42 protein-coding genes and 2 pseudogenes (1 of these 44 running past the window's edge) are annotated in these 57,671 nt (G+C 42.2%); 16 read left to right on the top strand and 28 right to left on the bottom strand.

Annotation, left to right across the window (positions count from 1 at the left end; translation table 11 throughout):
* The 4 genes and pseudogenes from HWQ43_RS27010 to HWQ43_RS26995 form a co-directional block, all read right to left on the bottom strand.
* A pseudogene (locus HWQ43_RS27010) lies at positions 1-1,096 on the bottom strand (1-deoxy-D-xylulose-5-phosphate reductoisomerase); it reaches 36 nt to the left of the window's first position.
* A 107-nt stretch (positions 1,097-1,203) separates the two neighbouring features.
* Positions 1,204-1,767 (bottom strand): AAA family ATPase, encoded by a 564-nt coding sequence (locus HWQ43_RS27005; protein WP_292739399.1) that lies wholly within the window; start codon positions 1,765-1,767, stop codon positions 1,204-1,206.
* 31 nt (positions 1,768-1,798) lie between these two features.
* On the bottom strand, positions 1,799-2,737 hold the full coding sequence (gene ispE / locus HWQ43_RS27000) for a 4-(cytidine 5'-diphospho)-2-C-methyl-D-erythritol kinase (protein ID WP_292739397.1): 939 nt from the start codon (positions 2,735-2,737) through the stop codon (positions 1,799-1,801).
* 373 nt (positions 2,738-3,110) lie between these two features.
* Positions 3,111-4,145 (bottom strand): aliphatic sulfonate ABC transporter substrate-binding protein, encoded by a 1,035-nt coding sequence (locus HWQ43_RS26995; protein WP_292739395.1) that lies wholly within the window; start codon positions 4,143-4,145, stop codon positions 3,111-3,113.
* 157 nt (positions 4,146-4,302) lie between these two features.
* Between HWQ43_RS26995 and HWQ43_RS26990 the strand changes: the two genes are divergently transcribed.
* Complete coding sequence (locus HWQ43_RS26990) at positions 4,303-5,220, top strand: LysR substrate-binding domain-containing protein (protein WP_292739393.1); 918 nt, start codon at positions 4,303-4,305, stop codon at positions 5,218-5,220.
* A gap of 94 nt (positions 5,221-5,314) precedes the next feature.
* On the opposite strand, the gene HWQ43_RS26985 is transcribed toward HWQ43_RS26990, so the two are convergent.
* Complete coding sequence (locus tag HWQ43_RS26985) at positions 5,315-6,415, bottom strand: LLM class flavin-dependent oxidoreductase (RefSeq protein ID WP_292739391.1); 1,101 nt, start codon at positions 6,413-6,415, stop codon at positions 5,315-5,317.
* Positions 6,416-6,979: 564 nt separating this feature from the next.
* Positions 6,980-7,738 carry an SDR family oxidoreductase gene (locus HWQ43_RS26980; protein WP_292739390.1) on the bottom strand — a complete coding sequence of 253 codons (759 nt, stop codon included), beginning with the start codon at positions 7,736-7,738 and terminating at the stop codon, positions 6,980-6,982.
* A gap of 799 nt (positions 7,739-8,537) precedes the next feature.
* Here HWQ43_RS26980 and HWQ43_RS33910 point away from each other — a divergent pair.
* Together HWQ43_RS33910 and HWQ43_RS33905 are read left to right on the top strand one after the other, a co-directional pair.
* Complete coding sequence (locus tag HWQ43_RS33910; RefSeq protein ID WP_366932913.1) at positions 8,538-9,245, top strand: iron uptake porin; 708 nt, start codon at positions 8,538-8,540, stop codon at positions 9,243-9,245.
* Positions 9,232-10,338 carry an iron uptake porin gene (locus HWQ43_RS33905; RefSeq protein WP_366932912.1) on the top strand — a complete coding sequence of 369 codons (1,107 nt, stop codon included), beginning with the start codon at positions 9,232-9,234 and terminating at the stop codon, positions 10,336-10,338. Before HWQ43_RS33910 ends, HWQ43_RS33905 begins: the two co-directional genes overlap by 14 nt.
* A 265-nt stretch (positions 10,339-10,603) precedes the next feature.
* Here HWQ43_RS33905 and HWQ43_RS26970 read toward each other — a convergent pair whose 3' ends face one another.
* From HWQ43_RS26970 to rppA, 12 genes are all read right to left on the bottom strand, one after another.
* Positions 10,604-10,954 (bottom strand): hypothetical protein, encoded by a 351-nt coding sequence (locus HWQ43_RS26970; protein WP_292739388.1) that lies wholly within the window; start codon positions 10,952-10,954, stop codon positions 10,604-10,606.
* 56 nt (positions 10,955-11,010) lie between these two features.
* The gene (locus HWQ43_RS26965) at positions 11,011-12,453 is read right to left on the bottom strand and encodes an NAD(P)-binding domain-containing protein (RefSeq protein WP_292739386.1); all 1,443 of its coding nucleotides are present in this window, start codon (positions 12,451-12,453) and stop codon (positions 11,011-11,013) included.
* A gap of 245 nt (positions 12,454-12,698) precedes the next feature.
* The gene (locus tag HWQ43_RS26960; protein ID WP_292739384.1) at positions 12,699-12,965 is read right to left on the bottom strand and encodes a hypothetical protein; all 267 of its coding nucleotides are present in this window, start codon (positions 12,963-12,965) and stop codon (positions 12,699-12,701) included.
* A 61-nt stretch (positions 12,966-13,026) separates the two neighbouring features.
* Positions 13,027-14,058, bottom strand: coding sequence for an ABC transporter substrate-binding protein (locus tag HWQ43_RS26955; RefSeq protein ID WP_292739382.1), 1,032 nt, complete (start codon positions 14,056-14,058; stop codon positions 13,027-13,029).
* 54 nt (positions 14,059-14,112) lie between these two features.
* Complete coding sequence (locus HWQ43_RS26950) at positions 14,113-15,111, bottom strand: aliphatic sulfonate ABC transporter substrate-binding protein (protein WP_292739380.1); 999 nt, start codon at positions 15,109-15,111, stop codon at positions 14,113-14,115.
* Positions 15,112-15,859: 748 nt separating this feature from the next.
* On the bottom strand, positions 15,860-16,393 hold the full coding sequence (locus HWQ43_RS26940) for an LLM class flavin-dependent oxidoreductase (RefSeq protein WP_292739376.1): 534 nt from the start codon (positions 16,391-16,393) through the stop codon (positions 15,860-15,862).
* Between the two features lie 102 nt (positions 16,394-16,495).
* Positions 16,496-17,734: an acyl-CoA dehydrogenase family protein gene (locus HWQ43_RS26935; protein ID WP_292739374.1), complete on the bottom strand. Its 1,239-nt coding sequence runs from the start codon at positions 17,732-17,734 to the stop codon at positions 16,496-16,498.
* 6 nt (positions 17,735-17,740) lie between these two features.
* Positions 17,741-17,902 (bottom strand): hypothetical protein, encoded by a 162-nt coding sequence (locus tag HWQ43_RS26930; protein WP_292739372.1) that lies wholly within the window; start codon positions 17,900-17,902, stop codon positions 17,741-17,743.
* A 344-nt stretch (positions 17,903-18,246) separates the two neighbouring features.
* The gene (locus tag HWQ43_RS26925) at positions 18,247-19,044 is read right to left on the bottom strand and encodes a class I SAM-dependent methyltransferase (RefSeq protein ID WP_292739370.1); all 798 of its coding nucleotides are present in this window, start codon (positions 19,042-19,044) and stop codon (positions 18,247-18,249) included.
* Positions 19,045-19,303: 259 nt separating this feature from the next.
* Positions 19,304-20,338 carry an aliphatic sulfonate ABC transporter substrate-binding protein gene (locus tag HWQ43_RS26920; RefSeq protein WP_292739368.1) on the bottom strand — a complete coding sequence of 345 codons (1,035 nt, stop codon included), beginning with the start codon at positions 20,336-20,338 and terminating at the stop codon, positions 19,304-19,306.
* A 425-nt stretch (positions 20,339-20,763) separates the two neighbouring features.
* Positions 20,764-22,098: a two-component system sensor histidine kinase RppB gene (gene rppB, locus HWQ43_RS26915; RefSeq protein WP_292739366.1), complete on the bottom strand. Its 1,335-nt coding sequence runs from the start codon at positions 22,096-22,098 to the stop codon at positions 20,764-20,766.
* Between the two features lie 35 nt (positions 22,099-22,133).
* On the bottom strand, positions 22,134-22,865 hold the full coding sequence (rppA, locus tag HWQ43_RS26910; protein WP_292739364.1) for a two-component system response regulator RppA: 732 nt from the start codon (positions 22,863-22,865) through the stop codon (positions 22,134-22,136).
* Positions 22,866-23,112: 247 nt separating this feature from the next.
* Between rppA and HWQ43_RS26905 the strand changes: the two genes are divergently transcribed.
* The 3 genes from HWQ43_RS26905 (at position 23,113) to HWQ43_RS26895 (ending at position 35,606) form a co-directional block, all read left to right on the top strand.
* A complete protein-coding gene (locus HWQ43_RS26905; RefSeq protein ID WP_292739362.1) occupies positions 23,113-27,291 on the top strand; it encodes an amino acid adenylation domain-containing protein in 4,179 nt (1,392 codons plus the stop codon).
* An 8-nt stretch (positions 27,292-27,299) separates the two neighbouring features.
* Positions 27,300-30,572 (top strand): amino acid adenylation domain-containing protein, encoded by a 3,273-nt coding sequence (locus HWQ43_RS26900; RefSeq protein ID WP_292739360.1) that lies wholly within the window; start codon positions 27,300-27,302, stop codon positions 30,570-30,572.
* A gap of 324 nt (positions 30,573-30,896) precedes the next feature.
* Positions 30,897-35,606, top strand: a complete 4,710-nt coding sequence (locus tag HWQ43_RS26895) for a non-ribosomal peptide synthetase (protein ID WP_292739358.1) — start codon at positions 30,897-30,899, stop codon at positions 35,604-35,606.
* Between the two features lie 1,278 nt (positions 35,607-36,884).
* On the opposite strand, the gene HWQ43_RS26890 is transcribed toward HWQ43_RS26895, so the two are convergent.
* The 7 genes from HWQ43_RS26890 to HWQ43_RS26860 all read right to left on the bottom strand — a co-directional run bounded on the left by HWQ43_RS26890 (position 36,885) and on the right by HWQ43_RS26860 (position 45,133).
* Positions 36,885-37,982: an alkene reductase gene (locus HWQ43_RS26890; RefSeq protein WP_292739356.1), complete on the bottom strand. Its 1,098-nt coding sequence runs from the start codon at positions 37,980-37,982 to the stop codon at positions 36,885-36,887.
* Between the two features lie 246 nt (positions 37,983-38,228).
* Positions 38,229-39,794, bottom strand: a complete 1,566-nt coding sequence (locus tag HWQ43_RS26885; RefSeq protein ID WP_292739354.1) for a GMC family oxidoreductase — start codon at positions 39,792-39,794, stop codon at positions 38,229-38,231.
* Positions 39,791-40,621, bottom strand: a complete 831-nt coding sequence (locus HWQ43_RS26880) for an aquaporin (protein WP_292739352.1) — start codon at positions 40,619-40,621, stop codon at positions 39,791-39,793. Before HWQ43_RS26880 ends, HWQ43_RS26885 begins: the two co-directional genes overlap by 4 nt.
* The gene (locus HWQ43_RS26875) at positions 40,608-43,280 is read right to left on the bottom strand and encodes a glucosidase (RefSeq protein ID WP_292739350.1); all 2,673 of its coding nucleotides are present in this window, start codon (positions 43,278-43,280) and stop codon (positions 40,608-40,610) included. Before HWQ43_RS26875 ends, HWQ43_RS26880 begins: the two co-directional genes overlap by 14 nt.
* Before the next feature lie 16 nt (positions 43,281-43,296).
* Positions 43,297-43,656: a hypothetical protein gene (locus HWQ43_RS26870; protein WP_292739348.1), complete on the bottom strand. Its 360-nt coding sequence runs from the start codon at positions 43,654-43,656 to the stop codon at positions 43,297-43,299.
* A gap of 131 nt (positions 43,657-43,787) precedes the next feature.
* Positions 43,788-44,699, bottom strand: coding sequence for a metallophosphoesterase (locus tag HWQ43_RS26865; RefSeq protein WP_292739346.1), 912 nt, complete (start codon positions 44,697-44,699; stop codon positions 43,788-43,790).
* 14 nt (positions 44,700-44,713) lie between these two features.
* Positions 44,714-45,133: a cupredoxin family copper-binding protein gene (locus tag HWQ43_RS26860; protein ID WP_292739344.1), complete on the bottom strand. Its 420-nt coding sequence runs from the start codon at positions 45,131-45,133 to the stop codon at positions 44,714-44,716.
* A 110-nt stretch (positions 45,134-45,243) separates the two neighbouring features.
* Here HWQ43_RS26860 and HWQ43_RS26855 point away from each other — a divergent pair, with 110 nt between their 5' ends.
* Positions 45,244-45,708: a sigma-70 family RNA polymerase sigma factor gene (locus HWQ43_RS26855; protein ID WP_366932911.1), complete on the top strand. Its 465-nt coding sequence runs from the start codon at positions 45,244-45,246 to the stop codon at positions 45,706-45,708.
* Positions 45,709-45,712: 4 nt separating this feature from the next.
* Positions 45,713-46,444, top strand: a complete 732-nt coding sequence (locus tag HWQ43_RS26850) for an anti-sigma factor (protein ID WP_292739342.1) — start codon at positions 45,713-45,715, stop codon at positions 46,442-46,444.
* 35 nt (positions 46,445-46,479) lie between these two features.
* Here HWQ43_RS26850 and HWQ43_RS26845 read toward each other — a convergent pair.
* Positions 46,480-46,842: pseudogene (locus HWQ43_RS26845) on the bottom strand (IS4 family transposase); the annotation flags it as partial.
* A gap of 304 nt (positions 46,843-47,146) precedes the next feature.
* Between HWQ43_RS26845 and HWQ43_RS26840 the strand changes: the two are divergent.
* From HWQ43_RS26840 to HWQ43_RS26820, 5 genes are all read left to right on the top strand, one after another.
* Positions 47,147-47,269: a hypothetical protein gene (locus HWQ43_RS26840; protein ID WP_292739340.1), complete on the top strand. Its 123-nt coding sequence runs from the start codon at positions 47,147-47,149 to the stop codon at positions 47,267-47,269.
* A 113-nt stretch (positions 47,270-47,382) separates the two neighbouring features.
* Positions 47,383-47,505 carry a hypothetical protein gene (locus HWQ43_RS26835; protein ID WP_292739338.1) on the top strand — a complete coding sequence of 41 codons (123 nt, stop codon included), beginning with the start codon at positions 47,383-47,385 and terminating at the stop codon, positions 47,503-47,505.
* Positions 47,506-47,618: 113 nt separating this feature from the next.
* On the top strand, positions 47,619-47,741 hold the full coding sequence (locus HWQ43_RS26830) for a hypothetical protein (protein WP_292739335.1): 123 nt from the start codon (positions 47,619-47,621) through the stop codon (positions 47,739-47,741).
* 275 nt (positions 47,742-48,016) lie between these two features.
* Entirely contained in the window at positions 48,017-49,243 is a 1,227-nt protein-coding gene (locus HWQ43_RS26825; RefSeq protein WP_292739333.1) for a hypothetical protein, read from the top strand.
* A 2-nt stretch (positions 49,244-49,245) separates the two neighbouring features.
* Positions 49,246-51,219: a tetratricopeptide repeat protein gene (locus HWQ43_RS26820; RefSeq protein ID WP_292739331.1), complete on the top strand. Its 1,974-nt coding sequence runs from the start codon at positions 49,246-49,248 to the stop codon at positions 51,217-51,219.
* A gap of 96 nt (positions 51,220-51,315) precedes the next feature.
* Here the strand turns inward: HWQ43_RS26820 and HWQ43_RS26815 are convergent, their stop codons facing one another.
* Together HWQ43_RS26815 and HWQ43_RS26810 are read right to left on the bottom strand one after the other, a co-directional pair.
* Positions 51,316-51,471, bottom strand: coding sequence for a hypothetical protein (locus HWQ43_RS26815; RefSeq protein ID WP_292739329.1), 156 nt, complete (start codon positions 51,469-51,471; stop codon positions 51,316-51,318).
* Positions 51,472-51,609: 138 nt separating this feature from the next.
* The gene (locus tag HWQ43_RS26810) at positions 51,610-54,147 is read right to left on the bottom strand and encodes a hypothetical protein (protein WP_292739327.1); all 2,538 of its coding nucleotides are present in this window, start codon (positions 54,145-54,147) and stop codon (positions 51,610-51,612) included.
* A gap of 474 nt (positions 54,148-54,621) precedes the next feature.
* Between HWQ43_RS26810 and HWQ43_RS26805 the strand changes: the two genes are divergently transcribed.
* The 3 genes from HWQ43_RS26805 to HWQ43_RS26795 all read left to right on the top strand — a co-directional run bounded on the left by HWQ43_RS26805 (position 54,622) and on the right by HWQ43_RS26795 (position 57,669).
* Positions 54,622-54,822 carry a hypothetical protein gene (locus tag HWQ43_RS26805; protein ID WP_292739325.1) on the top strand — a complete coding sequence of 67 codons (201 nt, stop codon included), beginning with the start codon at positions 54,622-54,624 and terminating at the stop codon, positions 54,820-54,822.
* Between the two features lie 224 nt (positions 54,823-55,046).
* On the top strand, positions 55,047-55,601 hold the full coding sequence (locus HWQ43_RS26800) for a DUF1648 domain-containing protein (protein WP_292739488.1): 555 nt from the start codon (positions 55,047-55,049) through the stop codon (positions 55,599-55,601).
* Between the two features lie 259 nt (positions 55,602-55,860).
* Entirely contained in the window at positions 55,861-57,669 is a 1,809-nt protein-coding gene (locus tag HWQ43_RS26795) for a Rieske (2Fe-2S) protein (protein WP_292739323.1), read from the top strand.
* Positions 57,670-57,671 lie beyond the last annotated feature (2 nt).

Raw genomic sequence — 57,671 nt, 5'->3', positions numbered from 1 at the left:
GAGACTTGGGTCAGAGTGGTTATGAAGATGATACCGATCGCACACCCGTTCAATCAAACGCGGAATATCAAGAAATTGAATTTTTTCTTCTAGGAAGAGGGCTACAGCCTGCTCATTTGCTGCATTGAGTACTGCTGGCATGGAACCCCCAGCGCGACCCGCAGCGTAAGCTAGTTGCATACAGGGATACTTTTGGTGATCGGGAGCATTAAACGTCAGTACCCCTGCTTTTACTAAATCCAACGTCTGCCAATCAGTGTGAATACGCTCCGGCCAAGAAAGAGCATAGAGTAGGGGCAGGCGCATATCCGGCCAGCCCAGTTGTGCCAAGACTGAAGTGTCTTGTAGCTCAATCAGTGAATGGATGATACTTTGAGGATGAATGACAATTTCAATTTGGTCATAGTCAACACCAAATAGCCAGTGAGCCTCTATGACTTCCAACCCTTTATTCATGAGAGTGGCAGAATCTATTGTAATTTTGCGACCCATTGACCAGTTGGGATGCTTCAAAGCATCAGCAACAGTAACTTTCGACAACTTTTGGACTGGATAATCCCGGAAAGCTCCCCCAGAGGCAGTTAGCAGCAAACGCTGCAACCCTCCAGCAGGTACTCCCTGCAAACATTGAAAAATTGCTGAATGTTCTGAATCTGCGGGTAACAACTTAACGCCGTGCTTGTGCACCAAGGGCAAGACTACAGCCCCGCCAGCAATCAGAGTTTCCTTGTTGGCTAGAGCAATATCTTTACCTGCTTTGATGGCAGCAATTGTTGGTAGTAGACCAGCACATCCCACAATGCCAGTCACCACAATCTCAGCATCGCCGTAGCGGGCAACATCAATAACTCCAGCTTCGCCCGCTAACAGAATCGGTTGGGGAGTAATATCTGCGATTGCTGCCTGTAATTCAGGTAGTTTTTGCACCTCATAGATGGCGACGATCTCCGGTCGGTATGTGCGGATTTGTTGAGCTAGCAAATCTACATTCTGTCCGGCAGCCAATCCCACAACCCTAAATTTGTTAGGGTATTGAGCAACAATAGTCAAAGTTTGGATTAGAGCCTGTTGAGCCAAGGAGAGAAATTGCTTTCACGTTAGTAGATACCTAATAATTGATGTGTTGCCCTAGTTACCTGATAGCGCTTCTTTGTGGATAATTGTCCTGAACTTTCTCGTCTATAAGACTTGATATTTGACAATTTATAGGAATAACTCCAGTGATAATCTTGCCAGGACTTCTTCTATCTTCTGATGTAAATGGGACTGACTACTATCATTGATTATGGTTAAATCAGCTATAGCAATTGGTCCACCTTTTTCAATTTTCTCAATTTCCATGTAGTCCCTTTTCTCTGCTTCCGCAAGTGTTAAAGGTCTATCCTGTCTTAAAGTCAGTCGTTCGTATCTTATGCTCTTGGGAGTAAAAATCGCTAATACCAGTAGGTCATCACTAAATTGTTTTTTTAAAGTTTTATACTCCTTGAAACTGTAAAGACCATCAACAATAACTAATTGATGTTCTAGGATCTGCAATTTGATGAGTGGCAATGCCATTTGGGCACACACATCCATTCCATGCTGTCTTCTAATTTCTTCCCTAACTATTTGCTCATTATTTGGTGTTATTGGTAGTTTTCGTCTTTCAAGTTCACGAATGATAATTTCCCCAAAGTGAATAATGGGAAAACCCATATTTTTAAAATAGCTAGCTACCACACTTTTACCTGAGCCAGGCATACCAACGATAGCTAAAATTCTCACCATATATCCCCTCTAAAAAGTTAAGCTTGAAAAATTATTTTGTAAAGGACGCAACACGAATACTGGAAGAGGTGAATTGTGAAACCCACAATTCTAAATCAGGGTCAGGAATCGCTATTTTAATTGATTCTATGACTTGCTGTGCTTGAGTTTGAGAGTTAGTTAAGGCAAATACAGTGGGACCAGAACCTGACATCATTCCAGCACATCCCAACCCCTGGAATTCGTCTCGCAGTCGCTGTACCTGAGGATATTGTGGCAACACTACCCGTTCTAGGTCATTGTAAAGCAACTGACCAATTTGCCGCTCATTCCGGTGAGCGATCGCGGACACCATTTTTTCTAAATGCACTTCTTGCTGATGATGCTCTCTGGTAACATCATCTGTTAAGTATTGATGACGAAATGTTTGGTAGGCCCAAGCTGTTGAAACGGAGAGACTGCGATATTTACCTAATACTACATAGGAATTATCCAATGCTTGTAGAGAAGAAAGATGTTCCCCCCTTACTGTAGCTAGCATTGTACCACCAGTAATACAGAAAGGCACATCAGATCCTAATAAAGATCCGAAGTATTGTAATTGTTTGTCATTCAGTTTCAGATCCCACATCAAATTTAACCCGACCAAAACCGCAGCAGCATTTGTAGAACCCCCTGCCAATCCTGCTCCCACAGGAATCCGTTTCTGAATTGTAATATCTACACCACCAAACTTGGCAAAAGCATCACTGAAGTTTTCTGCCATCAATGCTGCTGCTTTATAAGCAAGATTGTTGTGGTCTTGAGGCACTTCTGGATGGTCACAATGCAAACAAATAGCATTGGTTTGTAGTGGGTGCAGGTCAATCTGGTCAGCCAAGTCAATGCTTTGGAGTACCATTGCCAAATTATGGTAACCATCTGGACGAGTGCCAATAATCTCTAAGTACAAATTGATTTTGGCAGAGGCTATCAGGGAATAAGATTGCATAAGAGACTTGTCGCTAAATAAGACCTAAAAGATAATGAAATTCTGGACTTGACTCATTAACTTATATTGTCATCAAATAGTAATTCCAAAATCCGGCAGCAGTCAGCATAGAGCGATCGTCTAAATTATCAATGCGATGTAAATCCTGCTCTAGCATTGTATTTATTAATGCCTCCTATTATGTATTCACATTTAAAGTGTGAGTAATAATCTGACTTTCGTGCTTTCCTTCTTCAGGAAGAACAGTTTCTAGTAATTGCAGGTATCATAGTTTGGCTATTTAATAGGCTTTTAAGCACCAGGTAGGAACAACTTCTGTGGAACACCAAATTATCCCATTTTCATGCGTCCTGGTGTATGCGGTTCATGAGGGCTACTTACTGCTTATAATATCAGGAGTAATTGCCGCATACTGTGTAGGGGTTAAGATTCCCAAGCGAACATCTACCTGTTTTGGAATAATCTTTAACTGATACAGCAGATCCGCAACCTGCTGTTGAGCGCTAATTACTTGCTCGGTAATCGGTTTCATATCAAAATTACGCCTCGTCAGCAATAGCTCCATCATTGAAGTATCGACCTTGGTCTTCGGTGCGATGATTGCAGCTGCCTCACGCCTGTTGTTATTTGTCCATTGTCCAACTTTGTAATACTCTTCCAGAATTGCCTTGAGCAGATCGGGATTCTTTGTGGCAAACTCTCGGGAAGCCAGGTAATAGCCACCCGGTGTTTCAATTCCTTTACCATCTCGCAGGACGCGAATACTAGTTTCTCGCTGGAGTTGCAGTAAAGATGGATCGGAAGCTACAAAGGCATCTACCGTCTTATTCAAAAATGCCGAGCGTCCATCGATAGTCGTCAGATTCACTGGTTTAATATCGCTGAGTTTCAGCCCTACTTCTTCGAGTGCTTTCACTAAGAAATAAGTCAGAGCAGTACCCCTAGCAAAAGCAACTTTTTTGCCTTTGAGATCGGTCAAAGTGCGAATCGAAGAGTCCTTTGGGACGATGATCGCTTTGGCTTCTGCAGTTAGCCCTGGTATGTTAACTAGATACACCAACTTGCTGCCAGCTGCCTGGGCAAAAATAGGCGGCGTTTCTCCCGTTGGACCTAGATCGATGCTACCACTATCTAAAGCTTCTAGTAGGGGAGGGCCAGAGACGAACAAAGACCACTGGACATCAACTCCCAGAGGAGCCAGACGCTTCTCCATCACTTTCTTCTCGTGGGCAATGAGATCCCCAGAATTTTGATAACCAAGTCGAACTAATCTGGTATTGCTATTTTTTGTATTACAGCTGACTAAAGCAGTAGACAAACCCATGAGTCCATAACAGGCATTTAAAAAATCGCGTCTGGATATCTTGGAGTGATTCCCAAGGTTGTTGTACAAATGTGGATTAGACATAATGACTTACAGTTTCTTTTTGATCTAACTTAGGTTTACCTATTCAGCTTTTTATACACCTGATCTATGACTTTTTTGTTTCATATAACAAAAGCATTTCAAAAAACTATCCCGCTTGATACGATGTGGTATTAGTGAATTTTTGTGTATTTATTATATGGAATTGAGAGATTTAAACGCTTTCCTAGTCCTTGCAGAAGAATTGAACTTTAGAAAAGCGGCAGCAAGATTGCATCTGACACAACCCCCCTTGACAAGACTTGTGCAACGACTTGAGCAGGAGTTAGGAGTCAAGCTCTTTGAGCGCTCAACCACAAGGGTTGAGCTGACTCAGAGTGGGACAACTCTCTACCAAGGAGCAAAGGACTTGATTGATCAAGCCGAGCAACTCAAGCAACGGGTTAGTCAATCAGCAAACAGCGGCGAGGGCACACTTCGCGTGGGTTTTTGTGGCTCGGCTTTCCATAGTATTCTTGCGTCGGTGCTGTCAGCATTTCGCTACCATCATCCTGAGATACATATCCTCACTGAGGAGATATCTTCGCAAGAGCAATTAAGACAATTACAAATAGGAAAACTTGAGGTTGCATTTGTTGAAGGTAGAATCAACTTGAATGGAGTTTTAACGGAATTGATTCATCAAGAGGACTTTGGGATTCTCGTTCCCAAGACTCATCGGCTAGGAAACAAAAAACTTATTCCTTTTACCGATCTCTGTAATGAGACATTCATCTTTCAACCGAGGCGGGAAAATCCGCAGTTTTATGACAGTTTTCTCGCTCTGTTAAGAAACGGAGGCGTTGAGCCTAAGCTACTCCATAAGAAACCTAACCAGCAATGCCCGGTACTTGTCTCCTCTGGTGCAGGTATACTTTTGACTACACGAACCTTGAGTAAATTCGCCACGGAAGACTTGCGATTTATCGCTATACTACCGCCTTGTCCTAAGTTCCAGATTTCCTCTGTCTGGCGAGACGGGCCTCAATCTCCACAACTCAAACTCTTCCTGAAATTCATCACTACTGCTAATCATTCAAACGTATCTGAGCTATTGCATTTTATAGAACGACATTAGAAACTTCTTAAAAATACTGGCGTTGTGTCGTACTTTCAGCTAACACATACCTACGTGTATTTCAAAAATCAAATAGGAGTCCTATATATGATTATTAGTTTCCTACTGTAACTGCTTGGCGCTCTCGCCGTGCTACTTCTGCACGTACTAGAGGAATAACCTCACGTCCATACTCGATCGCATCCTGTACAAGATCGAAACCCCGGATCAATAAGGTCGTAACACCTGCATCGTAATAATCAACTAAAGCCTCTGCAACTTGTTCTGGTGTTCCCACCAGAGCTGTCGTGTTACCTCCTCCATCGGTAGCTGTGGCAATTGGTGTCCACAGACACTTATCGTAGATTTCACTTTTTTGGGCAAAGTCTACTAACCGCTGTGACCCTACTGCTTGTGAAGGCTCTGAAGGAATTAGTGTTGCCCCTCCCCGTAGTTTTTGAATTCGCGCCAAAATGTTGTAAGCTTTTTCCCAAGCCTGTTCTTCTGTGACACCAAGAATAGGTCGCACAGAAACGCTAAAGCGAATATCACGACCATCTGGTAAAGCAGCACGAACATTTGCTATCCGCTCTTTAATTGCAGCAATTGGCTCACCCCACATGGCGTAGACATTACTGTGCTTGGCTCCTACTTGCACGGCTTGGTTAGATGCGCCGCCAAAGTAAAGCGGGATGTGAGGCTTTTGAAACGGTTTAATTGCAGAGAAAGCATCTTTGACGCGATAAAATTCGCCTTCGTAATCAAAAGGAGTGTCACTTGTCCAGATGCGGCGGACAATTTCTAAGTACTCATCAGTGCGACGATAGCGGTTGTCATGGTCGAGCCAGTCCCCATCCCTTTGCTGGTCTGCATCATAACCACCAGTAATTATATGCACTGCGATCCGACCATTAGTGAAATGGTCAAGGGTCGCTGCTGTGCGAGCAGCCAGAGTTGGTGCGACAAAACCTGGTCGATGTGCAATTAAAAAGCCCAATTGCTCGCTTATTGAAGCAGCGTAGCTAGCTACAATAAAGCTATCAGGGTTATTAGCTCTGTAGGCAACTAGTACCCGCTCAAAGCCGCCTTTTTCATGGGCTTGAGTGAGTTCACGAATGTAGTCTTGGTCTATTATGTTTTCGTTCAGGAAATTCTGAACATTATTTAACTCCGAAACTGGTTTTGTCCGGATTGCTCCGATGAACTCGACTGGCATTGTCAATTCTCCTAAATATGAATGCCGAAAATATTTTATTTGGGTATGGCCTTGTGTGCTGTTGAAGAACTATTTAAGTTTCAGGGTTTAGACCTCCATATTCAAAGTTTATAGTTTGCTGATGTGACACTTGTTATAAGAGGATGTTTGAAAAATTCTCTTGTCGGCATCTAAGGTTTTAGATCCCTCTAAATCCCCCGATCAATTGGGGAGCTTTGATTCCGATTCCCCCTTTTTGAAGGCTAGGGAGGATCTAAAAACGCCTAAAGTCACAGCAAAACACTTTTTAAAAACCCTCTAAGAGTTCAGACGATAAATTACCTTTATTCCCGCGTCATTTACTCCGTTTTTCAATAGTGATACCAGTTTTAAATTTGGAGTTTAGCTGCTTATAAACTTGCATCACACTATCACCTATGAAGATAACTATGTAATTTACTATTGTCTGAGAAAAACAAATTAGGAAAAAACAAATTATTTTTACAATAGTAAAAGTAATCATAAGAAACCATATAATTTACAAGCAGAGGCATGGAATCCTCTGTAACTAGCGAATCAAAAGGCTTAAATTTCTAACATTCCACCATCAACGATCATCTCAGTTCCCAGAATATAAGAAGCGTCCGTTGATGCGAGGAACAATACGGCTTTCGCTACTTCTTCAGGTCTTCCCACTCGTTTCATTGGAATTTTTTGAGCAAAATGCTGAAGAAATACATCTATATTCTCAGGATTAAAACCTTCAGCCCTGCTCAGGATCGGCGTTTGAATTGTACCGGGACTAACGACATTTACACGAATGCCTTTATCCACTAGTTCAGCAGCAAAAGTACGTCCGAGCGACCTCACTGCGGCCTTTGTGGCGGAATAGACACTCGTTGTGGGAAATCCTGTTTGACTACCAATTGATGCGTTCAAGACAATGGCTCCCCCTTGCGTCATCAGTGGAATCGCCTTTTGGACAGTAAAAAATACTCCTTTAAAGTTAACGGCGACTTGAGTATCGAAAGCTTCTTCGCTTGTTGCTTCCACAGAAAAAAACTTTGAAATTCCCACGTTCGCGAAAAGCACATCTAAACGACTGAATTTCTCATGAATTTGGTTCATCATTGATTCAATTTGAAAAACCTGAGATACATCTGCTTGAATTGCCAGTGCGTTTGAACCAATATCTTTTGTAGCAGAGTCAAGAGTTTTTGGATTTCTTCCGGAGATGATGATATTTGCCCCTTCTTCTGCGAAAGCTTTTGCTGTAACCAAACCGATCCCGCTATTACCTCCAGTGACAAGGACGACTTTGTTCTGAAAACGTTTATTGGACATATCATTTACAATTCCTTTCTTGGTGAGTTAGGTTTCTCCAATTCAATTTTGCCAGAGCAAGATCGTAACTTCGTTCTTCGTTCACTGTATCGTTCGGTGAGTTGAATTAAATATGTTGTTTTTATTTCCAAAGAAATTCTACAGCAAATAAAAGCAGAGAGGAATTTCAAAAAAAGTATTGCACTTGATACTATTTTGGTATCAGTTGGTTCTATAGTTGCGATACTTGCATTTTACAAATCTCTATGCAAAGATAAGTTTGCAGAAAGTACTATAACCTAATGGATTTATAGTACTTGAATAAATGTTAATAGTATTTTTAGTTATTTGAGCGCAAAATATGATATCTAGCCATGTCAATTTGCTCAGAAATAACTAGAAGAGAAATTAGTTTTTAGTCGTTGAAGTAAGTAGCCAATGATGAACTGACTACGCCATAACCAAGAAAACAGGATGTCAGAAGATGTTTTTGAAATCTTTGTTCACATAGCATCTACTTGATATTATTTTCTTTAGTTCGAGAAAAAAGGACTTGAAGAAGATATCCGATGAAGCAGCATCAGAAACAAGATGTTTAAAATATTCTCGAATGACTTCAGAAATCCGAATTTAGGAGATTCTCTGGATTGCATATTCAATTAATGTATTGCTGGTTTAAGAACCTGATATTTCAGCTCTCTAACCAGTAAAATCCTTGCTAGTAATCTCATCTGGCATTTTAGCAGAAGTATTGTCAGAAATATTTCTGCGGCTTTTTATGTTCTATAGTCAGTTCTTTTGCTTTTAAGGTTGAGGAGTCATGTCGATTATTGGCTGGAATTCTAGATTTACATTCTGGTTACTTTTTTTGCTAGATATCTTAATTATCTTAGTTATGAATCCGACAAAAAGTCAGGCTAATATACCTGAATCTACTTCATCTACTGTGAGTAATACCACCCTTGTCCCAGCTTCTGGGCAGTCGCCTGTATTTTTTGCCGATCACAACAATTCTGTAGGAGAGCAAGTTACGCCTGTTTCACAATTACTCTCACCAGTACCTAAGACTAGCGCTAGCCCAGTCAGCAGCCATCAAGTGCGATCGCTAGATGATAATGCCGCAATGGGGCAGGTAAATTCTGTTTCGCAGTTATCAGATATCAAACCTACTGACTGGGCGTTTCAAGCTTTGCAATCTTTAGTAGAACGGTATGGTGTGATTGCAGGCTACCCCAACCAAACCTTTCAGGGGAATCGGGCAATGACTCGTTACGAGTTTGCGGCCGGACTAAATGCAGCCCTGGCGAGAATCAATGAACTGGTGAGTGCGGGAACCAGCGATTTGCTGAGAAAAGAAGATTTAGAAACATTGCAAAAACTCCAAAATCAATTTGCGCCAGAACTAGCCCAACTGCGGGGGAAAGTGGATTCCTTGGAAACACGAACAGCAGTTCTTCAACCCACATTCCGCAGGTGCACTCGTTGGTCAAGCTGCCATTGTAATTGGAGGACTTGTGGCAGGCAATAACGTCCTCACCAAGAAACCCGCACCTCACAACTTCACTTTAGGCGACTATGTTAATTTAAAGTTAAACACCAGTTTTAACGGTACAGATCAACTGCGGATAGTGCTTACAGCAGACAATATTGCCTCTTTAGGAAGAACAAGAAGTGGAATACTTGGAACCAATGATGGCAAAACTTCTGATAACGCCAGTCCACTTTTCCCCAACAATGAAGTTATAGCCAGTGGCGTCCGCTATCGTTATTTACTTGGTAGTAATACTGCAATTAACGTTTTTGCTCAATCTGATGGAGCCTTTGAACTAGGCTTGAGCGGAAGCATCAGCCCGTATTTTGAAGGATCAGCAGCTAATGGAATCTCACGATATTCGCGGCGAAATATGGTCTATAACTATGGAGATACTGGAGCCGGAGTCGCTATTCTTCATAACTTTAGTAACCAGTTTCAATTAGGATTGCAATACACCTCGATTAACGGTAACAATCCGACAGAGAATAATGGCTTATTTCAAGGCAGGTATGTAGCTCTAGGACAATTACTATACAGCAGCCCCAACAAGAATTTCCGGTTGGCTTTAACTTACGCCAATACTTATAGTCCACCAAACACTACAGGTCTCAGTGGCACAAACTTCGGCCCAGCCATCGGCAGTAACTTAGCAAACAGCACCGTGGCTGGAAGAGCAACTTTAGGAAATCTTTATGGTGCAGCAGCTTTTTATCGGATTAATCCATCTCTGGCAGTAAATGGATGGGTAGGTTATTCCGCGCACCGTTACTTGGGAAGCGGTGATGCAGATGTCTGGGACTGGGGTGTCGGACTATCATTTCCCGATTTATTCCAAAAAGGTAGTTTGGGAGGTATTTTTGTGGGTATGGAACCAAAGCTGACTAGTCTGAGTCCAAATGTGAATTTAGGAGCAGGGAATGGCGTAGCAGACAAAGATACTTCCTTACACATTGAGGGCTTTTATCAATATCAAGCCAATGATAATATTGCGATCACCCCCGGTGTAATCTGGATTACTGCACCTGACTCTGATGCTAGCAATCCTGATAGTATAGTTGTTTGGCTCCGTACTACCTTCAGGTTTTAACCCGAACCAGTAATTCCAAATTCAAATTTCAGTAGACCAAAAAGTTTTGTGATCTCCAAGAGATAAAGCTTATTTGGGAGAAGATTTAATTACAACTCCAATTAAAAAACCCAAAAATTGAGAATTAAGAGCTGATTCGTAAAGAAAATCTTAAAAATACTCAATTCATTATTGGGCATGACTTTCAGAGAATAAACGCTTGATTGGCTCAAATTCCTGAAACCCTTACGAGGCAAAAACTTTACTCTAGTTTACAAATTAGCTCTTAGGGGCTAATTTGATTAAGTTCTTGTTCTAGATGAAATTCTACAATTGCTGCTTTGGCTGCATAAATATCTGGATGGCGTTTTCGTAGATATTCGACGAGTTGCTTGTAGGTCTTTCGCAAGAGTAGAGAAAGTTGGGTCAGGGGTTGAAGTGCATCATCAAAATGAGGAGGGCGAGTAAGGTCATGGACATACTCAACGCACATCAGCCAAGCAGCAAATGTTTCACCCTGGCCGAGGAAAGATAGGGGTGTGTCGCCGTGAAAAAAGCACACAAAGGCTGTGTTCATCCCTGTGTGACGGTAGAGATGTTCTGTTAAGGTGGTTTGGTCGCTGATTCTCGATTGCATCTGGATGCAGACCATTTTAATTCACATTCGGCGTGAATTATAAACGCTACACAGATTTAGCTGACTGCCACCTCGGCTTGCTGTTTCCACACCGCATCTGCATACAAAGATGTGTCAAAGTCCGGCGAAATGTTGCCGTTAGTGATCCGGGCTTCGTGTAGTGACCAGTCAGCGAAGAATAAGTCGTGGCTGATGCGGGCCACTATTGCTGGCACATCGCGTCGGATGCTGGGTACGTCGCCGATGGGCAGACCGAAGCTTACGAAACCAGCAGGATTGAACACATGGATGTCTTTCAGATAGGGGGCATTGCCAGGTACTTTCTCTTCGTATTCATGGGCGCTGCCAAGGTAAGGGTAGGTGCTAAGTTGATCGTCACGCTGGTCGGCTGGGGCTTCATAGCGATCGCGCCAGAGTGCGATATGATGTGCAAATTCGGCGAGTTCCGGCCGCTTTGTCGGGTCAACGAAATAACCAGTACCAGCGATCGCAAAATCGAACTCGAAAACATCATCATTTACCTGAGCGACGATGCGATCGCCTTGATTGTGAGCAGATTTCCACGGTGCAGATAAGTGCAAGTGGAAGTTAGAAAACGCTATTACCCGCTCGATTGCGTCTGGTGGTGGCGTAGAGCCAACCTGATTAAACCGCCAAGCTTGGAACCACCGAGCTGCATCAGGTAGTTGCGGATAGTTATAGTAAGCGCCAGGATAACCTCGGAGGCGATTCACTGGCAGAGATGCGATCGCTGGCCGTCGTGCGAACAGGTGTACTGCCTTCGCGCCTGATTCCAATGCCACTCCTGCCGCATCAAAGGCCGAGGCCGCAGCACCCAGCACTGCTACTGTTTTGCCACGTAGATTGTTGAAGTCGATTGCATCGGCGGTATGTGCATATAAGGTGCGTGGCAGAGATGCCAATACAGGCGGTATGTTTGGGCCACCAGTGCCAGCTACACCGTTGGCGAAGATAATTTTACGTGTGGTTTCCACCTGGGCGACACCGTTCACTTCTAGGTGTAGACGAAAGAAATCGGCGTCCGGCTCAATCCACACCAACTTCGTCTGATACCGAACTGGAATGCCCAGAAAATGCCGATACCAGCTGAGGTACTCAGCCCACGCCACTCGTGGAATGCGGTCAAGCGCTGCGTATGCCTCAACACCGTGCCGCGCCTCGTACCAAGCTTGAAATGATAGCGCCGGAATGCCCAGTTCTGGCCCTGGTAGGTTTTTCGGTGTGCGTAGCTTTTTCATCCGCGCCCGCGTCAGCCACACGCCTGCATGGGCTTCGTCAAGAGCCTCATCGATGACTGTCACGCGCCCAATGCCAGCACGCCGCAGGGCAAATGCGAAGGTGCTGCCACTGCCACTACCACCTACTATCGTCACATTGTGGTCAATGCCTGAGCGATCGCTCACCCAGTTTTCGGGATCGGGGCCGAGTAGGCGCAACGCCTCACGTGCAGCAAAATCGAGGTCAGTCGTTGTTGTCATATCGGTATTTAAGGATGAAATGAGATTTTATCGAGATTAGTGATACTGAAAAGCATAATATCATGTAAAACTAATTATTAGCTTCTCTAATATTCTGGGTTGCAAACTAAATGATTGCTAACTGTTAGCGAAGCTGTGCTGATGTCGCCCAAATACTTGAAAGAAGCTACCCCAGTAAAGCTGTACTGCACATTGAAAATTAGTTGAAATTTTCTATTCATTTGAGTAGCTGATAACACTTGTCTTTACTTATTTAAAGGCGATGCCTGCGGCGGGCTATTCGGCGTCGCCAATAAATAAAAACTTTTTAGTTTGCTGAAAATCCCAAACCGTTTTATCTCCTGCTTAACAACAGGCTCACGATCAGCAGATTCTTGTGGTGGGAATTCCCAAATATCACGTATCTCATGTTCTTGCTGATCTGTTAATTGGAGATCATGTGGTAATTGAGACTGTTGCCCAAATAACCAAGGTACTCCATTTAATAATTCTCTTTCTATTCCATGAAACATATTTTTACCCTTATTAAAAATAAGGTGATTTTGACATTGAGCTTTTTACTTCTTTCTGCAATTATTGGCATTTGGCAATATCTTTGTTAAAACTGCTGTCCCAAAGTTGTTTCACATCAACTTTTGTGGAAATTACACCCGCTTGAAAAAAGGTATCAGCAACCTTTTGCTGAGAAGCAATAGCTTCGTCAGAAACAGGAAGTAATTCTTGACGACGCTGTTGTTGTCCTTGCTGGGCATCCTGATAAACGATGCCTTCATCAACATCGATAGTAGTTGCATAATTCTTCGACCACTGCTTAAGATTAGATTCACGCCAAGTTTGGGATTTCCGCAAACGACAGAGAAAATCAGCAATTACAACTTTCTTTTGGGGATCGGCGATCGCATTGGGTGAAGCAATAATCACAAAGTTACCACTCAAAATATCTTTTGCAGATTCCAGTACCCGCGCCCCTTCTTTTTCGGCTTGAGGGATGGAGTAACCGTAGGTAGCCCAAGCATCAAGCTGTCCTTTACGAAAAGCCGCAAGCCCATCGGGTATCGATAAAGGAATTGCATTGATATCCTTCATCGTTAGCCCAACTTTTTCCAACATCTTAATCAGGAAGTAGTGGGCAGTTGTAGCTTTCACGTAACCCACTTTCTTATCTTTAAGATCGGCGATCGTTTTGGCAGTCGAGTCCTTGGGTACGAGTACAACTTGACCAATCGTTGGCCCTTTGAGAGTGGCAATAATTTTTACAGATGCTTTCGATTCAATCGCAAAAATCGGTGGAATTTCACTAGCTGAGGCTAAGTCAATTGCACCAGCATTGATTGACTGTACCATCAAATTCCCCCCGGTAAACTCAGTAAATTGAGTTGTGTAAGGGAAATTATCTAGTCCAGCTAACTTTAAATTTAAGTCCCAGCCACCTTTATACTTAGCAACATGCAATTGAGTTGTATTCGATACTGCAATTTTAGATGGACTAGGATTAGCAGCGATCTTTGTCGGACTGGTAGACTTAACCTCTGAGCAAGCTGTTGTTGCTACTAACAAGCAACCCAGAGAGAAGAAAAAATTCTGCCGCAGCCAATTGGTAAACACGTTATTTTTGGGTAAAAAAACAAGGAAGTAAAATAACCACCAACTACATCTTTCCTACCTAGCGGTGGTAGTTTCTAACGGACACACTGCCGTTGTAATATCTACTCGTTGCGGAATAATTTTTTGCTCTAGTAACCAGTCAGCTGTTTTCTGAAGCTTGGCTATATCCCCAGTATTAGGAAATACGTAAGACTCTGGGCCTCGATTTTTAGTCACTTGCTTGGCTACCGCATCAGAAAGTTTTAGCTCTTTAACTAGAAAATCTGATGCAGCATTAGTATGTTGATTTAACCATTCACCATCCTCACTCAAAGCACTAAGAGCAGCTTTCACGGCGACAGGATTTTCTTTAGCTGCATCACCACGAACAACCATAATGCCGTAGGTAGGCGCAGGGTGTGTAGTGGTGATTCTTCGTGCCTTATGCTCTAATTCTGCAATTGAAATATAAGGTTCCCAAACTGCCCACGCATCAACAGAACCTTGATATAGAGCAGGTGCAGCATCATTCGGTGATAAGTAAACTCGCTGGACTTTAGATGAAGGAATATTTTCTTTTTCCAAAACTTTTAATAACAGATATTCGCCCGCACCACCTTGATTAACTGCAACTTTCTTATCTACTAAATCAGTCGGTTTCCGAATGGGAGAATCACCACGAACTAAGATGGCATTACTCAAAGAATCTGGATTAGGACGCTGTACAGAGCCAATACAAAGAGGCTGTCCGGCAGCAATTCCAGAAATCGAAGGAATATCACCACATCCACCAATATCTGCCCGATTACCATTGAGAGAACTTAAAAGCGTAGCGCAACGGTCAAATGGGCCACTCCATTCAACTTTGATATTTTGCGTTACTAACTGACGCTCTAACTCACCTCGTTGACGCGCAATGGGAATAATCCCGCCTTTTTGGTAGCCCAAGCGAATCACATTGTTTTTCTCTGTACTTTTAGTAGTGAGAGTTTTTGAAGAGGAATCTGAGTTAGCTGTAGTATTGATAGATGTTTTTTGACTGCAACTAGAAGCTATAAAAGCAAGAAAAGACATTGCGATTACAATGATTGTACTAGCAGAAAATTTTTGTTTGTACTCAAAACAGTGTTCTTTTAAAGAATTCACCACAATTGACTCCTTGATATCAATTTTTAGGAGTTTAAGCAGCCATATCTATAAATTATAGCAAATAACTACGATAAGTCGATCGACTTATCGTAGTTAATAGAAATAAGCATACCACCTTTTGATAAGCTGTCCAAACCAAATCAATATTTTTTATCTATGACTAAGAGAATTTAGCTTGGGTATTTCTATGTGAACGTATACACAAGTGGCGAGAAAATAAGCTGTAAAAGAACCATATACACAAATATCAAAAAAATTCTTCGATTTGGGCGACAATCTCTAAAAAACTGGTATAAGCCTTTTTTTATATTCTTTGTTGATAAAATCTTTGACGTTTGGATGAACGAGTAGCTGGTTTAACTTTGGAATCTTTGGTTCGTTTTCTCGACCTTGTAATGTAACTAATGCCAGAGCGTATTTCTTGTCCATTCTTGTCCTTGCATTGATGCACCTCGCAAAGTTGAAAACAGAGCGGAATACCAATTCGTAATTCGTAATAAAGAAGGTCAAATTTTGAATGTGTTGCCCGATTTTAGAGAATTGGTATTAGCTAGGTTAGAGAACTCAGAATCTAAGTCCAGCCTGTTTCAGTAGTGGTAGAACGCGCTTACCGAAGAAATCCAGATCAGGCTCAAAATCGTAGAAGGCAAGCTGGAAGCCATCGACACCAGCTTTATTCATAGCGGCGATCGTGTTCGATTTGGCTCCAGCCGAACAGTTCATGCTCATAAGCCCGATGTCCAGTGACAACATTAATTCCCCAGCGACCTTTAGAAATGTGGTCAAGCGTCGCACCAAATTTAGCCAGATGGATGGGATGCCAAGGCCCGTAGAGGACGTGAATTGTTGAGATTAATAGAATGCGTGAGGTAATACCAGCAAGAGAAGCGGTAGCAATGAAGGCATCTAAACCTGCTTCTGTCCGAGTTGGTCCCTGTCCGCCTTTTGGCTGCCATGTGGAATAGCCGAAAACCAGATCAAAACCTAACTCCTCAGCCTTTTGAGTCAGTTTGGCATTGTAATCAAACGACCAGTCTGTAGTGCGCGGTAGGGTAGAAGAACTCCAACCACCGTGATGAATTGGTAAGAATAGCCCTAGCAGTACTGGCTGCCGGAGAGCTTGAGATAATGGGCTTTGGGGATAGTCTGTGGGACTAGCGATCGCCTCTTTACTTGCTCTCAAAAAAGTAGTATCAATTGCACTCATAGTTTCTCTCAACGGTTTCGGTTGGCTGCGAGATCCCCGACTTCTGAATAAATACTCATAAAGTAGTTTCCCGTAGTTTAGAAGTCAGGGATCTGAACAAAATTAGAAGAATCCTCGTTGCGGCAATGGTGTACCGTTGATCTCGTAGTCCCCGATCGCACGAGCCTTAAAATGATTTGGGTTGTGTGAGGACAAAGTGCGGGCGTTGCGCCAATGACGATCAAAGTTTGAGCTTTTTTTAGTTGTAGAAGCCCCACCAACTTCAAACAACAAAGTAGCCGAACGTAATGCCAAATCATCAACAATCAATTTGGCTTTCGATGCACTCAGAGAAGTTGCCAGTGCCGCAGCTGTTTCTGCCTCTTTACCCTGAGCTTGGTCAGCAGGGAGGCGATCGAGACCATCAGCTGCCGCCAAGACGATCGCTTCGGCAGCAAAGGCATTAGCGGCAATCTGTCCAACAGTCTGCTGTAAAATCGGATCTTCTGCTGCTTTCTCGGCTACGGCATGATAGAAAGTCCTTTTTCGGGTACGAACGAGGGTTGTTGCATCGCGTAGAACGCTGCGAATAATACCAGCATTAATTGCTGTTAAAAATAATTGCGGAACGATGTTATATGGCAGGTTGTCTTGGTCTGTGTCTGTCTCAAAAATTACTTCATCTGCCTCTACACGGACATTAGTGGATGTAGTTGTTCCTGTACCTGTAAGTCTTTGTCCGAAGCCATCCCAGTCATCCACAAGGTCAATCCCCTCACGGTTAGTAGGAATCAGTATAAACGCTCTAGTGCCATCGGGTACTAGTACACGCACGAAAATCAAGTCTGCATAAAGGCTGCCAGTGCTGTAATACTTCGTCCCATTTAGACGATAGCCATCACCATCAGGTGTTAATTTTGTATTCACAACTTGCCCGCCGCCAGCCCGCTTGACTTCTAATTCGGTCGTAGCGAGTCCAATAATCGCGCCATCGACCACATCCTTAAGCCATCGCTGATTCCTTTGGGTGCGCTCAGAACGCAAAATTCGCTCTGTAACAGAGAAATGATTCCGTACAATGTGAGCCACGTTTGGATCGGCATCCCCCAGCCGAATCACGACCTCGAATAGTTCGCGTGCGGTTCTACCACCACCCCCTTCGGCAACGGGGATTCGCAATGCACCTAACCTGGAACGCCGGATCAATTCAACCACATTATAAGGAAGGATGCGATCGCGATCGCGCTCACTTGCTCCCAGAGCAATAAAATCAAAAAGCTGCTGGAGTTCCGGCGAGTTTGCTCTTACAGGAGTCGAAAACTGAATTGTCGTATCTGCAAGTTTCTCTGGACTCTTAATCATTAGTTTCTATCTCCGAATATTCTGTGGAAAATCTATGTTGGTGAGTGGTGAGGCAATTGCTATTTCTGGGTGACGCGACTTTAGCACTACAAAGTTGAAGAATGTTTCCAGCCTTGAGGCGATTACATCTGGTAACATATTCATCAAGCCACCGACTGCACTCGACAAAAACCATTCCTCTGTAAGGGTTTTAGATGTATTTAAGTTTTATAAAGTACTAAAAATCTACCGAATTGCCGTAGTTTGATACTCCCAAATTTTACCCAAGTTGTCAATCTGTTTTAAGGTCTTTTTGCAGGAAAGACTCAAAGTTGAAAGCCCAAAAGCGTCTACGGAGTAAGTCCAAGGAAAACGCCAGTCGCCTACGCCCGCCTAATTTGTGAACTTCTTCAAGGACAATTTTTATCCTACTCAAAGTGGTTTAAAATCCCATATACAACAGGTGTTTGGCTAACAGTCCCCCTTACAAAACGTAACTGTTTAATCATATCTGCAAAATGATTTATATAGGATTAGAGTAGGTGGGCTACGTATAAAGTAGTTAAGTAACCTTTAGTAATTTGACCATTGAACTTGGTATTAATTAATTCAGCGATCGCATCAAAAAAGCGTGCTTTTGTAATGTGATCTAAATTTAGATGACCGGAATAAGTATTTAAGAGGTTGAGATAACTTGCACTGTTGTATGTTGCATCCCATCGATAAGAGCGATAGACTACTTCACCAAACAAACCTGTTTGCTCAATCTCACTTGTTTTATTAGGAACTTCCTGCTCACGCAAAGGAGGCTCATCATCTTTAACCAGTTGAGGAGCTAAACTTTGATATAGCTCCTGTACTTCTTCAAAGAAGCCATTACTAGCATCACTATGTACGTGTTCATTCCAAAATAGCGCGATCGCTCCTGAAGATGTGAGGGCTTGAGCCGTTTTTTTGTAAGCAATACTTGGGTCAATCCAATGAAAAGCAGTCGCCGAAATCACTAAATCAAAGGTATTTTCTTCTATTATCCAATCCTCAAAAGCGATGTTACACACTTCTACTTGCGGATAACCAGCCAGGTTTTTTTGAGCAACTTTAGTAAGATTCTCACCCAACTCAATGCAGAGTATACGATAACCCCGGCGGGCAAAGGGCACAGTTGCCTGACCAGTACCACAACCAATCTCTAATATCCTTCCGTCTGGAGTGATTTCTGAGAGAGACACCACATCGTCAAAAAGCGCTTCTGGATATCCTGGTCGAACTTGGTCATACAACAGTGCTACTTGATTAAAAGTGGTTCTTAAGTGACTTCTTTCATCCGTCATCGAATTTTAGATTTTAATATTGATTCATAGTTTAGTAGGATGCGATTATAGAAATTAGCCCTATGCACTACCAAGATTTGCGGTGCATTACGAGAACAGCGATAATACACCCTACGAAACTGTTCCTCGTTCCCTTTTCCCCAATTACAAATTAGGGTAAATACTCCAGCCATCAAGAACATTAAAAAGTTGCATTTTCTAGACACTATTAGCATAATGTATTGTCAATTTTTTCAGGCTTAATGTTCACTGCAAATGCTCAAGGCTTGATTTCTGCCGGGAGTATAGCAGCATATTCTTCAGGAGTAAGTGTTACATCCTTGACATTAATTTTTTTAGTGATAAATTTTTGCTTATAGAACAAGTCAGATATCTCTTGCTGTCCTGCTATAACCTTATCGGTAATTGGTCTGATGCCAAAACGCCGACGCTTGACTATTGTTTCTAAGGTTGGTAAATCAAGCTTGGTATCACGCCCGACAATTTCGGCAACTTCTTGCGTATTTGCTTTAGACCATTTGCCTAATTTGTAGACTTCTTCAAGGACAATTTTTATTAGCTCAGGGTTCTCTTTCACGAAGCTACGTGCAGCTATCCAATAGCCTCCTTGGGTTGAAAGTCCTTTAGCATTACGAAGAATCCGAACTTTTTCCGTTCTCTGAAATATAGCCAGGTGGGGGTCTCCTAGCACAGCTGCATCAATGCTCTTACGCGATAATGCTGCACGAGTTTCTGGTGCTATCAGATTGAGATGTTTGACATCTTTTAGCTCTAGTCCTCCTTCTTGTAAAGCTTTAACCACAAAGTATTGACTAGCAGTAGCTCTTTGAAAGGCAATTCTCTTACCTTTTAAATCAGCTATAGTTTTGATGGGGGAGTCTTCTGGTACTACGATCGCCGAACCTTCACCAGTACCCGGTATAGTATTAGCAAGAAGAACAAAAGGAATACCAGTTGCTTGGGCAAATATGGGTGGAGTTTCACCAACAGCACCGATATCCAAACTGCCCACATTTATTGCTTCTAAAAGCTGTGGCCCAGCTGTAAATTGCGCCCACTGCACTTGAATACCCAAGGGATTCAAGCGTTTCTCTAAAACTTGTCTACTTTTGGTGATATCCGCAGCAGTAAAATAGCCAATTCTTAACAATTTTGTCTTAATGCCATTAGGAGCTGCAACTGCTACCTTTTCTCGTGTATCTGGTGCTTTACAACTTACTAAAGTTGTGGAGAGAGTAAATACTCCAGCTACTAATAAAATTAGAAAGTTGCATTTTCTAGATATTGCTACCATGATGTATTACCAATTTTCTGGGGTTTAAAATACAGGCTTTAATTAAAAAACTGATTTTGGAATGATGTAAAAGTTGAAGAGGGGAAATTTTTTATTTTGCGGTTAGACTCTGTTTACTAACTCTCTCATCTAAATAATCTACTATAAATCGGTCGGCTTATAGTAGATTATGATTGTACGGACTTTACCACAAGCTAATTTAAAAATCAAGCAGCGAGGATGACGGTGCTATTGATGCAACTGGTAAAAAGAAAGAAACAATAGGCCGCAACTCTTCCCCAAACCAAAGACCTCTCAATGACGACAAACGGCTTTTTACTCGCACCCATAGCCTTCGTCACAGTTCCGGTTGAGTTCCAGTCAAGTTCCGGTATTCTTACATATCCAAGTACCGCTGAAAAATAGAGTCTTTTTATTTCCAGAACTCACGGTGAAAGAGGAAGTCGAACTGTAAATGTACTACCTTGCCCAGGTTGACTTTGAACGTGAATATTGCCTTTATGCGCTTGGACAATCGCTTGAGCTATGACTAATCCCAATCCCGAACCGCCAGAGGTGCGAGAGCGAGCGCGATCAACTCGGTAGAAGCGATCAAAAATTCGCAGTTGATGTTCTGGGGCAATACCAATTCCTGTATCTTCAACTTTAATCATGGCGTAAAGCTCACTTTTTCCCAAAAAAACCGTGACTTTTCCACCGCTAGATGTGGCTTGAATTGCATTGGCAATTAAGTTGGAAATTAAGCGATAAAGCTGTTCTTCATTTCCTACAATATATAGGTTTTCTGAGAATTGTACCTGTTTAGAGAGATTGACTTTAGTTTCTACTGCCAAAAATGCTAATTCCTCAGTTAAATCGCTAATTAAATCATTCAAACAGCAAGGCTGATATTCTCCTGTTAGTTCTTTTTGGTCTATCCTAGTTAATAGCAACAAATCTCCAACTAATTGTGATAAGCGGCGATTTTGGCGTTTGAGTACATCTAAAATTCCACTATTGGCTTTTGGTTCTTGCTGTAACTTGATAGCAGCTTCAATAGTAGAGTACATTGCTGCTAAAGGTGTGCGAAACTCATGGGCAGCATCAGCAGTAAATTGTTGCATTTGTTGGTAGGAAAGATATACAGGTTGTATTGCCCTTCCTGCCAACCACCAACTAGACAAACCAACGAAAATCATGGAAATTGGCAATCCCAACACCAAAGCTAATCTTAAATAAACCAGATGTTGGTCTAAATCAGTGATACTACGCGCCACTTGTAGATAACCCGAAATCTGATTTTGAGTATACAAAGGTAAAGTGATTTCGCGGTATCGAGTGCCAGAGGAATCTGTTAATATTTGCCAATGCTCTAATGCTGAGGTAATAGAGAAATTGTCAATTTCCATGCCTCCACTGGCAAAAATTTTTCCTGAGCGATCCAATAAGCGTATATAGTAATTAACTGGATTCGCCGTCTCTGTTATTGATTTTTTAATAGATGTTGTTTTAGGCAAACAATTTGTCTGAGCCACACATAATTCTAAAGAAAATTCTTTAGCGAGGCGTTGTAATTGTCCAGGTTGTTGCCAAGCTGGTTCAATACTTTTATGAAGTGCGTTTGCGACTGATTGCAATCCCTGGTCTATAGTTTCACGATAAGCATGGGCAACCACACTATAAACCCCCAAACTAGATAGCCCCAAAATACCGCCCATAACGAGGGTATACCAAGCTGCAAGCCGCAACCGAGTCTGGTGGAAAATGGGATTGCGTTCCATGTTTCTAAAACCTTGCTCAAAGTGTTGCTGTCAAGTTAGCAAAAATCAGCAGTATGAATGTTTAGGCGATAGCCCACACCATAAATAGTTTCAATCAAAGATTCGCTGTCTTCTTCTCCTAATTTGCGTCTCAATAAGCGAATTTGTGCTGCTACTACATTGCTAATTGGTTCTGCACCAATTTCCCAAAGCTGATTGATAATCTGGTCGCGGCTGACAATTTGGTTAGGATGTCTCATGAAATATTCCAACAATTGAAATTCCTTGACGGTTAAAGAGAATACTCGGTTTTCACCGTGACAATACTGACGAGTAAGTTCATGAGTGCTGTAATTGAGAGTCAGGCAACCTACTTGTAAGCGTCGGGGTTTGACTTGAGGCGTAAGCGTTGCTCCTACATAAGAGGCTCGCCGTTGCAATGCCCGCAATCTTGCCAGCAGTTCTGTCATATCAAAGGGTTTAACTAAATAATCATCTGCACCGCTATCTAAACCGATAATCTTTTCTTCCATCCGGTCTTTAGCCGTTAGCATTAATACAGGTAGAATTAACTGGCGATCGCGCAACCATTTACACAACTCTATCCCCGAAACTCCAGGCAGCATCCAATCAAAAATCGCAAGTGTGTACTCAGTCCAGCCAGTTTCTAAATATTGCCATGCCTGCGTACCATCTAGAAACCAGTCAACTATATACGCCTCATGGCTCAGGACTTGTTTTATTGCTGCACCTAAATCTGCTTCATCCTCAACTAATATAAGTCGCATAGTCAACACAGTGCTAAAAGCCTTCTTTAAATACGCTTTCACGAAAAAGTGAAATTGTTATGAAATTTTTCTATTTCTTGAGCTAGAGACACTTTTTCTTTTAATAGAATGACTGAATACTGATAACCGATTTACTGCTCCGAGAAGCATTAGTTCTTCAAAGCTAAACTCCTATCGAAGCATTGACAATAAAATGGGTTGAGAAAAAGTTTCCACAAATTCCACCACAACTGTTTGCCATTCACTTATGAGCCAGTATATTTACAGTAGTCTCACAGATGATGAAGAACTTAATTTTTCTGAGGAAGCAGAGGTTTTCGTTTTTCCCACTTCTTTCGCCCAGCAGCGATTGTGGTTTCTCGACCAGTTAGCACCGGGGAATCCATTTTACAACGTGTCAACAGCACTTCACCTGACAGGTTCCCTCAACTTCACCGCCTTAAAGCAAACATTCAACGAAATTGTACGTCGCCACGAAACGTTACGTACTAGGTTTGTTATGGTAGAGCAGCAACCAGTACAGGCGATCGCACCTAGCTTAAGCATACCTCTTCCCTTAATAGACCTACGCAATTTCGACAGCCCAGAACGCGACACACGAGTGCAGCAAATCGTAACCCAAGAGGCTCAACATCCTTTCAATCTCACCACTGGGCCATTACTGCGAGTAAAGCTACTGCAACTGGATGAAGCAGAATATCTCCTGCTGCTAAATCTACATCACATAGTTGCCGATGGCTGGTCAATTGGAGTGCTAATTAAAGAATTGGGGGTATTATACAAAGCGTTGGCAGGGGATAAGCCATGTCTGACGACTAGCTACTCCGTATCTACGCTCCTACCAGAACTACCCATTCAATATGCAGATTTCGCTCAATGGCAACGGGAGTGGCTACAAGGAGTGGCAGCAAACGGCACCTCGCCCCTACAAAGCCAGTTAGTTTATTGGCAAAAGCAATTAAACGGGATTTCGGTATTGAATCTCCCCACCGACCGACTAAGACCAGCAGTTCCTAGCTACAGGGGTGCAAAACAATTTTTAGAGCTACCACACTCCTTAACTCAAGCGCTAGAGGCACTGAGTGCCCAAGAAGGCGTTACCTTGTTCATGACAATGCTGGCAGCGTTTCAGACTTTGCTCTATCGCTACACGCAGCAAGAGGATATTGCAGTTGGTTCACCTATTGCTAATCGCAATCGTAGCGAACTAGAAGGATTAATTGGTTTTTTTGTCAATAGCTTGGTGTTACGTACAGATTTCTCAGCCAAGGCGACGTTTCGAGAATTGTTGAAGCGAGTGCGAGAGATAACTTTAGAAGCATACAGTCATCAGGACTTGCCTTTTGAAAAGTTGGTGGAGGAACTTCACCCAGAGCGAGATTTGAGCTATCATCCTTTTTTTCAGGTTGTATTTAGCCTACAAAACACTCCTATCGAAACTCTAGAGTTATCTGGGTTAACGCTTTCGCTATTTGACTTCGATAGCAAAACTGCAAAACTTGATTTAGAATTCCATTTGTGGCAAGACTTGGAAAGTTTGAAAGGACAAATGGTTTATAGCACCGATTTATTTGATGACAAAACCATTACGCGAATGCTGGGACATTTCCAAACGCTGCTAAAAAGCATTGTTGCCAATCCAGAACAGCGGATTTCAGATTTGTCTTTGCTTACTGTGCAAGAACGACAAGAGTTATTAATTGATTGGAATGACACTAAACGAGACTATCCAGAGAACAAGTGTTTTCATCAGTTATTTGAAGCACAAGTGCAGGAAACTCCCGATGCGAATGCACTAGTCTTTGACGATGAACAACTCAGCTACAAAGAGTTAAATATACGCAGCAACCAACTAGCACATTATCTAAAAAAATTGGGGGTAGTTCCTGACGTTTTAGTAGGTATTTACGTAGAGCGTTCCCCAGAAGCGATCGTCGCCCTATTAGGCATTCTCAAAGCAGGTGGAGCATACCTGCCTTTAGATCCGAGCCTACCTCAAGAACGTCTTAATTTCATGCTAGAAGATGCACAAGTTTCAATCTTGCTCACTCATCGCTCTTTAGCCCCCCTAAAAAAGGGGGGTTGGGGGGATATATTGTCTATAGTTTACATAGATAAAGATTGGGCAACTATTACACAACAAAGCCAAGAAAACCCAACTAGCTGCGTAACATTTGACAACCGAGCTTATGTTATCTACACCTCTGGCTCAACAGGAAAACCTAAAGGTGTTTTGCTCCAACATCAAGGATTGTCTAACTTAGCGGCATCTCAGATTGAGGTTTTCAACATACAACCGATTAACCGCATTCTGCAATTCGCATCATTAAGTTTCGATGCCTCAATTTTTGAAATTGTCATGGCACTACAAACAGGAGCAACTCTTTATTTAGCAAACAAAGAATCCCTTTTACCCGGACAACCTTTGCTCAAATTATTGCGCGAAAAAGCTATTACTCATATCACCCTTCCGCCAGCAGTATTAGCAGTCCTAGCTACAGAATCACTGCCGGCATTGCAAACTATTATCTGTGCAGGCGAATCCTGTACTGATGATATTGTAAAACGTTGGTGGAATTCTCAGCGTCGGTTTTTTAATGCTTACGGGCCTACTGAAGCAACAGTTTGGTCAACCGTTGCAGAGATTAGTCATATAATTGAAAAGCCGCCTATTGGTCGCCCTATTCCTAATACTCAAATTTATATATTAGATAAACATTTACAACCTTTACCAATTGGAATTACTGGCGAATTATACATAGCTGGTGAGGGATTGGCACAAGGTTATCTTAATTGCCCCGAATTAACTACTGAAAAGTTTGTTCCCAATCCTTTTAACGATAAAAAGGGAGCGCGACTTTACAAGACGGGTGATTTAGCTCGGTATCGACCAGATGGTAATATTGAATTTTTAGGTCGCATTGATAATCAAGTAAAAATTCGTGGATTCCGCATTGAGTTGTCAGAAATCGAAACAGTGCTGAGTAAGCATCAAAGTGTCCAAAAAGCAGTAGTAATTGTTAAAGAGAACATATCTGGTAATAAGTATTTAGTGGCTTACATTGTTCTCAATGTAGAGATGCAAAATTTCTCGTCACTACTACGTAAATTCTTAAAAGAAAAATTGCCAGAATACATGCTCCCAAAAGCTTTTGTAATGCTAGATTCTCTGCCGCTAACAGCTAGTGGTAAAGTGGATCGTTTGGCGCTAACAGAACTCGACAGTCCGGCTAGCGGCTTAATAGATAAAACATTTATCGCTCCTCGTACTTCAACCGAGTCAACCTTAGCAAAAATTTGGGCTGAAGTGCTTAATATTGAGCGTGTGGGTATTTACGATAACTTCTTTGACTTGGGAGGAGATTCGCTGTTAACTGTACGCCTGATGAAGCAGATACACAAGCATTTTGAGCGCGAATTGCCGCTATCTAGCTTATTTTTAAATCCGACAATTGAAAGTTTAGCAACTTCTCTATCCTCACAAGGAGATTCTCTTCCGTGGTCGCCCTTAGTTCCGATTAAACCTGCTGGTTCAAGCCCAGCTTTCTTCTGCGTCCATCCAATTTTTGGTGTTGTTTTCCCTTATTACGAATTAGCTCAGAATTTGGGAAAAAATCAACCATTTTATGGGTTACAACCCATTGGACTTGACGGAGAAAGTTCTCCATTAACTCGCATTGAGGATATGGCTACTCACTACATTGAAGCATTGCGTAGAGTTCAGCCTAAAGGCCCTTATTTTTTAGGAGGTTGGTCTTTTGGAGGTTGGGTTGCTTTTGAAATGGCTCAACAACTCCAAAAGTCTGGGGAAGAAGTGGCTTTACTTGCTGTGCTTGACACTTTAGCACCAATTCCAGGCAATATACCTTCTTTGGGTAGTGGTTTCAAGTTTATGCTGACGACAGTGGCGCGATATATATGGCCCTTTTTCCTCGATTATTTTTATCTAATTATCGCGATCGCTAATAATCGAATTAACAGTTTAACTTCTCGGTTGACTAATTTTAATAAAATTGTGCGAAACTCCTTTTGGGAGTCGCTAACGCGATCGCTCCAAACAAATCTGTTCTCTCACTTCATCCGGAAAGAGGATGCCACAGTGAACATTATACCTGAAGAATCCAAGTTAAGACTTTTAAGCGAGTTAGCAATTCGTCCAATGCTTCGTGTTTTTTATGCCAATAGCCAAGCAGTTCTTAACTACGTTCCGCAAGCCTACCCTAAACGAATTAATCTTTTCAGAACAAAGGTTCAATCAAGCATTGCCAAAGAAGATCCGAGTCTGGGTTGGGATCAAATAATTGTAGGAGGAACAGAAATTCATCATATTCCTGGCAATCACCTAACTATGCTGAGAAAACCCCATATCCAAATTCTCGCCGCACAGCTAAAAGCTTGTATTGAGAAAGCACAAAATTTAAAATAAGGATCAATATGTCTTCTGAAGAAGTCTTCGTTTTTCCAGCATCTTTTGCTCAACAACGGCTATGGTTTCTCGACCAGTTGATCCCCGGCAATGCTATCTACAGTGTGCCGACAGTAATTCGTTTGACCGGTTCGCTGAAATTAGCCGCACTAGAACAGACTTTTAACGAAATCGTGCGTCGCCACGAAACCTTACGCACAACTTTTATTGTGTCGGATGGGCAACCCCTACAGGCTATTGCACCCAGCTTAACAATACCTCTTTCTGTATTAGACCTCCAGCAATTGCCAGATGATGAACGAGAGGTTAAAGCAAAGTGCATTATTACCGCAGAGATAGAACATCCCTTCGATTTATCCTCCGGGCCATTGCTGCGAGTAATACTCCTCGTCTTTTCTGAGACAGAACATATTCTATTACTGAATATGCACCACATTATCTGCGACGATTGGTCTATGGGGGTACTGATTCGGGAACTGGGAACGCTGTACGCAGCTTTTGCACAAAACCAGCCTTCTCCTCTATTAGAACTGCCTCTTCAGTACGCCGATTTTGCTCACTGGCAGCGCGAGTGGCTGCAAGGAGAATTACTCCAAACCCAGTTAGCTTACTGGCGGGAGCAATTAAACGGTATTTCCATACTGCATCTACCTACTGACAAACCAAGACCAGCTATACAAAGCTATCAAGGAGCAACACAATTTCTAGAATTACCGCTCAAGCTAATTGATGCACTAGAAAAGTTGTCACAGCAAGAAGGTGTCACCTTATTTATGACACTGGTGGCAGCGTTTCAAACGTTACTTTACCGCTACACACACCAAGAAGATATCGCGCTAGGTTCACCAATTGCTAACCGCAACCGTAGCGAAATAGAAGGAATAATTGGTTTTTTTGTCAATAGTTTGGTGCTACGTAGCAACTTATCTGGAAACCCGACTTTTCGGGAACTACTAGGCAGAGTACGGGAAGTAACGTTAGGAGCATATAGCTACCAAGATTTGCCGTTTGAAAAGTTAGTTGAAGAACTACATCCAGAGCGAAACTTGAGCCATCATCCACTATTTCAAGTGGTGTTTGGTTTTCAGAATGCGCCAATGTCATCGCTAGAGCTGCCTGGAATAGTACCTAGCTTTCTGAATATTGACTTAAAAAAAACGCGTTTTGATTTAGAACTGCATCTATGGAAGTGTTCTGAGGATTTTAGGAGCTTATGGGGCGGAAACTGGGAGTATTCTGAAGGTCTCCGAGGCGTAATGGTTTACAACACAGATTTATTTGATAAAGCTACTATTAGCCGGATGGTGGAACATTTTAAAACTCTGTTGTCAGCTATAGTTGCAAATCCAGAAGAACGAATTGCAAATTTACCGTTATTAAGTGAAGCGGAGTTACATCAGGTATTGGTGAAATGGAATAACACCCAAGTAGATTATCCTCAATATAAGTGTATCCATCAATTGTTTGAAGAAAAGGTACAGCAGTATCCTGATTCTATAGCAGTAAACTTTGCTAACGAGCAACTGACTTATCAAGATTTGAATACTCGCAGCAATAAACTAGCACACCACTTACAAAAAATCGGAGTATCTTCAGAAGTTTTAGTCGGCATTTGTATCTCACAGTCTATAGAAATGATCGTCGGGCTGTTGGGTATTCTGAAAGCAGGGGGAGCGTATATTCCATTAGACCTTAGCTATCCTCAAGAGCGTCTAAATTTTATGCTTGAAGATGCACAAGTTTCAGTGTTGCTGACACAAGAAAATTTGCTCAAGCATTTTGAAGGTTTCTCAAAACCAATTATTTCTATAGATAAAGACTGGGAAATTATTACCCAAGAAAATCAAGACAATCTTAAAAGCGATTCAAATAGTGATAATTTAGCATATATTATTTATACCTCTGGTTCTACAGGAAAACCCAAGGGAGTTGCTGTACCTCACAAAGCTGTAAATCGGTTATTGTGCAATACGAACTATATAAAATTAGAACCATCCGATAAAATCGTCCAAGCCTCAAACGTTTCTTTTGATGCAGCGACATTCGAGATTTGGGGAGCGCTACTTAACGGCGCTCAACTTTTAGGAATTAGTAAAGATGTAACCCTTTCGCCTTATGAATTTGCATTACAATTACGAGAAAAAGATATCAACATTCTATTTTTGACTACCGCTTTATTTCAACAGATTGTTAGAGATGTTCCGCAAGCTTTTGCGACTTTGAAATATTTCCTGTTTGGTGGCGAAACCGTTGATATGAGATGGATTAAAAAAATTCTCCAATCTGGTGCGCCAAAGCACTTAATTCATGTTTATGGGCCTACAGAAAATACAACATTTTCTTCTTATTACTGCGTAGAAGAGTTACCATCAACCACATCTTTACCTATTGGTATCCCCATTACAAACACGCAGATTTATATATTAGATACCTATTTACAACTAGTGCCTATTGGCGTTACTGGCGAATTATATATCGGTGGGAAGGGGCTGGCGCGAGAATATCTCAATCGCCCTGAACTTACTACTAAACACTTTATTTCTCATCCTTTTAGTAATAATCCCAAAACACGCCTTTATAAAACGGGTGATTTAGCTCGCTATTTACCTGATGGCAATATTGAATTTTTAGGTCGCATTGACAATCAAGTAAAGATTCGTGGCTTCCGCATTGAGTTGTCAGAGATTGAAGCGGTGTTGAATCAACATCCAGCAGTGAGAGAAACTGTTGTCATTGTTGGTGAGGATGTACCTGATGATAAGTACTTGGTAGCTTATATTGTTCTCAACCAGGAACGGATAGCGATGCAAGAGGTGCAAGGCTTTGCATCCTTACTTCGTCAATTCCTCAAAGAAAAGTTACCAGAATACATGGTGCCAAGCGCTTACGTGATACTGGAATCTCTACCTCTAACACATAATGGCAAAGTGGATCGGCGTGCTTTACCCATGCCTGATACAATTTCTTTCAATAATCAAGATTATGTGGCACCGCGATCGCAAGTTGAAAAGTTACTTGCCCAAATTTGGGCTAAAGTCTTGGGAAAAGAGCAAGTAGGTATCCACGACAATTTCTTTGAATTAGGTGGTCATTCTCTCTTGGCGACTCAGTTAATTTCTCGAATCCGCGATACCTTCCAAATAGATGTACCTGTACGCAATTTGTTTGCAGCACCAACTGTTGAACAACTTACTAAATACATTGAAACAACTTTTTGGGCGGCAAAAAGTTTAGATAAAGTTGGAACTACGGGTCAGGAGCGAGAAGAGGTAGAATTTTAAAGAGAAACACTTGAGTTTGACCAGCCAACCCAAAATGTGCTGATTGCTTCGGCAAACTGTTGGTTTTGTTCCATCAATGCCATTTGTCCACCTGGTTTTAGCTTCATACCATAGTTATAATCATCCAAGTTTCATTCCCAGGAATGATTTATACAGTCTTAGAAGTGTGATAAAAATGCTGGGTTAGGTAATAAGCAGTGCAGCTTGACAAAAACAACTATCCAGTTAAAAAATGTTAAAAGGCTTATGACACAAGCAATATTCTTACAGCATAGCTGCCTGCTAACTTCTAATAAATAACAATACTTGCGAAGGGGTTTAATTTTGAATACGGTTGAGTTTTTAACTTATCTTCGCAGCTTAGATATTCAAGTTTTTATTGATGGTAAAAAGTTTCGCTGCAACGCCCCTGAAGGAATTATTACACCAGAACTGCGTGCAGAAATTCAAGGGCGTAAAGCAGAAATTATTGAATTTTTAGAAGCATCTAATCGTACTAATAACCACAGTTTTAAACCTCTCGTACCTATTTTGCGGTCAGGAAGTCTTCCCCTCTCCTTTGCTCAACAACGGCTGTGGTTTCTTGACCAATTAATTCCTAATAATCCTTTCTATAACATTCCACTAGCACTACATTTAACAGGTTCGCTCAAATTAGCCGCGCTAGAGCAAACTTTTAACGAAATCGTGCAACGACATGAAGCTTTACGCACCACTATTGTTGTACAGAAAGGGCAACCAGTTCAGGTAATTAATCCTACCCTAACAATACCTTTACCAATAATAGATTTACGGCAACTGCCACAAGCCGAACGAGAAATACAAGCACGACGACTCACTACACAAGAAGCTCAACGTCCTTTCAATTTATCAACTGATTCGTTGCTGCAAGTAAAACTGCTGTGGTTGGATGAGACACAATACATCCTGCTGCTAACTATGCACCACATTGTCTCTGATGGTTGGTCTATTGGGGTGCTGATTCAAGAGATAGCAGTACTCTACACAGCCTTTGCCAGCAATCAGCCTTCTCCTCTACCGAAACTTACAATCCAATATGCAGACTTTGCATACTGGCAACGCCAATGGTTGCAAGGGGAAGTATTAAAAAAGCAACTAAGTTACTGGCAGAAGCAATTAGACGGCATTTCTATGCTAAACCTGCCAACCGACAGGCCAAGACTAGCTGTTCAAACTTACCAGGGTGCAAGGCAACCTCTGCAATTATCAAAAAGTTTGAGCAAAGCACTTTTAGCTCTCGGACAACAAGAAGGGGTAACTTTATTCATAACCCTACTAGCAGCATTCCAAGCTTTACTTTACCGCTACACACAACAAGAAGATATTGCAATTGGTTCACCTATTGCCAATCGCAACCGTAGTGAAATTGAAGGATTAATTGGTTTTTTTGTCAATAGCTTAGTACTGCGTACCGATCTATCAGGAAACCCAACTTTTCGGGAACTATTGAGTCGAGTTAAAGAGGTAGCTTTAGGGGCTTATGCTCATCAAGATTTGCCTTTTGAAAAACTCGTAGAAGAACTACATCCAGAGCGTAATTTGAATCAAAATCCCCTATTTCAAGTTGTTTTTGCGCTCCAAAATGCGCCGATGACAGCCTTAGAGTTACCTAGTTTAACTTTAAGTCCGCTACCATTTGAAACGGAAACAACGCGCTTTGATTTGGAGTTTCACTTGTGGGAGCCAAATACTCAAAATGGGTTATGGGCAGATAGCTCAGAAGGAATTAGTGGTTTTGTAATTTATAGCACTGATTTATTCGATGACGTTACTATCACCCGGATGCTAGGACATTTCCAAATATTACTGGAGGGTATAGTTGCAAATCCAGAAGACCGAATTGCACATTTACCACTTTTAAGCGAATCTGAGCTACATCAATTGTTAGTTGAATGGAACAATACCGAGGCAAATTATCCTCAAGATAGGTGTATTCATCAGTTAATTGAGAGCGTAGCAGAGCATAATGGTGAGGCAACTGCACTCGTATTTGGCGATGAGCAACTTAGCTATAAAGAGTTAAATATACGCAGTAATAAAGTTGCACATTATCTAAAAAAGTTAGGAGTTAAAACCGAAGTTTTAGTAGGACTTTGTGTAGAACGCTCTTTTAATATGATAATCGGGATGTTGGGCATACTGAAAGCAGGTGGAGCTTATGTACCTTTAGATCCAAGCTATCCAGCTGAACGTTTAAACTTTATGCTTGAGGATGCTCAAGTCTCAGTTCTATTAACTCATGAAGGATACCTTGAACGCCTGAAAAACTATAATTCACAAATAATCTGTTTAGATAAAGATTGGGAGATTATTTTTCAAGAGATTGAAGATAATCTTACTAGTAAAGTTACAGTAGATAATCTCGCTTATGTCATTTATACCTCTGGCTCAACTGGAAAACCTAAAGGAGTTAAAATTGAACATAGAGGATTGTTAAATTTAGTATTTTGGCATCAAAAAGCATTTGCAGTTTCACCCTTTGACCGAGCAACGCAGATTTCTGGAGTTGCCTTTGACGCTTGCGGTTGGGAAATTTGGCCTTATCTGAGTACTGGGGCAAGCATTTATATTGTAGATGATGAAACCAGGCGATCGCCTGGCTATCTCCGAGATTGGCTAGTATCAAAAGCGATAACAATTTCTTTCATCCCAACACCTTTAGCAGAAAAAGTTCTATTACTAGATTTTCCTCAGAACGCAGCTTTACGAATATTGCTCACAGGTGGAGACAAACTAAATCAATATCCTTTAGCTGGCTATTCTTTTCAAGTATTTAATAATTATGGGCCAACGGAGAACACGGTTGTTACAACTTCTGGTCATGTTTCTGTTAAGAATAAAGATAATTTAGCACCTGTAATTGGTTGTGCGATCGCCAATACAAAAGCTTACATATTAGATAAACATTTACAACCAGTACCTGTTGGCGTTTCGGGAGAATTGTACATAAGTGGTGATGGGTTAGCACGAGGTTATTTAAATCATCCTGAGTTAACTGCTGAATCCTTCATTTATCATTCTTTTACTAATAATTTAAAAGCACGACTTTATAAAACAGGTGATTTAGTTCGCTATCGAGTAGATGGCAACATTGAATTTTTAGGTCGCCTCGACGATCAGATAAAAATTCGTGGCTATCGTATTGAGTTGGGAGAAATTGAAGCGATACTGAGTAAGCATCCAGCAGTGCAGCAAACTGTAGTAATAACTCGTGAGGATGAACAGGAAAAGTGCCTAGTAGCTTATGTAGTACCAAAAACTGAATACAGTAACCAACAGGAGAATTTGCAATTAATGCAATTGCAGGATGAGCAGGTTTTGCAATGGCAGATGTTGTATAACGAAACTTATAATCAATCTACTGATTCAGATCCTACATTCAATTTTGTCGGCTGGAATAGTAGTTACACAAATCAGCCTATTCCAGCAGAGCAGATGCGTGAGTGGGTGGATAACCAAGTCGAGCAGATTTTGGCTTTGCAACCCAAACGAGTGTTAGAAATTGGTTGTGGAACAGGCTTGATTCTATTTAGAATTGCACCTCACTGCACTAAATATTGGGGAACAGACTTTTCCTCAGTTTCACTTAACTGCATTCAGCAACAGCTACAAAAACAAGAAATGCCCCAGGTAACACTGTATCAGCAAATGGCTACTGACTTCGAGAAAGTAGAAACAGCAGCTTTTGATGCAGTAATTCTGAACTCAGTTGTACAATATTTTCCTACTATTGATTATCTGATTAGTGTATTAGAAGGTGCTGTGCAGGCAACTGCTCCAGGTGGCTTTATCTTCATAGGAGATGTACGTAGTTTGCCACTCTTGCAAGCTTTTCATGCGTCAGTCCAACTGTATCAAGCTGAACCTTCCCTTACCTGCTTCGAGTTGCAACAACGGATACAAAGGCAAATATTTCAAGAAACAGAGTTAGTTATTGATCCAGATTTTTTTACTGCAATCAAGCAACGCTTTCCGCAAATTAATCATGTACAAATCCAACTGATCCGAGGTAAGCATCACAATGAGTTAACTGAGTTTCGTTACAATGTGATTCTTCATATTAGTGCCGAAATTGTTAGTAATACTGGAAATTGTTCAGTGCTTAACTGGTCTGAAGATAATCTAACAGCCTCAGCGGTGCGCCAGTTATTAATTGAGAATAAACCAGAAATTTTAAGCATTATCAATGTACCTAATGCGCGGCTGATGTCAGCAATTAAAACAGCAGAATGCCTATCAGACGTAAAAGATTTTAAAACTGTAGGTCAAATACGTAAAGCTTTGCAAGAACTAGAAAATTTCGGAGTAGAGCCAGAAGATTTCTATGCGCTGAACGTACCTTATAGTGTTGAGATTACCTGGTCACATTCAAGTACTGAAGGACATTATGATGTAGTTTTTGTACGGCAAGATGAAGTAGGTAAAAGAACTATTTTTCCCCATAGCACGACTCTCTATCGGCCCTGGCAATCTTACGGAAATAATCCCCTACAAACCAAAGCAGCACGTAAGTTAGTGCCGCAGTTGCAGACTTACATAGCACAAAAACTGCCTGAGTACATGATGCCATCAGGTTTTGTAGTATTGGAGTCTTTACCTCTAACAGCTAATGGTAAAGTCAATCGCCGCGCCTTAAAAGCATTCCATAATGGAATCAAGCCCCAATTGCCTGAAAATTACATCGCACCTCGAACTCCTGTTGAACAAGTGCTGGTGAAAATTTTTGTTGAGGTTTTGGGACTTAAGAGTGTAGGAATTTATGATAATTTCTTTGAATTAGGAGGTCATTCATTACTGGCAACTCAGCTTGTCTCTAGAGTGCGCGACACCTTACACGTGGAGTTGCCTTTGCGTAGCGTATTTGAGGCATCGACAATTGCAGAATTATCTAAGGTGGTGGAAAGCTTTAAAGAAAGCAATGCTCAAAGTCAAGCCCCAGTTTTAGTACCACTATCGCGTGAAAGTCGGCGGATTAAGTTATCTTCCTTAAACGAAAAGAGCGTAAAACTTTAAAAAAAGATGGTTCTTGCGTTACTTTTATGGATAATTAATACTAAAGTGCCAGTTTAATAAACTGCGGAGTCGAAAATTGCTAAAGTTACGAAAGCCCAGAAGTGTTGAATGTTAAAAAACAACTGATAAAAATAGCCCAAAATATAGTATTTTTGGGCGGAGACTTAAAATATATTAGTTTGATTGCGATTGTGGATGGGGTGTTGCTGAAATGGAATAAGTGTTGCACTTTATACGTACTAAAGAGCCATTAATTTCTAGATTAGAGTTTATTATTTATTAATAGTAGTGTACAAACTATTGCACCAAGCATATAAACCATAGACGTGTCAGCATCTTTTAAAAATAGAAGATAAAACATAGAGAACACTACAAAAATAAGTACTGTTATTTTCAACATAAAACCTAACAATTTCAACTATAACTACAAAAAAATACATCAAAAATCTATCTTACGTTTTTTGAAATTTTTGCTTGCAGAAAATAGTTCAATTTCTAATAACATTTAAGACTTTAGCGTGGAGAAATTATTGAATCGCTATTCTTAATATATTTCTCAAGTGATTGTTTAACTGATTGTAATTATGACAGTTTTTTTTGTGGTAGTAACTAATCTAGACAAAAGTACTGATACCAAGTACTTTTTTCTCTCTAAGTTAAATATTGGAGCAAGCGATCGTGCCACTTGCTCAGAAATATGCCATCTCTAGTATTATTTCTTTGATGAATGGGGCGTTACACGCATGTTTTTGCACCCAGCAAGAGCAATAAGAAACATCTCTAAGTTCTAAATAGTGCCGAAAGTAACACCCTGTTTTTTGAGCCACTGACGGTATGCAATAGAATAGCGATCGCTCGGTAAATGTCAATACGGTTCAGTTAAGCCTAAAACTCTTTGTAAAAGTCAATTTTTTTAACGTAGACGCAAAGCGGCTTGCCGCAGGCTACCGCCAAGGACGCCAAGAGAAGAAAGAAATGCTTAACTGAACTGTATTACGGTAAATGTACTTCTGCTTGCAAATCCAAAGGTAAGCGTCGGGGTTGCTGGGACTCGACAATGGCTATATCTTGGCTAGCAACAAGATATTTGAATATCTACATACGCTTCCACTTTTACTTCACGGACACTGTTTACCATTAACCAATATTGGGGCATGCACTCATCTTCATCGACTGGCGTAATTGTATAGAAGATATTTGGTAGTTAAACTACCTTGCTGTACGAAGTGATTAAATCAGATTATTTGGCGGAATTAACCACGAATCCTGACATACTGTTCAATGGAGTTGCGACAGAGTTGGATAGTCTGTGTAGCCATATTCACTACCACCATAGAACGTCCTGACATCACCTTCGCTCAGAGGGGCATTGAGTCGTAGCCGCTCCACTAAGTCAGGGTTAGAGATGAATGGTCGCCCGAAAACTATGGCATCAGCCCGCCCGCTTGTAATTGCTTCATCACCCTGTTGTCGATCAAAACCACCCACAGCCAGCAGTGTTCCTTGGTAAACGGTACGTAGAAGATCAATGGGGTTGAAGTTCGGTGCAGTTCCTCTGGCATAACCTTGGTTATACCCAACGTGCAAGTATGCCAAACCGAGTGGACTAAGTGCTTTTGCAACATAAGTGTAAGTTTCAGCAGGATTGTCATCGAATGTATCGTTGACTGTGAAGCCGGGGGCAATCTTGACTCCAATCCGCTCTGCTCCCCGAACCCGACAGAGAGCATTGACCACTTCGAGCGTAAAGCGAGTTCGATTCTCCAATGTGCCACCATAGGCATCGGTGCGTTGATTGGAGCCACTGACTTGGAACTGGTTGGGTAGGTATCCAGTTGCTGCATGAAGTTCCACACCATCAAAACCTGCTTCAATAGAAAGTTCCGCGGCTCTGCGGAACTCCTCTACGATTTCGGGTATTTCCTCCAACTCTAACGGACGGGGTATCTCGAAAGGGACTTTGCCATCCCAAACGTGAACTTCTTCGGACACCACCGGGACAGCCGAAGGGGCGATCGGTCGGGCATGGTTAGGTAATAGGGAGGAGTGTGACACCCGTCCAGCGTGCATCAGTTGCACAAATATCCGACCCCCAGCAGCATGAACTGCATCTGTCACTTTTCGCCAGCCTACAACCTGCTCCTGGTTGTGCAGCCCAGGACAGGTTGTGTAACCCCGCCCCATTGGAGAAGGATGCGTTCCTTCGGTAATAATGAGTCCCGCCGAAGCTCTTTGGGTGTAGTATTCGACCATTATCGGGGTAGGTACACAGTCAGTAGTAGCTCGAAGACGGGACATGGGAGACATGATGATGCGGTTGGTCAGGTCAAGCGAACCTAGTCTAACTGGCGTGAACAGTCCTGATTTTTCTGGCATTAGTATTTTCCTTTTCTAGAACCAGTGCAATACCTGCGGCGATAAACTACACCCTATCGACAACCTCAAAATACTGCCCTACAGATAATTTCAAGATAACTGAATTAGGAACGCTGACAAATTGCACATTTGCGTTCTTGATGGATTATGAACAATAATTGTACATAAATTAGGGACTTTTAGGAAAAAAATATCCTATTATAGGGTTATAGGGGCGCAAATCGTGCGCCCCTATAAATGTACGAATCATTTTAAGCGCTCTAGTAAACGATCGCCTACTCGCAATGAATTGGCGATAATGGTCAGCGTGGGATTGACTGCGGAACTGGATGGAAAGAAGCTGCCATCGACAACATAGAGATTATCCACGTCATGGGTACGGCAATTAAGATCCAGTACAGAGGTCTTTGGGTCTTCTCCAAAAAGACAAGTACCGCATTGATGACCAACTGATTGCAGTGGCATCATGTTGCGCGGATAGAGGCTAAATGGAATGCAGTGTTCTGCCCGATCGACCTGCTTGAGAACACCTACCCAGCGTTTAGCTAGGCGATCGCTTGCTTCTAAATTGTTGGGTTTATAGTTTAAGTAAAGGCGCTCTTTTTCTACCCGCACGCGATTCTCAGGATCGGGTAAGTCTTCTGTTTGCAACCACCAGCCAACTGTATGATCGGCAACTGTTTTCAGTTCTGCCCCTGGTCGCAGCCTTAATAGTGGAGCCATAAGTGCGGGAACTTCGGCGGGTAGCATATCTGCCAATACGTTGCCAGTATTTTGTACCAAGCCCATTGGGTAGGGAAAATCAGATTCGCCCCAATAAAAATCACTAATGGCGATCGTTTTTTGATAAACAGAAGGATTGAGTTTTGTATTTAGTTGCACCATTGCCATAGAAATATGCTTCATCAGGTTGCGCCCCACCCGATCGGAACTGTTTGCTAATCCGTTGGGATGTTGGTCATTGTGCGATCGCAATAACAATGCTGCTGAGTTAATCGCGCCACAAGCAACTACAACAATATCACCTGTAAAGAATTGAGTTTCGCCGCCAATCTCAGCTTCTACGCGGGTAACTTCTCGACCAGAGGGACTTGTATGTAACCGTGTGACTTTGGCTTCAGTCAGTAAAGTAATGTTTTCATTATGGCGAATGTGTTGAATACAGTTAACTTCAGCATCAGCTTTACCTTGAGTTAAGCAAGGAAAGCCATCGCAGGTATTACAACGAATACAGTTGCCCAGACTTTTATCTACTTCATTAAGTTTCAATCCCAACGGCAGATTAAAGGGATGCAAACCAGCTTCCCTCAGACTGTTAACAAGTTCCTGCATTCGGGGTTCATGGTGTACGGGAGGATGAGGATAAGGTAGACTCCTCGCTGCCTCAGTGGGATCGATACCTCCTTGACCGTGGACATCATAAAGCTGCTCTGCTTGCGTGTAGTACGGTTCAAAGTCGCGGTATTTTAATGGCCATGCTGGTGAAATACCGTCCTTGTGTTCCACTTGCTCAAAATCGCGTTCCCGTAATCGCAACAATGCTGCACCATAAACTTTAGTATTACCACCAACGCAATAGTTCGTTGCTGGACGAAAGGGTTTATGGTTTACGTCGTACCACTGCTCTGGAGTGTGATACCGTTCTTTTTGGTAAACTTCCAGCGCACTCCAGTTTTCCTTTTCTCGCGGTAAAAATTTACCCCGTTCCAAAATTAAAATTTTCTTGCCACTGAGTGCAAGATGATAGGCTAAAGTGCCACCACCCGCCCCAGTGCCGATGATAATCGCATCATAATGAGTGTTGCTTGTCATGATTGTTCTCCGGGAATTGGCAGAGAGTCACTCAAATCGATTTTGCCGTGACGATTGTAGTCACAGCGAAAAATACAACGTTTGTGATTGTTGTGATGCAATTTTGCACACTTGACGGCGCGTTTGCCAAATAGATATTGATATACTCCTGATGCCAGAAACATCCCCGCAGGTGGCACAATTACATATAGCCAAAATGCTGTCCAAATGTGGGCAGGTAAAGCAGAAGCTAGGCTGCGGGCAGGGTTCATGCCAAAGCCAGATAGAGGAGCTTCAAAAAAAACGTAAAGCATTACCAGAAATCCGGCAAATAGCCCTGTAAAGCGACTGAGTTTCTGATTGTTACTACTTATCAGCACGGTCATCATCATTACGAATGCAATGACTAGTTCGCCCAATACAGCCACAACCCAACCTGATTTTCCTGGTACGGTAACGATATAGTTCACAGGCACTTTGGTGAACACCTGACCCAGCAATAATGCCACCAAATAAACCCCAAATAACCCGCCCAAACATTGAAACAGAATGTAAAAAATAGCATCCTGACGTTTGACTTTTCCCAGACGATAGAATGTGAGCGTGACAGCAGGATTCATGTGTGCGCCGGATTGCTTGCCACAAGGAGAATAAATAAGAGTAATTGCTGTCAAACCCATGACCACACCAATTAAAAACCGACGCAAATCGCCATTGGGAATTGCTTGATGAATCGGGGAACCAGGATACTGAAATAGACAGGTGAATACTCCCGCAGCAATCAGAAATAATCCCAGTTGTGCTGCTTCCATTAAGTATTCTGGTAAATGCTTTCTAAATGTTTCCATGCTGCTCTTGCGCTCGGTGTTCAGCATTTTGGAGAATTAGCGCGGCGACTAATCCTGTCCAGCCTGTTTGATGACTGGCTCCAATACCCGCCCCGTTATCTCCATGAAAGTATTCGTGGAATAAAATATAGTTACGCCAATGAGGATCGGATTGAAATATTTCCAGACCGCCATATACCGGACGACGACCGGCAGGATCTTGCTCAAAGATCGCAACTAGGCGATGAGAAAGGGCGATCGCTACTTCCTTTAATGTCATTTCTTCCCCGGAACCTGTGGGATATTCCACCTTCAAGCTATCTCCGAAGTAATCATAAAACCTCCACAGTGATTCAATAATTAAGTAGTTTACCGGAAACCAAATCGGGCCACGCCAGTTAGAGTTACCGCCAAACAAACCTGTGGTAGATTCGGCGGGTTCGTAACGAACGCAGTAATCATGTTCACCTTGATGTAAAACATAAGGATCTTTGAGGTGATGTTTTGAAATAGCGCGAATTCCGTAATCACTCAAGAATTCATTCTCGTCGAGCATCCGTTGCAGAATACGTTGTAACTTTGTCTTGTAAGCGATCGCTAATAACCTTCTCGCACCTACCCCCGGTGTTTCCATACAGGCGACATTATCTTTTAAATCTGGGCGATTACGTATGAACCATTCCATCCGACGCTTGAAGCCTGGAAAACGCTCTAAAGTTTCTAATTCCAGCACTGTGACAGCGTGAAGGGGAATTAACCCAACCATTGAGCGCACTTTGACGGGAAATTGCCGTCCATCGGGTAAATGCAGAGCATCGTAGTAAAAGCCGTCTTCTTCATTCCACAGCGAAATCTCTGCATTTCCAATACCGTCAATGGCATCGGCAATGTAGAGAAAATGCTCGAAGAACTTGCTGGCAATGTCTTCGTAGGTAGAATCTTCTTTGGCGAGTTCCAGTGCGATCTCTAGCATATTTAAACAGTACATTCCCATCCAGCTTGTACCATCTGCTTGATTGAGATGGCCGCCTGTAGGTAGTTCATTGCTGCGGTCAAATACCCCTATGTTGTCCAGCCCCAAAAATCCACCCTGAAATACGTTCTTACCTTCTATATCTTTGCGATTTACCCACCAAGTAAAATTCAGCAACAGTTTGTGAAAGACCTTTTCCAGAAAAGCGCGATCAGCTTTTTTGCAAGACTTCTGCTCGATTTGATAAACCCGCAAAGCTGCCCACGCCTGCACGGGTGGATTAACATCACCAAATGCCCATTCGTAAGCAGGTAATTGACCGTTGGGCTGCATATACCATTCGCGTGTCAGGCGGTCAAGCTGCAACTTGGCAAAACTTGGATCGATGACAGCTAGGGGAATCAAATGAAATGCTAGATCCCAAGCAGCAAACCAAGGGTATTCCCATTTGTCTGGCATCGAGAGGATATCTTCACTAAATAGAGAAATCCACTCATGGTTGCGTCCAGCCTGTCGTTCTGGTGGAGGTGGCGGTTGTTGGGGATCGCCCTTGAGCCAGTCATGGACGACATAGTTATAATACTGCTTGCTCCATAGCAAGCCGGCAAAGGCTTGGCGCTGAATATTGCGCTCATCTTCTGACACGGGAAAGGGAGAAATGCCCTGATAAAATTCATCAGCTTCGGCAATGCGTGTCTGGAAAATTGTGTCAAAATCTTTGCCAAAAGGCTCTGTCAGAGTTTGCACATCACTCAACCGCAATAGCACAACTTTAGTTTCACCTGGATTGATAGTTAATTTGTAGTGAGAGGCAAACTTTGTACCTATACGTTTGGAATTGACGGCTGCTGTTTTCCCATTTACAACATACTCATTAATGCCATCTTTGACATAAGGTGAGTCATTGGTGGAACCAAATAATCGTTCGTAATTGGTTTCGTTGTCAGTAAACAGAAGTTCTGTATCTCCTTGGCAGTAAAGCCAGCGAGTTCCCAGGTAAGAATTCTCGGCTTCAATTAAACTGAAGTTGGAATCTGAGCTAACCACTTTCATAAAAGGTTTCTCAATTTCGGGATTCCAAGCCCAGATATTCCGAAACCAGAGTGTTGGCAGTAGATGGAGTGTGCTGGCTTGTGAACTGCGATTAGCGATCGCAATTTTAATTAAAATATCTTCCGGTGCGGCTTTGGCATACTCGATAAAAACATCAAAATAACGGTTCTCGGCAAAGATCCCCGTATCAAGTAGCTCAAACTCCGGCTCAAATTTACTTCGGCGCTGATTTTCTTGTAATAGTTGCGTGTAAGGAAATGCTTGTTGGGGATACTTGTACAAGCACTTCATGTAGGAATGGGTGGGCGTATTGTCAAGATAAAAGTAATACTCTTTAACATCTTCACCGTGATTACCTTCTGTGCCCGTTAGCCCAAACAGTCGTTCTTTGAGAATGGGATCGTTGCCATTCCACAAGGCGATCGCAAAACACAAACGTTGCCGACTATCAGAAATACCAGCAATGCCATCTTCGCCCCAACGGTAAACACGCGATCGGGCATGATCGTGAGGAAAATAATCCCAAGCAGAACCGTTGCGGCTGTAATCCTCCCGTACCGTACCCCATTGGCGATCGCTGAGATAAGGCCCCCAGCGTTTCCAGTAGGCAACACGTTCTTGATCCTGCTGCAATCTTACTTCTTCTGGAGTCACGTCGCTTCGCTCCGAATTAAAAATTAAAAATAGGTATGGGGAATGAGCTTTTGAACTCCATTAAAGAGTCTTTGAACTCCATTAATGAGGCTTTGAACTCCATTAAAGAGTCTTTGAACTCCGTTAATGAGGCTTTGAACTCCGTTAATGAGGCTTTGAACTCCATTAATGAGGCTTTGAACTCCATTAATGAGGCTTTGAACTCCATTAATGAGTCATTGAACTCCGTTAATGAGGCTTTGAACTCCGTTAATGAGGCTTTGAACTCCATTAATGAGGCTTTGAACTCCATTAATGAGGCTTTGAACTCCATTAATGAGTCATTGAACTCCGTTAATGAGGCTTTGAACTCCGTTAATGAGGCTTTGAACTCCATTAATGAGCTTTCATGAACTCCACTCCTCTGTCTCAGTATCCATGCTCACCTTCATCCTTGAACCAAGCTAGTTAAGCGAAAACCATTTCGCTAAGGGCGTATCGCACCAGATAGTTGTTAGAACTATATTTCTACAAGAGAGTATGTTGGTCAACTCTAGTATCTTTAAGGGAAATTATTTCAACTGTGCGGAATCCGAGTACCGCTAAGAGATTATTTTCGGGCAGTTTGACGGGAGCAGGTTGATCGCCGTGACCTGGAGCGGGGAGGGGATAAGCAGTCGCCGCAGCAGTGTGGAAGCGAATATTGCCTTCGCTATGCTCAATCACTTGATGGATGTGTCCCGTTAACACTGTTACCGATGCAAAACGAGATAGCAGTGAAAGCAACTTTGCCGAATCGGCAGTTGCCCATCCCCATTTGGGATAAAGGTCATACAGGGGAATATGGCTGAAAATAACTAAAGGCTTATCCTGTTTCTGCGCTGCTAAATCTTTTGCCCGGTAGTCCAACTGCGCCTGACCCAGTTTACCCGTACCGGTTGCCCCAAAGTCTAGTACATTAGTTAAGGAGACAAAGTGTATTCCCGCCTGATCCCAAACCTGTAAGCCTTCTTTAACATCCTTTCGGTTAAAGGCTTCTTCGTAGGCTTTGCCGCGATCGCCAATTGTATCGTGTTCCCCTGGTAGAGTAAACAGTGGGACTTTCAATTGAGAAAGCAGTTGTTTGGCCTGATCAAATTCTTCTGGTTTAGACAAATGGGAGATGTCTCCAGTGTGAATGACAAAGGCGGGTGGAGTGGGTAAAGCATTGATTGCATTGATCGTTTTCTGGAGCGTATCGGTTACATGTTCATTTGCAGGTTTTTTGAAACCGATGTGCGTATCGCTAATTTGAACGAAGGAAAACGGTAAAGCCGTGGATGATTTTTGAGCATTTGGTTCTCCTACCTGACAGGCAGTTAATAAGCCATTTCCGCCAACAGTCCACACAATGCCGAGTCCTGTCCAGCCTACGTGTTCAATAAATTTTCTGCGTTGCATTGGTATTCCTCTGGTTAATTTTTCTCTTGTGTTACCGTCAACGTCCCTTTCATAAAGGGATGAACTGAGCAAATATAGGGATAGATACCCGGTTTAGTAGCGCTGTAGTTCCAGGTTTGATTGGTATCTAGTGCTTTAGAGTTGAAAGTACCATCCGTAGCCGTAGCCGTGTGGGGTTCTTCATCGACATTGATAAATTGAACAGTTTTACCAACAGCGATCGCCAAATTTGCTGGCTCAAATTTGAAATTACGAATTTTGACCGTAGCATCGGCAGTTTGTTGGCTAGTTTGGGGTTGGGACTTAGGGTTATCTTTCATCACCATTGGTTGGCTAGTCGTTGCCTTATGGTTCGGACTACAGGATGACAACGACAACAGGATTACCAAGAAGGCACTGGCGATCGCTATGAAAAAATAAGAAATGTATTTCATCAGCGTCCTCCCATTCGCTTTGGTTGATAACGAAACAGTCCTGTCAGCGAGAGTCCGGTAGCCACTAAGCCAATCAGACCTAGCCCATTCAAAACTGGCACAATGGCAGCGTGGTGTATGGAGTGGCGCTGAAAGTGTTGCAAAGCCAGCCGGAAGCAGAAGACCTGACTCAGGAAATTTTTCTATCGTTATGGCAGCGCCCGGTTGACTCTACTAAACACGGTCATTTGATGCGCTACCTAATTGTCATGACTCGATCGCGGGCGATTGACAAACTGCGATCGCACAGTCGCACCCTTAATTTGGTGCAACGTTGGGGGCAGAACGTCACTGCTGCACCCCCCGCCCATACTCCGGTTGAGCAGGCTGTTTTCAATGAGCGATCGCAGCAAGTGCGGCAGGCATTAGCTCAACTTTCCGTTCAGCAACGGCAGGTGATCGAACTGGCCTATGATGCCGGACTAAGCCAATCAGAAATTGCCCAACAACTGCATAAACCCCTGGGAAGCGTCAAAAGCTGGACTCGCCAGGGACTCCTGAAACTGAAGCAACTTTTACGGGACTCAATTGACTAAGGTTATGACTGAACCTCTCACCCCTCAAGCAATCGAAACCTTAGCAGCAGGCTATGTAGTGGGCGACCTTGATCGCACTGAAGTCGCAGCTTTCGAGCAACTGCTGATAGAAAATCCGGCATTGGTGGCACAAGTGAATCAGTTGCGAGAGGTCTTAGACCAGGTGGCTTGTGACTTAAACAGCGTTGAACCCCCTCCCCATCTCCGGTCTGTCATCCTGGCAACGGCTACTACCACTCAACTGACCTCCCGACACAAACAGCCTCGGCTCTGGTATACCGTCATGGGTAGTGTCGCGGCACTCCTGATTCTGTGTTTAGGAGTAGATAACTATCGCTTGCGACAAGATTTGGGCATGGCTCAAAACATTAATACCTTACTGCAACAGTCCCAGACGCAACTTTTCTCTCTCAAGGCTGTGAATGCGTCAAATACTGCTGCGGGTAGCTTTGTTGTGAATTTAGGACAACGACAGGGAATTCTAGTCGTGCAAAATCTGGTGGCTCCACCCACAGGTAAGGTCTATCGACTTTGGGCGATCGCTGATGGCGAAAAAATTCCCTGTGGCACTGTGAAAATTAATCCCCAGGGAAAGGTGCTAGATAAATTTTGGATGCCTGCCGACTTTTATGACACAGGTATCTCTGGGTTATTCGTGACGTTGGAATCGTCTGAAACTAGCCGTTATCCAACCGGAGCTATTGTAATGCAGACTAACTCATCGACCAAGATATAACCTCAGCAACGTGTTTTTCAGAAATGGAAACATTCAGATAATTTTTGATAACGTGAGCCTAATTTACTTAATAACTCCAAGTATATTGAAATAGACCTTTTATCCCAAACAACGCTAATCATTAACAGATTAATACACCCCCAATTAGTCCGGTCAATCACTACATAAATAACTTCATTTCAGGGAAAATATATCTTTAACCAGCTTTTAATAATTGGAAACCAAATTTTTTCAATATTTATGTAATTTAAAGATTTTTATCTTTAAATTATTTTTATTCTACTTTCAAAAAATATGGGGATAGGTCAAGCAGTAGCTAGTGCTTCAATGCTAACAGTTTTAATAGATTGCAATAAATTTATCAGGATTTTTAGTAATAAATATTCTGCACGTCCCAATTCTCGCTTGAGGTTTGTTTCGTTAGAATTCTGACAATATTATCATTAAATAGAGCTTGTTGCGAATGAATGCTCTTTTTATTTTACCACAAATTGCTACACTCTTTGTAATATAAGCATTATAGACCATTTTGTCTCCCCGCAAGATCCAATACACAGTGCTTTTAAATCCATTGAAAAACTACTGGAAATTTCTAAAATTAATTCAATTTTCTCCCCTAATTTTACCCGATTGCTCTCTATATTCATAAACACAAGGGCAGAGAACATTGCCCAAGACACATATCAAAATCAGGAAAAAACAATGAAAACTGTAGAAGCTAGTCAACCTAAAACATTGAAGAAATTTGTGATTCGTGAAGTTGAAACTCTGAAAACTACCGCTGCTGCCGCTTATGTCTGCTGGATATGCAGTAGTTGTTGGTAATTTCTAGAATTAATTCAAATATCTCCCCTAGTTTTACCCGATTGTTATTTATATTCATCAACATAAGGGTAGAGAACATTGTCCAAAACAAACATGAAACTCTGGAAAAAATAATGAAACCTGTAGAAGCTAGTCAACCTAAAACATTGAAGAAATTTGTGATTCGTGAAGTTGAAACTCTGAAAACTACCGCTGCTGCCGCTTATGTCTGCTGGATATGCAGTAGTTGTTGGTAATTTCTAGAATTAATTCAAATATCTCCCCTAGTTTTACCCGATTGTTATTTATATTCATCAACATAAGGGTAGAGAACATTGTCCAAAACAAACATGAAACTCTGGAAAAAATAATGAAACCTGTAGAAGCTAGTCAACCTAAAACATTGAAGAAATTTGTGATTCGTGAAGTTGAAACTCTGAAAACTACTGCTGCTACCGCTTATGTCTGCTGGATATGCAGTAGTTGTTGGTAAGCTAAAACAATCAATGAACTATTGAATTTCAACTTGACATTGTAAGTAGTTCATTGAGCTAGCTACACCTGAAATTAGTGGGGGATTGCAATCCCCCACTAATTAATAAATATTTTTTATCTTATGCATTCTCCTTTAGGCGTTTCCATAAGGGGATGTGCAGAGGCGCAGAGAAATAAAGAGTTGAAAATTAGGAGTTTTGTAACAACAAGTCTATTGATTGTGACTCCGGAATTCAGAATTATTACAACATTAAATTAGGAAGGAAACTTGACGTGACCAGATATCCTACCGACGCTCTGGTTTCTATTTATCCATTTACTCGCCAACCTGAAGGAGATGAATTCATTATTGGTAGAGTAGATACTAATATTTTTCTAGCATTGCCTTCTGATGCAATAGAGTTACTAGACTATTTGGCTGCTGGCAAAACCATCGGACAGGCACAATGGCTTTACGAGCAAAAGTATAATGAAGTACCAGATATTGAAGGTCTGCTAGAAGTTTTAGAAGAAAACGATTTTGTTAATATTCTATGTGCAAAACAAACAATTTTTACAACACATACTAAGCAACCGAAGCAAATAAATCACTTCACTTGGATTTCTCAATCTTTTGCCAAACTTTTATTTAGTAATAAGGTATTAATTTGTTGTGGATTAATCGTACTTCTGGCTTTATTTGCTGTTTATTTTAAGCCGATAATTTTGCCTAGTTATCAAGCTTTTGTCTTTAGCAAAAATGTCACAATGATGGCATTAGTTTTAACTGGAATTAATGTTATTGCAGTGTTTCTGCATGAGATGGCTCATTTATTGGCTGCTAAAGCAGTAGGTGTTTATTGTCAATTAAGACTTAGCAATCGCCTTTGGATACTCGTAGCAGAAACAGATATGACGGGGATATGGGGTGTTCCTCGAAATCAGCGATATTTACCTTTTATTGCAGGCCCTTTACTAGATATTGTATCAGCTTCTATCTTGCTACTGGTTTTGTTTGCCGAACAACAAAAATGGCTAGCGATCGCTCCTATTGTTTTGCAATTAATGCAAGCGATCGCTTTGAGTTATCTCCTAGCTATACTTTGGCAATGCTATTTCTTTGTTCGGACTGATTTTTATTACGTAATTGCCAACTTTTTTAGATGTAGAAGTCTGATGAAGGATACAAAGGTTTTCGTACAAAACCAAATATTGCGATTATTCAGATTTTCTCATACTACTGACCAATCATCTATTCCTAAAGGCGAAATGCGAGTGATTCGCTGTTACGCTCTTATCTACGTTCTAGGTAACATAGCTGCATTTTGGTCGCTGTTCTTCATCGGTATTCCAACTATGTGGAATTATGCTTCCCTACTTTTAGGCACGTTGAGTGCAGGGTATGAATCTAATCCTTATGCCTTCACCGATGCCTTAATAATGGGATTGCTGGTTTTTGGAATTCAAGGTATTGGTATTTTCCTTTGGATTAATAATTTACGTCATACTAAAAGGAGATAATTATGAAGCGCCACAATACTCACGAAAAGACTATTTTACAACAGCCAGAAATTGGTAAAGTAATTTTACTAGAGGCAGAATCCGGTAGTTCCAGGTTAGAAATTTTGCAGCAATGGTTACAGGTAGGTGAAGAAAATAAAGCAAAAACTTGGCTGCTATCATTTAATAGCCAACAAGATGGATTATGGGCTGGATTAAATGAATGGCTAAATCAAATTTTACCAGATATTCAAGCAAAAGCACCACATTTAATTACTAAACATAGCTATGAATTAGCAATGATTTTGCCTGCTTTAAGGCGTCAAATATCGGTACGAAACCCGAATTTAACAGACAGTTCCATTGATGATGAAAGGGTACGTAATTATCCTTTGGATCGAGCTTATAGGATAGTACATGGTGTCATCGATTTACTCGATTCCTGGTATGATTACACCGATGGTTCTCCTTGGCTAATTGCTTGTAATGATTATGAGCAAGCAGGGTTTTTGGTACGTCGGTTTTTTGCTGAACTGATTCGTCGTCGGGGACAAAAACTAAAGTTAAGTTTACTCTTCGCTACTGCTCCTAATACTGGTGAAACTGCGATCGCTCACTTAAACCAGAAGTTTTTGGCACAAAAGATTAGCTTGCAATTACCAGCAGAACCAGAAGTAGTAATTGAAGAACAGAAAATGTCCCAACTGGCACAAAAGTTGGAAGAACAAATTGCCAGAGATGCTATTGAACTTGAAATTCACGGGCCGCGGCTGGTTTCCTATTGGTTAAAAAGCGACCAACCTGAAAAAGCATTGATTTGCCAAGCAAGACTTTTAGGAATTTATAACCATCAAGGTTTTTATGAAGATGCATTAGTCTACTGTGAATCTGTCGCTACTCAACTTGACCATCTTTGTGGAACAGACAACAACATGCGATGGAATATGGTTGGGAATCTTTTTAATTGCTACGCAACAACAAAAAATATTGCCAAGGCATATCAAATAGTTCAAGAAGAAGCTCTCCTCAAACTTGATGCACCAGCACAGTTAGTTCGAGCTTATTACATAATGGCAATGTTCCATACTCGCTTTCTGCCGGAACACGACCACGCTTTAGCTGAAGATTATCTCAATCGCAGTCTGAGCATTTTAGCAGACCCAACTTCGGATATTCCAGCTGATGATAGACATTTTATGGCAGCTTTCGATATGAACGGTTTAGCACTTGTTAAACACCGTCAAGGTGTTCCTCAAGAAGCGATCGCACTTTGTAAGTCGGCAATTGAAGAATTCAAAAATAATTTGAGTGAAGGTAAACATCGATTGCATCGCTCAGTTTTGGACTATAACATTGCTCAAGTATATGCAGCAATGGGCGAATTAGAAGAAGCTGTGATTTATTTTACTGCTGCGATCGCTGCCGATCCAAACTACTCAGAGTACTACAACGATCGCGGTAATGCTTACCAACGCATGGGTCATTTAGAAAATGCTTTGGACGATTATCACCAGGCTATTGAACTTAGTCCGCCATACTATGAAGTCTGGATGAATATGGGACATTGCTATTACTTAAAAGGTCTGATCGAGGAAGCTATCAAAGCTTATTCGGTTGCTCTTGATTTACAGCCTACTCAGACTCCAGTATTAATTGCTCGCGCCCAAGTATTTGAAGCATGTGGACATCTAGAAGAAGCCTTATTAGATTATAATGCAGCACTTGATTTAAATTCACAGCAACCTTTCTTATTAGCAAATCGGGCTACACTTCACTACGAACTCGGACAACTATCAGAAGCTTTGAGTGATTTATCAGCTGCGATCGCCTTATCACCAGACAATCCAGACTTATATCAAAATCGGGCGATCGTATTAATTAGTTTAGGTCAGTCTGATGCTGCATCTGCCGACCTCCAGACTTATCTTCGGCTGAATCCCAATGCAACAGATCGTGCTGAAGTAGAAGAAAGTTTATCTAGTCTGAGCAAGGGATAACTATCAAATTCTTCTGATGAGATTCAGAATATTATTTGCTCGGAATTGATGGAGCAATGTCTACGATATCGCTCCATAATATTATAAATACAATTGTCAGTCTATGGGAATGCTGCAACTTAAAATCTTCATCACTTTGCCTGGTTCAGAAGCACGTAAAAATACACGTGCAACTGGATGATTTTTCCGAACCACCTCTTGTAATAGCTCTAACAAACGCTGCTGCTCCAGGTAGTTCAGTTTCAAGGACAAAGGGCTATGATGCTTATTTTATCTGCATCCTAGCCCTTTTTGTCCCCCCGTAAGGACAAAACCTCGATAAGAATTACGTAAACAACTGCAAACTTCTTAATTGGCAACTGTTTCCGCTTTTCTTAGTACCATTTGTCTTTAGGCTACAGTGACTCCTAGCGTATAAGAACCAGGGTCAAAAAAGCCAGAACTGAAAGTTCCGCCATTTTGCGGGAAGTAATCATAATCACTTACTGAAATGGAGTAAGTACCTGCCCCTAGTGAAGCGGTGATTGATTGAGAAGTACTGGAACTCTGTAAGTTCCCAGCACTATTAAATAGGCCGAGAACTGGAAAGTTACCACTGTAATTCGGCGTGCTAATAGTCACAGTTCCTGGGTTGGCTAAAGAAAATGTGAAAAAGTCGAAATCAGGATTGTTCCCTGGAAGTCTTGCCAGTTGAGCAGAGGTATTAACTTCTGAACCTGATGTTAAAGTACCTAGCTTCTCAGCAGTGGCTAGTGTGTTGTTTGTCCCTTGTCCAGCATCTTCTTTCTCGTAGAACAGGAAGTCGTCACTATCAAGCTTCAGAGGCGATGCTTGCACAACACCAATGAGTTCATCTAGCTCTCCTGAGTTGTCCAGAAATACCCTTGTATCCGGTCCCACAGTCTGCAAGCGATAGTCTGCCAGTGTTCCTTTGAGCTGGATTGTATCTTCGTTGGAGTTGAAGCCAGTGATGGTAGCGTAGTCTGCCAAACCACTACTTCCATTGTTGTTATCGTCATAGAAGACATTAGTAGCATCTCCAAGTAAGAACTGATCTTCCCCAGGTCCTCCAGTTAGGGTATCAACCTCCCCTAATCCAGGAGAATCAGAACCGTTAGTATCAACGCCTATGAGGACATCATTTCCAGGCCCTCCAAGGAGAGTGTCATTGCCGACCCCGCCACGGAGGGTGTCATCGCCTTCTCCTCCTTCGATTTGGTCATTGCCAGCCCCGCCAAACAGGCTGTCATTCCCATCCTCGCCCAAAACGAGGTCATTACCTTCCTGACCATCAAGAAAGTCATTGCCATCTCCACCAAGCAAGGTGTCATTGCCGCCTCTGCCAAAGAGGGTATCACTGCTGCTTCCTCCAATCAGGGAGTCGCTAAAACTAGAACCAAAGACTTGCTCGATATTGAACAGGACATCACTCCCATCTCCCCCACTGGCAGTTCCAGTGCCAAGGTCAACGGTGACTCCGGCAGTGGCATTTAAATAATCAGCAGTATTAATGCCAGTCCCACCAAAGAGTTGGTCATCCCCGCCTCCACCTTGGAGTTGGTCGTCGCCGTCCCCACCAAGCAGAATGTCATTGCCGCTGCCGCCTAGCAGGGTATCATTGCCTTCTCTACTAATGAGAGTGTCACTCCCGTCCTCACCATTGAGAAGGTCATTGCCAGCCCCACCAAGCAGGATGTCAATGCCGCTACCGCCAAGCAGAGAGTCATTGCCGTACCCGCCATTGATAAAGTCGTCGTTAGCCCCGCCAAGGAGGGTGTCATTGCCGTTATCGCCAAAGAGGCGGTCATTACCAGCCTCACCATTGACAAAGTCATTCCCGTCCCCACCACTGAGGAAGAAGTCATTGCCAGCTCCGCCAAGGATGGTGTCATTGAACCTAGAACCAACGATTCTTTCAATCTCCAACAGGACATCATTCCTGCCCTGCCCTGTAGCGGTTCCAGTGGCAAGGTTAATCGTGACTCCGGCAGTGGCACTGAAATAATCAGCAGTATCAACACCAGCTCCACCCAAGAGTTGGTTATTGCCAGTCCCACCACGCAAGGTGTCATCGCCAGCCCCACCACGGACAATATCGTTGCCTTCCTCGCCATCAAGCAGGTCATTGCCAACTCCACCATCAAGCAGGTCATTGCCACCTCTACCAAAGAGGGTGTCATTACCGCGCCCGCCAGTTAGAATGTCGCTGAAACCAGAACCAAAGACTTCTTCGATATTAAATAGGACATCATTCCCAGCCCCTCCACTGGCAGTTCCAGTCGCTAGGTTAACGGTGACACCAGCAGTGGTATTTGAATAGTCAGCAGTATCATTGCCAGTCCCACCAAAGATTTTGTCATCCCCGTCCCCTGCTTCGAGTCGGTCATTGCCAGCCCCGCCAAGGAGGGTGTCATCGCCAGCCTGACCAATCAAGTTGTCATTGCCATCCTCCCCATCAATCTGGTCATCGCCAGCCCCGCCATTGAGCGTGTCAACCCCTTCCCCGCCAAAGAGTTGGTCTTTACCGTCTTCTCCAGCAAGTCGGTCATTTCCGTCCCCGCCTTCGAGAAGGTCATTGCCAGATCCACCAAGGAAAGCATCATTACCGAACCCACCAAGCAGGGTGTCGTCACCGCCTTTGCCAAGGAGTTGATCGTCATCCTCCTCGCCATCAAGCAGGTCATTGCCAGATCCACCAAGGAGGACATCATCGCCCAACCCACCAAGCAGGGTGTTCTCGCCGTCCTCACCATTGAGAAGGTCATTGCCGTCCTCGCCATTAAGCGAGTCATTGCCAGCCCCACCCAAGAGGTCATCATTGCCGCCCCGACCAAAGAGGTTATCATCACCGCCCTGACCAAGGATAGCGTCATTCTCAAACGTGCCAATCAGAGTGTTATTCTGGTTGTCTCCAATAATGTCTGCCATATCAATCGCCTCGGTTATAAGTTTGATTCAGAGATATTCGCTGGCAGAGGTGTCATCTATGAGTAGCCCTGCCAGCGGGGAGAAACCCTAGATAGGTAGTTCAAATAAATGCAGCATCTACTTAGACTGGTTTCTGCTTTCGTAACCGCTCAATAATCCGGGGTAAATCGCTCAGTGACAAGGCTCAAATGGCGTAAACTCGTTCCTGAACTGGTAGTTCGCCCCGATTTATTGAGCGGATACCTGCTTTCTTAGTCTAGACACAATAAACTAGCTCCAGTCATCTTAGCAAACCAAAGCCTTGTTCAAAAACATATTTGCCCATCTTAGAGCAATCCAATGCAATCAGAATTTTTTTTAACATATAAACCTCTAATACTTAGGCTCGTTGAGTTTTTTAAAAGCTCCTCATCTTACATACAGTTTAAATATAAAGAAATAATTTGAGGAACTTGTGAGGAACATAAAAGACTTTTGCAGTTTCTTACGCCTGTGGCTCAGTTGTGGAGCCTGATGAGCAGATGTAAGAGTTCTATTGATTTGAAGTTGGATTACGTAGAAGCTATATCAGGGTTGGGTTACTACAGCCTCAGATTTGGCCATAATTGGCAGCAAGAGTATCCTAAATTGAGGCAATGGTTTGAGGTATTGCATCAACGTCAATCGGTTGTATAAGCAATCCGTAACGCTCGTAAAAAGTACTAAATATGTCTCTTTGCTCCCCCTGCCTATTTCACGAGGATCTTACTTTTTCGCGTTGCTCCCCTTCGCCAGCAACTTTTTGATCACTATCACAAGTGCCGGATCGTCATTCCAGCACTCTTGCAAGAAGTCAAAACCCGGATTCTGCCCCGAATTCGCCGCAACTTTGAGCGTAAAAAGTAAACTCAACGGGGTTGGTGACAACCCTGTTGAGTTTACCATATATAGCGAATGAGCCAAAGTTATTTGGCATTATTTATGCTAGACCTGATATTGTAATTCCTGGATTCGATTCGGCACAGATGCTAAACTTGAGCGCACTGGTAGGACTTGTGGGATTATTCGGCATCGCTATTCACGCTTGGTCAACATTACCAGATACTATACCTGTCCACTTTGGATTTGATGGACAAGCCAATGGTTGGGGGAGCAAAAAAGTTCTGTGGTTGTTACCAATTGTCGGTTTAGCAATTTATGGACTTTTAACATTTATTAGTCGTTATCCTAATACATTTAATTATCTAGTTGTAATTACCGAACAAAATGCTTTGCAGCAGTATCAAATTGCTTGCTCAATGTTGGATTGGTTAAAAAGTGAGATGGTTTGGATATTTGTTTACATTGAATGGCAAATATTCCATCTAGCGACTACAGAAAATCCCAATTTAGGGGTATGGTTTATGCCTGTAACATCAATAATTATATTTGGGACAATTGGATATTGGTTGCGTCAATCTTTTCTGGCACGTTAACGCCATACAAAATAGCAATTTTTCTTAACAACTTCAAAAAACACATAACTAAGATAGAAGAAAAAGCAGCCTTGTAGCGTTGGGAGTGGGAACGAGTACTTGAATATGCCAGCAGTTGAAGTGCTTTACGCGAAGGACTTGCGGCAGACATCGTTACCAATTTTAAAGTTAACAAAAATTAGAATGCAGAAATGCTCAAAGCTGAAAAACTTTGCCAGAGTAGAAATAAGGGTTTTGACATTTACCTATGTGCAATTAAATGACTCAAATATTTGAAGGTGCAACGAAACCAGACGATTATATCCGTGTTGCTCAACTTGCAGAAGTTCAGGCACAAGGCAGTTTGTTAGTCTACAAAGAAAAGCATACCATTGCTTTATTTTACTCAAATCATACAGTTTATGCAATTGATAACCGTTGTCCTCACATGGGCTTTCCCTTACAAGGAAGCACTTGCAAAGATGGTATTGTTACCTGTCCTTGGCATTATGCCCGGTTTGATCTCAAGAGTGGTGGAACGTTTGACTCGTGGGCAGATGATGTTCCTTGTTTCGCGGTAGAAATCCGTGATGGTGAAGTCTGGGTAAATTTAGCACCACTAGTTAACCCTCATGCTCACTACCGCCAACGTCTGCAAGACGGTTTAGAGCAGAATATTTCTTTAGTGATTGCCAAATCAACACTCGCACTGTTAGATATAGCGGTGAATCCGGTAGAACCATTTCTTATGGGGCTAGAATTTGGTACTCGTTATAACAAAGCAGGTTGGAGTACGGGTTTAACTATCCATACCTGCATGATGAATCTACTACCTTATCTAGATGTAGAAGACAAACCCCGTGCTTTATTCTACGGACTATCGGCAGTAGCTAATGATAGTGCAGGTGCCCCACCAGAGTTTGTCGTTCAGCCATTACCCAACTCTAAAGTAGATTTTGCAACTCTCAAAAACTGGTTTCGCCAATTTATTCAGGTACGGGATGCTGAAGCAGCACAAAGATGTTTAGTATCTGCGATTCGTTCAGGAGCTAATTCAAAGCAAATAGCAGATATGCTGTTCTGTGCTGCTACGGATCGTCGTTATCTTGATGTTGGGCATACGCTTGATTTTATCAATAAAGCATTAGAAGCACTTGATGCTATAGCTTGGCAAGCAGCAGAATCAATTCTGCCTAGTCTAGTTTCAGGTTTAGCCAATGCTTCCCGGATGGAAGAATCCAATTCCTGGCGCTACCCTGTAGATTTGGTGGCAATATTAGAGTCGGCTTTTGAGCAATTACCGACTGTATTAAGTGTGGGAAAATCTCGACAAGGAAGTTGGTCAGAAGTAGATGGACTAGTACCAATTTTATTAGGTGAAGACCCACAAGCGATCGCAGACTCGCTGTTGAATGCACTGTCAACAGGTTGTACTGAAGAACAATTAGCTGGTGTAGTTACTTATACAGCAGCATTACGAGTAGCTCGTTTCCACACTAATAATGACTTTGGAGATTGGAATTCAGCCCACCATCCATTTACGTTTGCAAATGCCGTACATCAAGCTTTACGAAGAGTACCAACAGTCGAATTACTAAGAGGTGTGTTTGATGCAGCGATGAGTGTGTATTTAAATCGTTTTTTGAATGTCCCAGCAGCACGTCTGCCAGCACCTCAAAACATCGTGCAAAATCCCGAACAATTACTCCAACAGCTACCAGATTTATTAAACCGTCATCAGCAAGTAAACCAAACAGGGCAATTAGTAGCAAATTATTTATATCAAGGTGGTAATCCTGAAAGACTCATGGCGATGCTGGGGAAAATGATGCTTAGAGAAAACCGTGATTTTCATGTAATTCAAGAAATAGAAGCCGCTTTTCGTCAGTATTCTCTATTAGGTGACACTCCTGCTAAGATTCATGTATTAGTTGCTGCTGCTCGGTATTTAGCAGCCCATTCTCCCACTATGCGATCTCTTGGACAAACCTATCAAATCGCTTATCGGTTACATAAAGGCGATCGCCTATTCGAGGAATCTTATAACCATTTCACTCTAGACAATTGGGGAATGGGGAATGGGGAGTAAAA

The sequence above is a fragment of the Nostoc sp. JL31 genome, from assembly GCF_017114965.1.
Lineage (GTDB): Bacteria > Cyanobacteriota > Cyanobacteriia > Cyanobacteriales > Nostocaceae > Nostoc > Nostoc punctiforme_A.
The sequence above is the reverse complement of the archived record's forward strand: the minus strand, read 5'-3'. Positions and strand labels throughout refer to the sequence as shown.

Coding starts and splice junctions, on each gene's coding strand:
- HWQ43_RS27005 (WP_292739399.1), bottom strand. CDS start 1,767: ATGGTGAGAATTTTAGCTATCGTTGGTATGCCTGGCTCAGGTAAAAGT.
- ispE (WP_292739397.1), bottom strand. CDS start 2,737: ATGCAATCTTATTCCCTGATAGCCTCTGCCAAAATCAATTTGTACTTA.
- HWQ43_RS26995 (WP_292739395.1), bottom strand. CDS start 4,145: ATGTCTAATCCACATTTGTACAACAACCTTGGGAATCACTCCAAGATA.
- HWQ43_RS26990 (WP_292739393.1), top strand. CDS start 4,303: ATGGAATTGAGAGATTTAAACGCTTTCCTAGTCCTTGCAGAAGAATTG.
- HWQ43_RS26985 (WP_292739391.1), bottom strand. CDS start 6,415: ATGCCAGTCGAGTTCATCGGAGCAATCCGGACAAAACCAGTTTCGGAG.
- HWQ43_RS26980 (WP_292739390.1), bottom strand. CDS start 7,738: ATGTCCAATAAACGTTTTCAGAACAAAGTCGTCCTTGTCACTGGAGGT.
- HWQ43_RS33910 (WP_366932913.1), top strand. CDS start 8,538: ATGTCGATTATTGGCTGGAATTCTAGATTTACATTCTGGTTACTTTTT.
- HWQ43_RS26970 (WP_292739388.1), bottom strand. CDS start 10,954: ATGCAATCGAGAATCAGCGACCAAACCACCTTAACAGAACATCTCTAC.
- HWQ43_RS26965 (WP_292739386.1), bottom strand. CDS start 12,453: ATGACAACAACGACTGACCTCGATTTTGCTGCACGTGAGGCGTTGCGC.
- HWQ43_RS26960 (WP_292739384.1), bottom strand. CDS start 12,965: ATGTTTCATGGAATAGAAAGAGAATTATTAAATGGAGTACCTTGGTTA.
- HWQ43_RS26950 (WP_292739380.1), bottom strand. CDS start 15,111: ATGTCTTTTCTTGCTTTTATAGCTTCTAGTTGCAGTCAAAAAACATCT.
- HWQ43_RS26940 (WP_292739376.1), bottom strand. CDS start 16,393: ATGAGTGCAATTGATACTACTTTTTTGAGAGCAAGTAAAGAGGCGATC.
- HWQ43_RS26935 (WP_292739374.1), bottom strand. CDS start 17,734: ATGATTAAGAGTCCAGAGAAACTTGCAGATACGACAATTCAGTTTTCG.
- HWQ43_RS26925 (WP_292739370.1), bottom strand. CDS start 19,044: ATGACGGATGAAAGAAGTCACTTAAGAACCACTTTTAATCAAGTAGCA.
- HWQ43_RS26920 (WP_292739368.1), bottom strand. CDS start 20,338: ATGGTAGCAATATCTAGAAAATGCAACTTTCTAATTTTATTAGTAGCT.
- rppB (WP_292739366.1), bottom strand. CDS start 22,098: ATGGAACGCAATCCCATTTTCCACCAGACTCGGTTGCGGCTTGCAGCT.
- rppA (WP_292739364.1), bottom strand. CDS start 22,865: ATGCGACTTATATTAGTTGAGGATGAAGCAGATTTAGGTGCAGCAATA.
- HWQ43_RS26905 (WP_292739362.1), top strand. CDS start 23,113: ATGAGCCAGTATATTTACAGTAGTCTCACAGATGATGAAGAACTTAAT.
- HWQ43_RS26900 (WP_292739360.1), top strand. CDS start 27,300: ATGTCTTCTGAAGAAGTCTTCGTTTTTCCAGCATCTTTTGCTCAACAA.
- HWQ43_RS26890 (WP_292739356.1), bottom strand. CDS start 37,982: ATGCCAGAAAAATCAGGACTGTTCACGCCAGTTAGACTAGGTTCGCTT.
- HWQ43_RS26885 (WP_292739354.1), bottom strand. CDS start 39,794: ATGACAAGCAACACTCATTATGATGCGATTATCATCGGCACTGGGGCG.
- HWQ43_RS26880 (WP_292739352.1), bottom strand. CDS start 40,621: ATGGAAACATTTAGAAAGCATTTACCAGAATACTTAATGGAAGCAGCA.
- HWQ43_RS26870 (WP_292739348.1), bottom strand. CDS start 43,656: ATGGAGTTCAAAGCCTCATTAACGGAGTTCAAAGCCTCATTAACGGAG.
- HWQ43_RS26865 (WP_292739346.1), bottom strand. CDS start 44,699: ATGCAACGCAGAAAATTTATTGAACACGTAGGCTGGACAGGACTCGGC.
- HWQ43_RS26860 (WP_292739344.1), bottom strand. CDS start 45,133: ATGAAATACATTTCTTATTTTTTCATAGCGATCGCCAGTGCCTTCTTG.
- HWQ43_RS26850 (WP_292739342.1), top strand. CDS start 45,713: ATGACTGAACCTCTCACCCCTCAAGCAATCGAAACCTTAGCAGCAGGC.
- HWQ43_RS26840 (WP_292739340.1), top strand. CDS start 47,147: ATGAAAACTGTAGAAGCTAGTCAACCTAAAACATTGAAGAAATTTGTG.
- HWQ43_RS26835 (WP_292739338.1), top strand. CDS start 47,383: ATGAAACCTGTAGAAGCTAGTCAACCTAAAACATTGAAGAAATTTGTG.
- HWQ43_RS26830 (WP_292739335.1), top strand. CDS start 47,619: ATGAAACCTGTAGAAGCTAGTCAACCTAAAACATTGAAGAAATTTGTG.
- HWQ43_RS26820 (WP_292739331.1), top strand. CDS start 49,246: ATGAAGCGCCACAATACTCACGAAAAGACTATTTTACAACAGCCAGAA.
- HWQ43_RS26810 (WP_292739327.1), bottom strand. CDS start 54,147: ATGGCAGACATTATTGGAGACAACCAGAATAACACTCTGATTGGCACG.
- HWQ43_RS26795 (WP_292739323.1), top strand. CDS start 55,861: ATGACTCAAATATTTGAAGGTGCAACGAAACCAGACGATTATATCCGT.